54 protein-coding genes and 1 pseudogene (1 of these 55 only partly in view) are annotated in these 57,042 nt (G+C 56.1%); 25 read left to right on the top strand and 30 right to left on the bottom strand.

The features are described 5' to 3' along the window. Window positions 1–106: 106 nt before the first annotated feature. From ptsH to crr, 3 genes are read left to right on the top strand one after another with little or no spacing between them, the layout of a single operon-like run. Window positions 107–364, top strand: a complete 258-nt coding sequence (gene ptsH / locus ABTW00_RS06590; protein ID WP_002913505.1) for a phosphocarrier protein Hpr — start codon at window positions 107–109, stop codon at window positions 362–364. 45 nt (window positions 365–409) lie between these two features. After that, window positions 410–2,137, top strand: coding sequence for a phosphoenolpyruvate-protein phosphotransferase PtsI (ptsI, locus tag ABTW00_RS06585; protein WP_433639677.1), 1,728 nt, complete (start codon window positions 410–412; stop codon window positions 2,135–2,137). Window positions 2,138–2,177: 40 nt separating this feature from the next. Beyond that, window positions 2,178–2,687: a PTS glucose transporter subunit IIA gene (gene crr, locus ABTW00_RS06580; RefSeq protein WP_065355860.1), complete on the top strand. Its 510-nt coding sequence runs from the start codon at window positions 2,178–2,180 to the stop codon at window positions 2,685–2,687. 134 nt (window positions 2,688–2,821) lie between these two features. On the opposite strand, the gene ABTW00_RS06575 is transcribed toward crr, so the two are convergent. Then, window positions 2,822–3,061, bottom strand: a complete 240-nt coding sequence (locus ABTW00_RS06575; protein ID WP_064543694.1) for a hypothetical protein — start codon at window positions 3,059–3,061, stop codon at window positions 2,822–2,824. After that, window positions 3,058–3,924 (bottom strand): pyridoxine/pyridoxal/pyridoxamine kinase, encoded by an 867-nt coding sequence (gene pdxK / locus ABTW00_RS06570; protein WP_065355861.1) that lies wholly within the window; start codon window positions 3,922–3,924, stop codon window positions 3,058–3,060. The genes ABTW00_RS06575 and pdxK overlap by 4 nt, the downstream gene beginning before the upstream one ends. Before the next feature lie 85 nt (window positions 3,925–4,009). Here pdxK and ptsJ point away from each other — a divergent pair, with 85 nt between their 5' ends. Genes ptsJ through ABTW00_RS06555 form a run of 3 tightly spaced genes read left to right on the top strand, consistent with a single transcriptional unit; the run spans window position 4,010 to window position 6,485 of the window. Continuing rightward, window positions 4,010–5,305, top strand: a complete 1,296-nt coding sequence (gene ptsJ, locus ABTW00_RS06565; RefSeq protein ID WP_433639673.1) for a transcriptional regulator PtsJ — start codon at window positions 4,010–4,012, stop codon at window positions 5,303–5,305. 13 nt (window positions 5,306–5,318) lie between these two features. Then, window positions 5,319–6,074 (top strand): type 1 glutamine amidotransferase, encoded by a 756-nt coding sequence (locus tag ABTW00_RS06560; protein WP_433639670.1) that lies wholly within the window; start codon window positions 5,319–5,321, stop codon window positions 6,072–6,074. A gap of 9 nt (window positions 6,075–6,083) precedes the next feature. After that, window positions 6,084–6,485 carry a YybH family protein gene (locus ABTW00_RS06555; protein ID WP_064543686.1) on the top strand — a complete coding sequence of 134 codons (402 nt, stop codon included), beginning with the start codon at window positions 6,084–6,086 and terminating at the stop codon, window positions 6,483–6,485. On the opposite strand, the gene cysM is transcribed toward ABTW00_RS06555, so the two are convergent. The 5 genes from cysM to ABTW00_RS06530 all read right to left on the bottom strand — a co-directional run bounded on the left by cysM (window position 6,482) and on the right by ABTW00_RS06530 (window position 11,321). Next, entirely contained in the window at window positions 6,482–7,393 is a 912-nt protein-coding gene (gene cysM, locus ABTW00_RS06550; protein ID WP_064543684.1) for a cysteine synthase CysM, read from the bottom strand. The two genes, ABTW00_RS06555 and cysM, sit on opposite strands and share 4 nt — an antisense overlap. 119 nt (window positions 7,394–7,512) lie before the next feature. Further along, the gene (cysA, locus tag ABTW00_RS06545; RefSeq protein WP_433639668.1) at window positions 7,513–8,607 is read right to left on the bottom strand and encodes a sulfate/thiosulfate ABC transporter ATP-binding protein CysA; all 1,095 of its coding nucleotides are present in this window, start codon (window positions 8,605–8,607) and stop codon (window positions 7,513–7,515) included. Beyond that, window positions 8,597–9,472: a sulfate/thiosulfate ABC transporter permease CysW gene (cysW, locus tag ABTW00_RS06540; RefSeq protein ID WP_065355866.1), complete on the bottom strand. Its 876-nt coding sequence runs from the start codon at window positions 9,470–9,472 to the stop codon at window positions 8,597–8,599. The genes cysA and cysW overlap by 11 nt, the downstream gene beginning before the upstream one ends. After that, window positions 9,472–10,305 carry a sulfate/thiosulfate ABC transporter permease CysT gene (cysT, locus tag ABTW00_RS06535; protein ID WP_433639665.1) on the bottom strand — a complete coding sequence of 278 codons (834 nt, stop codon included), beginning with the start codon at window positions 10,303–10,305 and terminating at the stop codon, window positions 9,472–9,474. Before cysT ends, cysW begins: the two co-directional genes overlap by 1 nt. Next, window positions 10,305–11,321 carry a sulfate ABC transporter substrate-binding protein gene (locus ABTW00_RS06530; protein WP_433639663.1) on the bottom strand — a complete coding sequence of 339 codons (1,017 nt, stop codon included), beginning with the start codon at window positions 11,319–11,321 and terminating at the stop codon, window positions 10,305–10,307. Before ABTW00_RS06530 ends, cysT begins: the two co-directional genes overlap by 1 nt. Before the next feature lie 119 nt (window positions 11,322–11,440). Between ABTW00_RS06530 and ABTW00_RS06525 the strand changes: the two are divergent. After that, a pseudogene (locus ABTW00_RS06525) lies at window positions 11,441–11,856 on the top strand (endonuclease domain-containing protein). A gap of 135 nt (window positions 11,857–11,991) precedes the next feature. Here ABTW00_RS06525 and ABTW00_RS06520 read toward each other — a convergent pair. The 4 genes from ABTW00_RS06520 to ABTW00_RS06505 all read right to left on the bottom strand — a co-directional run bounded on the left by ABTW00_RS06520 (window position 11,992) and on the right by ABTW00_RS06505 (window position 14,488). Beyond that, window positions 11,992–12,891, bottom strand: a complete 900-nt coding sequence (locus ABTW00_RS06520) for a Dyp-type peroxidase (RefSeq protein ID WP_271447294.1) — start codon at window positions 12,889–12,891, stop codon at window positions 11,992–11,994. Between the two features lie 98 nt (window positions 12,892–12,989). After that, window positions 12,990–13,565, bottom strand: coding sequence for an RpoE-regulated lipoprotein (locus ABTW00_RS06515; protein ID WP_433639659.1), 576 nt, complete (start codon window positions 13,563–13,565; stop codon window positions 12,990–12,992). A 61-nt stretch (window positions 13,566–13,626) separates the two neighbouring features. Then, entirely contained in the window at window positions 13,627–14,076 is a 450-nt protein-coding gene (locus tag ABTW00_RS06510) for a DUF2919 domain-containing protein (RefSeq protein WP_433639657.1), read from the bottom strand. After that, window positions 14,063–14,488, bottom strand: a complete 426-nt coding sequence (locus tag ABTW00_RS06505; protein ID WP_035891508.1) for a GNAT family acetyltransferase — start codon at window positions 14,486–14,488, stop codon at window positions 14,063–14,065. Before ABTW00_RS06505 ends, ABTW00_RS06510 begins: the two co-directional genes overlap by 14 nt. Before the next feature lie 213 nt (window positions 14,489–14,701). On the opposite strand from ABTW00_RS06505, the gene amiA reads away from it, so the two are divergent. After that, the gene (amiA, locus tag ABTW00_RS06500; RefSeq protein ID WP_064543656.1) at window positions 14,702–15,571 is read left to right on the top strand and encodes an N-acetylmuramoyl-L-alanine amidase AmiA; all 870 of its coding nucleotides are present in this window, start codon (window positions 14,702–14,704) and stop codon (window positions 15,569–15,571) included. Next, window positions 15,571–16,473, top strand: coding sequence for an oxygen-dependent coproporphyrinogen oxidase (gene hemF, locus ABTW00_RS06495; protein WP_433639654.1), 903 nt, complete (start codon window positions 15,571–15,573; stop codon window positions 16,471–16,473). The genes amiA and hemF overlap by 1 nt, the downstream gene beginning before the upstream one ends. Window positions 16,474–16,551: 78 nt before the next feature. Here hemF and maeB read toward each other — a convergent pair whose 3' ends face one another. From maeB to aegA, 4 genes are all read right to left on the bottom strand, one after another. Then, window positions 16,552–18,831: an NADP-dependent oxaloacetate-decarboxylating malate dehydrogenase gene (gene maeB / locus ABTW00_RS06490; protein WP_271447292.1), complete on the bottom strand. Its 2,280-nt coding sequence runs from the start codon at window positions 18,829–18,831 to the stop codon at window positions 16,552–16,554. 414 nt (window positions 18,832–19,245) lie between these two features. Further along, window positions 19,246–20,295: a DUF1176 domain-containing protein gene (locus tag ABTW00_RS06485; protein WP_065355881.1), complete on the bottom strand. Its 1,050-nt coding sequence runs from the start codon at window positions 20,293–20,295 to the stop codon at window positions 19,246–19,248. Between the two features lie 105 nt (window positions 20,296–20,400). Next, a complete protein-coding gene (gene nudK, locus ABTW00_RS06480) occupies window positions 20,401–20,976 on the bottom strand; it encodes a GDP-mannose pyrophosphatase NudK (RefSeq protein ID WP_064543651.1) in 576 nt (191 codons plus the stop codon). Between the two features lie 58 nt (window positions 20,977–21,034). Then, on the bottom strand, window positions 21,035–23,017 hold the full coding sequence (aegA, locus tag ABTW00_RS06475) for a formate-dependent uric acid utilization protein AegA (RefSeq protein WP_433639650.1): 1,983 nt from the start codon (window positions 23,015–23,017) through the stop codon (window positions 21,035–21,037). 328 nt (window positions 23,018–23,345) lie between these two features. Between aegA and acrD the strand changes: the two genes are divergently transcribed. Then, the gene (acrD, locus tag ABTW00_RS06470; RefSeq protein WP_433639648.1) at window positions 23,346–26,459 is read left to right on the top strand and encodes a multidrug efflux RND transporter permease AcrD; all 3,114 of its coding nucleotides are present in this window, start codon (window positions 23,346–23,348) and stop codon (window positions 26,457–26,459) included. Between the two features lie 125 nt (window positions 26,460–26,584). Here acrD and ypfM read toward each other — a convergent pair whose 3' ends face one another. Beyond that, window positions 26,585–26,644 (bottom strand): protein YpfM, encoded by a 60-nt coding sequence (ypfM, locus tag ABTW00_RS06465; protein WP_001386977.1) that lies wholly within the window; start codon window positions 26,642–26,644, stop codon window positions 26,585–26,587. 358 nt (window positions 26,645–27,002) lie between these two features. Here ypfM and ABTW00_RS06460 point away from each other — a divergent pair, with 358 nt between their 5' ends. From ABTW00_RS06460 to ABTW00_RS06450, 3 genes are read left to right on the top strand one after another with little or no spacing between them, the layout of a single operon-like run. Continuing rightward, window positions 27,003–27,362, top strand: a complete 360-nt coding sequence (locus ABTW00_RS06460; RefSeq protein ID WP_271447288.1) for an ArsC family reductase — start codon at window positions 27,003–27,005, stop codon at window positions 27,360–27,362. A 56-nt stretch (window positions 27,363–27,418) separates the two neighbouring features. Next, window positions 27,419–28,546, top strand: coding sequence for a succinyl-diaminopimelate desuccinylase (gene dapE, locus ABTW00_RS06455; RefSeq protein WP_064543643.1), 1,128 nt, complete (start codon window positions 27,419–27,421; stop codon window positions 28,544–28,546). A 25-nt stretch (window positions 28,547–28,571) separates the two neighbouring features. Next, complete coding sequence (locus ABTW00_RS06450) at window positions 28,572–28,772, top strand: YpfN family protein (RefSeq protein WP_433639645.1); 201 nt, start codon at window positions 28,572–28,574, stop codon at window positions 28,770–28,772. Window positions 28,773–28,880: 108 nt separating this feature from the next. On the opposite strand, the gene ypfH is transcribed toward ABTW00_RS06450, so the two are convergent. The 6 genes from ypfH to dapA all read right to left on the bottom strand — a co-directional run bounded on the left by ypfH (window position 28,881) and on the right by dapA (window position 35,492). After that, window positions 28,881–29,579 carry an esterase gene (ypfH, locus tag ABTW00_RS06445; protein WP_433639643.1) on the bottom strand — a complete coding sequence of 233 codons (699 nt, stop codon included), beginning with the start codon at window positions 29,577–29,579 and terminating at the stop codon, window positions 28,881–28,883. A 76-nt stretch (window positions 29,580–29,655) separates the two neighbouring features. Beyond that, on the bottom strand, window positions 29,656–31,656 hold the full coding sequence (locus ABTW00_RS06440; RefSeq protein ID WP_433639640.1) for a tRNA(Met) cytidine acetyltransferase TmcA: 2,001 nt from the start codon (window positions 31,654–31,656) through the stop codon (window positions 29,656–29,658). A gap of 16 nt (window positions 31,657–31,672) precedes the next feature. Next, window positions 31,673–32,548 (bottom strand): KPN_02809 family neutral zinc metallopeptidase, encoded by an 876-nt coding sequence (gene ypfJ, locus ABTW00_RS06435; RefSeq protein ID WP_065355887.1) that lies wholly within the window; start codon window positions 32,546–32,548, stop codon window positions 31,673–31,675. A gap of 194 nt (window positions 32,549–32,742) precedes the next feature. Continuing rightward, window positions 32,743–33,456: a phosphoribosylaminoimidazolesuccinocarboxamide synthase gene (gene purC / locus ABTW00_RS06430; RefSeq protein ID WP_035891480.1), complete on the bottom strand. Its 714-nt coding sequence runs from the start codon at window positions 33,454–33,456 to the stop codon at window positions 32,743–32,745. 109 nt (window positions 33,457–33,565) lie between these two features. Continuing rightward, the gene (gene bamC / locus ABTW00_RS06425) at window positions 33,566–34,597 is read right to left on the bottom strand and encodes an outer membrane protein assembly factor BamC (protein ID WP_065355888.1); all 1,032 of its coding nucleotides are present in this window, start codon (window positions 34,595–34,597) and stop codon (window positions 33,566–33,568) included. A 16-nt stretch (window positions 34,598–34,613) separates the two neighbouring features. Beyond that, entirely contained in the window at window positions 34,614–35,492 is an 879-nt protein-coding gene (dapA, locus tag ABTW00_RS06420; protein ID WP_064543635.1) for a 4-hydroxy-tetrahydrodipicolinate synthase, read from the bottom strand. A gap of 154 nt (window positions 35,493–35,646) precedes the next feature. Here dapA and ABTW00_RS06415 point away from each other — a divergent pair, with 154 nt between their 5' ends. Beyond that, entirely contained in the window at window positions 35,647–36,219 is a 573-nt protein-coding gene (locus ABTW00_RS06415) for a glycine cleavage system transcriptional repressor (RefSeq protein WP_065355889.1), read from the top strand. Beyond that, window positions 36,219–36,689, top strand: a complete 471-nt coding sequence (gene bcp / locus ABTW00_RS06410; RefSeq protein WP_064543632.1) for a thioredoxin-dependent thiol peroxidase — start codon at window positions 36,219–36,221, stop codon at window positions 36,687–36,689. The genes ABTW00_RS06415 and bcp overlap by 1 nt, the downstream gene beginning before the upstream one ends. A 78-nt stretch (window positions 36,690–36,767) precedes the next feature. Here bcp and ABTW00_RS06405 read toward each other — a convergent pair whose 3' ends face one another. Continuing rightward, window positions 36,768–37,841 carry an AI-2E family transporter gene (locus ABTW00_RS06405; RefSeq protein WP_064543630.1) on the bottom strand — a complete coding sequence of 358 codons (1,074 nt, stop codon included), beginning with the start codon at window positions 37,839–37,841 and terminating at the stop codon, window positions 36,768–36,770. Between the two features lie 217 nt (window positions 37,842–38,058). Between ABTW00_RS06405 and bepA the strand changes: the two genes are divergently transcribed. Further along, window positions 38,059–39,522 carry a beta-barrel assembly-enhancing protease gene (gene bepA, locus ABTW00_RS06400; protein WP_064543628.1) on the top strand — a complete coding sequence of 488 codons (1,464 nt, stop codon included), beginning with the start codon at window positions 38,059–38,061 and terminating at the stop codon, window positions 39,520–39,522. 11 nt (window positions 39,523–39,533) lie between these two features. Next, the gene (gene arsC / locus ABTW00_RS06395; protein WP_065355891.1) at window positions 39,534–39,893 is read left to right on the top strand and encodes an arsenate reductase (glutaredoxin); all 360 of its coding nucleotides are present in this window, start codon (window positions 39,534–39,536) and stop codon (window positions 39,891–39,893) included. A gap of 6 nt (window positions 39,894–39,899) precedes the next feature. Here arsC and ABTW00_RS06390 read toward each other — a convergent pair whose 3' ends face one another. Then, window positions 39,900–40,757: an XRE family transcriptional regulator gene (locus ABTW00_RS06390; RefSeq protein WP_433639633.1), complete on the bottom strand. Its 858-nt coding sequence runs from the start codon at window positions 40,755–40,757 to the stop codon at window positions 39,900–39,902. 166 nt (window positions 40,758–40,923) lie between these two features. On the opposite strand from ABTW00_RS06390, the gene celB reads away from it, so the two are divergent. From celB to ABTW00_RS06370, 4 genes are all read left to right on the top strand, one after another. After that, window positions 40,924–42,240, top strand: a complete 1,317-nt coding sequence (celB, locus tag ABTW00_RS06385; RefSeq protein WP_064543622.1) for a PTS cellobiose transporter subunit IIC — start codon at window positions 40,924–40,926, stop codon at window positions 42,238–42,240. Between the two features lie 6 nt (window positions 42,241–42,246). After that, window positions 42,247–43,200: a N(4)-(beta-N-acetylglucosaminyl)-L-asparaginase gene (locus ABTW00_RS06380; RefSeq protein WP_163446573.1), complete on the top strand. Its 954-nt coding sequence runs from the start codon at window positions 42,247–42,249 to the stop codon at window positions 43,198–43,200. A gap of 3 nt (window positions 43,201–43,203) precedes the next feature. Next, complete coding sequence (locus ABTW00_RS06375) at window positions 43,204–44,661, top strand: leucyl aminopeptidase family protein (RefSeq protein WP_433639629.1); 1,458 nt, start codon at window positions 43,204–43,206, stop codon at window positions 44,659–44,661. 241 nt (window positions 44,662–44,902) lie between these two features. Further along, on the top strand, window positions 44,903–45,241 hold the full coding sequence (locus tag ABTW00_RS06370) for an anti-adapter protein IraM (protein WP_433639626.1): 339 nt from the start codon (window positions 44,903–44,905) through the stop codon (window positions 45,239–45,241). Here the strand turns inward: ABTW00_RS06370 and ABTW00_RS06365 are convergent. The 5 genes from ABTW00_RS06365 to bglK form a co-directional block, all read right to left on the bottom strand. Further along, window positions 45,238–45,939 (bottom strand): DnaA inactivator Hda, encoded by a 702-nt coding sequence (locus tag ABTW00_RS06365; protein WP_074398749.1) that lies wholly within the window; start codon window positions 45,937–45,939, stop codon window positions 45,238–45,240. The two genes, ABTW00_RS06370 and ABTW00_RS06365, sit on opposite strands and share 4 nt — an antisense overlap. A gap of 96 nt (window positions 45,940–46,035) precedes the next feature. Further along, the gene (gene uraA / locus ABTW00_RS06360; RefSeq protein WP_064543614.1) at window positions 46,036–47,325 is read right to left on the bottom strand and encodes a uracil permease; all 1,290 of its coding nucleotides are present in this window, start codon (window positions 47,323–47,325) and stop codon (window positions 46,036–46,038) included. An 83-nt stretch (window positions 47,326–47,408) separates the two neighbouring features. Continuing rightward, on the bottom strand, window positions 47,409–48,035 hold the full coding sequence (gene upp, locus ABTW00_RS06355; RefSeq protein WP_035891452.1) for a uracil phosphoribosyltransferase: 627 nt from the start codon (window positions 48,033–48,035) through the stop codon (window positions 47,409–47,411). A 186-nt stretch (window positions 48,036–48,221) separates the two neighbouring features. Further along, window positions 48,222–49,652, bottom strand: coding sequence for a 6-phospho-beta-glucosidase (locus tag ABTW00_RS06350; protein WP_433639622.1), 1,431 nt, complete (start codon window positions 49,650–49,652; stop codon window positions 48,222–48,224). Window positions 49,653–49,664: 12 nt separating this feature from the next. Beyond that, a complete protein-coding gene (bglK, locus tag ABTW00_RS06345) occupies window positions 49,665–50,555 on the bottom strand; it encodes a beta-glucoside kinase BglK (protein WP_271447282.1) in 891 nt (296 codons plus the stop codon). A 287-nt stretch (window positions 50,556–50,842) separates the two neighbouring features. Between bglK and purM the strand changes: the two genes are divergently transcribed. The 4 genes from purM (at window position 50,843) to ppx (ending at window position 56,384) form a co-directional block, all read left to right on the top strand. Then, on the top strand, window positions 50,843–51,880 hold the full coding sequence (gene purM, locus ABTW00_RS06340; protein ID WP_065355898.1) for a phosphoribosylformylglycinamidine cyclo-ligase: 1,038 nt from the start codon (window positions 50,843–50,845) through the stop codon (window positions 51,878–51,880). Continuing rightward, on the top strand, window positions 51,881–52,522 hold the full coding sequence (purN, locus tag ABTW00_RS06335) for a phosphoribosylglycinamide formyltransferase (protein ID WP_433639619.1): 642 nt from the start codon (window positions 51,881–51,883) through the stop codon (window positions 52,520–52,522). A gap of 250 nt (window positions 52,523–52,772) precedes the next feature. After that, window positions 52,773–54,833, top strand: a complete 2,061-nt coding sequence (ppk1, locus tag ABTW00_RS06330; protein WP_065355900.1) for a polyphosphate kinase 1 — start codon at window positions 52,773–52,775, stop codon at window positions 54,831–54,833. Between the two features lie 3 nt (window positions 54,834–54,836). Next, window positions 54,837–56,384, top strand: a complete 1,548-nt coding sequence (gene ppx, locus ABTW00_RS06325; RefSeq protein WP_065355901.1) for an exopolyphosphatase — start codon at window positions 54,837–54,839, stop codon at window positions 56,382–56,384. On the opposite strand, the gene ABTW00_RS06320 is transcribed toward ppx, so the two are convergent. Beyond that, on the bottom strand, window positions 56,337–57,042 hold the final stretch of the coding sequence (locus ABTW00_RS06320; protein ID WP_433639615.1) for an EAL domain-containing protein. Its footprint extends 1,577 nt past the window's final position; the window shows 706 of its 2,283 coding nt (coding positions 1,578–2,283); its start codon lies beyond the right edge, outside the window; its stop codon occupies window positions 56,337–56,339. The two genes, ppx and ABTW00_RS06320, sit on opposite strands and share 48 nt — an antisense overlap.

Raw genomic sequence — 57,042 nt, 5'->3', positions numbered from 1 at the left:
GTGCTGATTTGTGAACGTCGCTTGAATTGAGTAATACAGGCTAAAGTGTAGCCACCAGGCTAGACTTTAGTTCCACAACACTAAACCTATAAGTTGGGGAAATATAATGTTCCAGCAAGAAGTTACCATTACCGCTCCGAACGGTCTGCATACCCGCCCTGCTGCTCAGTTTGTTAAAGAAGCAAAAGGCTTCACTTCTGAAATCACTGTGACTTCCAACGGCAAAAGCGCTAGCGCGAAAAGCCTGTTCAAGCTGCAAACTCTGGGTCTGACTCAGGGTACCGTTGTCACCCTGTCCGCAGAAGGTGAAGACGAGCAGAAAGCAGTTGAGCATCTGGTTAAACTGATGGCTGAACTCGAGTAAGTTCAACGAGTTCTTTTAAATATCAGTCACAAGTAAGGTAGGGTTATGATTTCAGGCATTTTAGCATCCCCGGGTATCGCTTTCGGTAAAGCATTGCTGCTGAAAGAAGATGAAATTGTCATCGACCGGAAGAAAATTTCTGCCGATAAGGTTGAGCAGGAAGTTGAACGTTTTCTGAGCGGTCGCGCCAAAGCGTCCGCGCAGCTCGAAGCTATCAAAACTAAAGCTGGCGAAACTTTCGGTGAAGAAAAAGAAGCCATCTTCGAAGGGCATATCATGCTGCTCGAAGATGAGGAGCTGGAGCAGGAAATCATAGCCCTGATTAAAGATAAGAACATGACGGCTGATGCAGCTGCGCATGAAGTTATCGAAGGTCAGGCGACTGCCCTGGAAGAACTGGATGATGAATACCTGAAAGAACGTGCGGCTGACGTACGTGATATCGGTAAGCGCCTGCTGCGCAACATCCTGGGTCTGGCGATTATTGACCTGAGCGCGATTCAGGACGAAGTTATCCTGGTTGCCTCTGACCTGACGCCGTCAGAAACCGCACAGCTGAACCTGAAGAAGGTGCTGGGTTTCATCACTGACGTCGGTGGCCGTACTTCCCACACTTCTATCATGGCGCGTTCCCTGGAACTGCCGGCGATCGTGGGTACCGGTAGCGTCACCACTCAGGTGAAAAATGGCGACTATCTGATTCTGGATGCCGTAAACAACGTGGTTTACGTCAACCCAACGAACGAAGAAATTGACAAGCTTCGTGCCGTTCAGGAGCAGGTTGCTTCTGAGAAAGCCGAACTGGCAAAACTGAAAGATCTGCCGGCAATCACTCTTGATGGCCACCAGGTTGAAGTTTGTGCCAACATCGGTACCGTGCGTGACATCGACGGCGCTGAGCGTAATGGCGCAGAAGGTGTTGGCCTGTACCGTACCGAATTCCTGTTCATGGACCGTGACGCGCTGCCAACTGAGGAAGAGCAGTTTGCTGCGTACAAAGCCGTTGCTGAAGCCTGTGGCTCTCAGGCGGTCATCGTTCGTACCATGGACATCGGCGGCGATAAAGAACTGCCGTACATGAACTTCCCGAAAGAAGAGAACCCGTTCCTGGGCTGGCGTGCCGTGCGTATCGCGATGGATCGTAAAGAGATCCTGCGCGACCAGGTGCGTGCTATCCTGCGTGCTTCCGCTTTCGGTAAGCTTCGCATCATGTTCCCGATGATCATCTCCGTTGAAGAAGTGCGCGCACTGAAGAAAGAGATCGAGATCTACAAACAGGAACTGCGTGACGAAGGTAAAGCATTTGACGAGTCAATCGAAATCGGCGTGATGGTGGAAACACCAGCAGCGGCGACCATTGCGCGTCATTTAGCCAAAGAAGTTGATTTCTTTAGTATCGGCACCAATGATTTAACGCAGTATACTCTGGCAGTTGACCGTGGTAATGATATGATTTCACATCTTTACCAGCCAATGTCACCGTCTGTCCTCACCTTGATCAAGCAAGTTATTGATGCTTCTCATGCTGAAGGCAAATGGACTGGCATGTGTGGTGAGCTTGCAGGCGACGAACGTGCTACACTTCTGTTGCTGGGGATGGGTCTGGACGAATTCTCTATGAGCGCCATTTCTATCCCGCGCATTAAGAAGATTATCCGTAACACGAACTTCGAAGATGCGAAGGTATTAGCAGAGCAAGCACTTGCGCAACCAACAACAGAAGAGTTACTGGCGTTGGTTAACAAGTTCATTGAAGAAAAAACAATCTGCTAATCCACGAGACGCGGCCCAAATTACTGCTTAGGAGAAGATCATGGGTTTGTTCGATAAACTGAAATCTCTGGTTTCTGATGATAAAAAAGACACCGGAACCATTGAGATCATTGCACCGCTCTCTGGTGAAATCGTCAACATCGAAGACGTACCGGATGTAGTGTTTGCTGAGAAAATCGTTGGTGATGGCATTGCTATCAAACCGACCGGCAACAAAATGGTTGCGCCGGTTGACGGCACCATCGGTAAAATCTTTGAAACCAACCACGCTTTCTCTATCGAATCCGATAGCGGCATCGAGCTGTTCGTTCACTTCGGTATTGATACCGTTGAACTGAAAGGCGAAGGTTTCAAACGTATCGCGGAAGAAGGCCAGCGTGTGAAAGTTGGCGACACGGTTATCGAGTTCGATCTGCCGCTGCTGGAAGAGAAAGCCAAGTCTACCCTGACTCCGGTTGTTATCTCCAACATGGACGAGATCAAAGAGCTGACCAAGCTTTCCGGTAGCGTTACCGTGGGTGAGACTCCGGTTATCCGCATTAAGAAGTAATTCTTAACCGCATATAAAAATGGCGCCGATTGGCGCCATTTTTTTTGCCTGTAGGCCTGATAAGCGCAGCGCCATCGGGCAATGTGCCGCACGATTGCCGGATGGCGGCGCAAGCGCCTTATCCGGCCTACTCATTACAACGGCGAGGTCACCGGGCGAAAGCACGGCTCGCGCATCAGGATTTTCATGCCCTCCGGGCCACTTTCCAGTATCCGACGTTCAGAATCGGACACCTGCAGTTCGCACTGATAACCTCCGGTGACGCCAAACATCGCACGCGCGACGCAAGCATCCTCCAGCGCATTTTGCCCGCATGTTTCAAAATGGCCCACCAGACGCCCATTATGGCGAATAACCAGACGGTAGCTCTTCATCGCGCCTCCCCTGTCGGCGGCAGAATTAATTCATCGCAGCCGCATTTCTGCGTCCAGCTCATCACCTCAAGCACCCGCTGTGCCGCATCATGCGCGGCATCAGACAGCGATTTTTTCTTCACGATGCCGCTAATCAGCTCAGCGCAGAACAGATCGCCAGTGCCTTTTAAATCTGTTTCCAGACGCGGGTGATCGATGATGGCCGTCGATTCCGTGGTCACCACCGCCACCGTAATATTCTCCATCGTCTGCCCGGGCGCACTGGTAATAACGACCCATTTAAGCGTATCAGACAACAGCGACTGTGCCGCCGCAATCGCCTCATTCAACGTGCCGCAGGGCTTACCGCTGAGCATTTCCAGTTCGAATACGTTCGGCGTTAACCCCTGCGCCAGCGGCAGCAGGTGCGTACGATAGGCTTCTGGAATTTCAGCCTTCACATACATACCGCTATCCACATCGCCAATCACCGGGTCGACCAGAATGCAGATATCCGGATGAGTGATCTTCACCATTTTCAGCCACTGCGCCAGCAGGGCAATCTGCTCAGCGCTGCCCATATAGCCGGTGGTCACGGCCTTCAGTTCGCGCAACGCGTCACGTTCATTCAGTGCGGTGAGATAACCGCCAAACCATTCGCCGGGAATAATTCCACCGTAGAAAGTCTCGTAATGCGGCGTGTTGCTGAACAGTACCGTTGGCACCGCGGTGACCCGCAGGCCATGCGCTTTGATGGCCGGGACGGCAATGCTGTTGCCGACGCTGCCGTAGACCACCAGAGACTGCACGGCAACGATATCCGTTTGCAGCGCGCGGTGCGTATCGTTGAAGAGCACCGACTGTATTTCACTATCCTGCCCCATCTCCTTCTCCTCATGACTCTGGACAGCGGGCGAGCGCCTCACTATTATCGTCATATGCTAAATTTCATTTTGTCATAGGTCAATAATGATCGACGGAAAAAGCGCCAACGAAATCTTTGACAGCATTCGTCAGCATATCACCAGCGGCCAACTGGCGAAGGGGGAAACGCTGCCGCCGGTCAGGGAACTGGCGGCCAGGTTGGGCGTAAACCGAAATACGGTGGCGTCTGCTTATAAACGGCTGGTGACCTCGGGGCTGGCGCTAAGCCTCGGACGCAACGGCACCGTTGTGAAAGAAACGCCTGCGCCAGCAGCACTGGAAGGTGGGAATCCGCATACGCCGCTCACCGACCTTTCCAGCGGTAACCCGGACACGACTCGTTTACCCGATCTGGCTCGCTATCTTACACACATCAGTCGTACTCCACGCCTTTACGGCGATGCGCCGGTATCTCCCGCGCTGTATGACTGGGCGCTAGCATGGATGCAGGATGCCATGCCCGCCGCTGGCGATATCGACCTGACCAACGGCGCGGTGGATGCCATTGAGCGCCTGCTCTGCGCACATTTGCTCCCCGGCGACAGCGTGGTCGTGGAAGACCCCTGTTTTCTCAGCAGCATTAGCATACTGCGCTACAGCGGCTTTAACGCCAGCCCGGTAGAGATTGATAGCGAAGGACTCGTGGCAGACAAGCTTGAACGGGCGCTCGCCAAAGGCGCTCGCGCGGTGATTTTGACACCACGCGCCCACAACCCCACAGGCTACAGCCTGAGCGCCGCTCGCGCCGCCGCTATCCAGCAGGTGCTGAGTCGCTACCCGCAGGTACTGGTTATTGTTGATGACCACTTTGCCCTGCTGTCGTCCACCGCATGGCATCCGGTGCTGACACCGCAAACCCAGCACTGGGCCGTGGTTCGCTCGATGTCCAAAACGCTAGGCCCGGACCTGCGGCTGGCTTTTGTCGCCAGCGACCCGACCACCTCGGCCAGGCTAAGACTACGGCTTAACGCCGGTAGCCAATGGGTCAGCCATCTGTTACAGGATCTGGTCTACGCCTGCCTGACGGACGAGGCTTATCAACACACGCTCATTCAATCCCGCCTGTTTTATGCCAGTCAGCAGCAAAGATTAGCTCAGGCGCTATGTCGACATGGCGTAAATGACGTGATCCAGGGGGACGGCCTGAACCTATGGCTACCGCTGGCAACCCCCAGTCAGAGTACGGCGTTTGCGCTGGCAAAAGCAGGCTGGCTGGTTCGCGAAGGCGAAGCGTTTGGCATCAACGCGCCCGCACACGGTCTGCGTATCACCCTTTCAACCCTTAACGACAACGACATCAACCGTCTGGCCGCCGATATTCATCATGCGCTTAGCCTCTAACCGGAGAACATCCATGCGCGTCCATTTTGTGCTTCACGAATCGTTTGAATCCGCAGGTGCTTACATTCCCTGGGCCGAGTCTCGCGGCCACGACGTAAGCTGGACTCACGTCTACCGGCATGAAAGTGTCCCCGACAACGCTGACGGCTTTGATATGTTGGTGGTTTTCGGCGGACCGCAGTCGCCACGAACGACGCTTGCTGAGTGCCCCTACTTTAACTCACAGGCCGAGCAGCATTTGATTCGTCAGGCGATAGACGCTGGACGCACCGTGGTCGGTATCTGTCTGGGTTCGCAGCTGATTGGCGAAGCGCTGGGCGCGCCCGTTTGCCAGAGCCCGGAAAAAGAGATTGGTCACTACCCGATTACCCTTACCGAGGCAGGTCGACAGCACTCGCTGTTCAGCCATTTTGGCTCACCACTCACCGTCGGCCACTGGCACAACGACATGCCAGGCTTAGCTGCTGGGGCGGTCATTCTGGCCGAAAGTGATGGTTGCCCACGTCAGATCGTACAATATGGCGATAAGGTGTACGGCTTCCAGTGCCATATGGAATTTACCGCCAAGGCGGTTGAAGGGCTGATTCAGCACTCTGAACAGGAGTTAGCGGAGGCCAAAGACAAGCCATTCATTCGCTCAGTGGATGAAATGCGTACCCATGATTATCATGAAATGAACCAGAAACTGTGGGAATTCCTTGATAAGCTGACCCAATCGTCCTCCAGTTCGTCTACGGCGCAGCTCCGCCTGGAACGCTCATATCTATAAGGAGAATACATGCCAGCATCATCGCTAAAAGCCGTTATCGAAGCCTGTGACCGCGCCATCTCACAGGAAGACTACGCCACGCTGATGGAGTACTACGCCGACGACGCCACCCTGGTAGTTAAACCGGGCATGGTCGTCAGCGGCAAAGAGAATATTCGCAAAGCGTTTATTGCTATCGCCGACTACTTTCAGCACCGGTTGGTGGTGACGCAGGGGCGAATGGAGATTATTGAAGGCGGTGATAACGCGCTGGTGATTATGGAAACCCGGCTGGATATTCCACTGGCGGAAGGCGGTACGTCGCAGGTCACGCGCCGTGCGACCTATGTGTTTCGCCAGCAGGAAGGGCGTTGGCTGTGTACGGTAGACAACTCCTACGGCACCGACCTGCTGGATACACCTGCGGTTTAGATCCCCGCCCCCTGGCTGAAGTGCTCTTCACCAAACACGCCGGTAGACAGGTAGCGATCGCCGCGATCGCAGATGATCGCTACCACCACAGAGCCCGGATTCTGTTCCGCCACGCGAATGGCGCCGGCTACCGCACCGCCGGAACTAACGCCGCAGAACACGCCTTCTTTTACCGCCAACGCGCGCATGGTGTTTTCCGCGTCGTTCTGGTGAATATCCAGCACCTCATCCACCAGGCTGGCGTTGAAAATCCCTGGCATATATTCCGCAGGCCAGCGGCGAATGCCCGGAATGCTGCTGCCCTCTTCCGGCTGGAGACCAACGATAGTAACCGCTTTTTCCTGCTCGCGCAGAAAACGCGACACGCCGGTAATGGTGCCGGTGGTGCCCATACTGGAAACAAAATGAGTGATACGCCCTGCCGTTTGCTGCCAAATTTCCGGGCCAGTGGTAGTGTAGTGTGCGTACGGGTTGTCAGGGTTGTTGAACTGATCCAACAGCTTGCCCTCACCGCGCTGGGCCATCTCCAGCGCTAAATCGCGGGCGCCTTCCATCCCCTGTTCTTTGGTCACCAGAATCAATTCGGCACCGTAGGCACGCATCGCCGCACGGCGCTCCTGGCTCATGTTATCCGGCATAAGCAGCTTCATGCGGTAACCTTTCAGCGCGGCAATCATCGCCAGTGCAATACCGGTATTGCCGCTGGTGGCTTCAATCAGGACGTCACCCGGTTTGATTTCACCACGCTTTTCCGCCTCGACGATCATCGACAGCGCCGCACGGTCTTTTACCGACCCTGCCGGGTTGTTACCTTCCAGTTTGATCCAGATTTCGCTGCCGTTGTCCGGCCCCAGACGCTGCAATTTGACCAGCGGCGTATTGCCGATGGTTTGTTCTAATGTGTTCACGTTTTCTGCCCAAGAAAAAGCCGGGTGGCGCTTCGCTTACCCGGCCTACAAAATCACGATATACGCTGTAGGCCCGGTAAGCGAAGCGCCACCGGGCGATAAACCTGCAAATTAACCTATCAGGCAGACTCCGCGAGAGCAAGCGCCTCATGGGGCTCAATACGCTGGTCGCCATGATAGAGACGCGCGTTCTGTAAGCCGACAAACAGACGCTCACCGCGCAGCGGCGCATCGTCACCGCGCATCACTACGGTCAGCGGCTCGTTGTACCACCCCAGCGGCTGCACGACTAATTGGGTGTAGTGCCCTTTCGGACTGGCTTCCAGCACCTGAACCGGCAGCGGCGAATCGAGGCTGGTGCGACGGCTGACGTCCACTTCCCACGGGCGCAGGAACAGATCCACGGGCCCCTGATAGGACGGCGTGTAACCTAACGGCCAGCGGTGTGCGCCGACGTGGAACTGCCCGCCGCGCACGATACCCTGCAGGCGGTTCACTTCGCCCATAAACTCCAGCACGAAGCGCGTAGCAGGCTCGCGCCATACCTGATCCGGCTCGTCGGCCTGTTCGATATTGCCCTGGCTCATGACCACCACACGGTTCGCAACTTCCATCGCCTCTTCCTGGTCGTGGGTAACGAACACGCTGGTGAATTTCAGCTCTTCATGCAGCTGACGCAGCCAGCGACGCAGCTCTTTACGTACCTGCGCATCCAGCGCGCCGAATGGTTCGTCGAGCAGTAAAATTTGCGGCTCCACCGCCAGCGCGCGAGCCAGCGCCACACGCTGCTTTTGCCCACCGGAAAGCTGCGCCGGATAGCGATCGGCCAGGTGGGCCAGTTGCACCATCTCCAGCAGTTTGGTCACTTTCGCTTTAATGGTGGCAGCATTGGGTCGTTCACGACGCGGCAGCACCGTCAAACCGAAAGCAATGTTGTCAAACACCGTCATATGGCGGAACAGCGCGTAGTGCTGGAATACGAAACCTACCTTACGATCGCGCGCGTGCAGGCGGCTGACGTCGGTGCCGTGGAAACGGATGTGCCCGCTGGTCTGGTGCTCCAGCCCGGCGATAATACGCAGCAGCGTAGTTTTCCCGGAACCGGAAGGCCCCAGCAGCGCGACCATCTGGCCGGAAGGGATATCCAGAGAGATATCATTCAGCACCTGGGTGCGACCAAAAGATTTCTTAATATTGGCAATCTCAATGCTCATGATTTCCCTCCTGTTGCGCGCGTTTTTCCTGATTATGTAAACGCCACTGCAACGCACTCTTTAAGAACAACGTCAGAATCGCCATCAGGGTCAGCAACGCGGCGGCGGTAAAGGAACCGACGGCGTTGTAGTCCTGTTCAAGCAGTTCAATCTGTAACGGTAACGACAGGGTCTCGCCGCGAATCGAGCCGGACACCACGGATACCGCGCCGAACTCGCCGATGGCGCGGGCGTTGGTCAACACCACGCCGTACAGCAGCGCCCAGCGAATATTAGGCAGCGTCACGCGTCTGAACATCTGCCAGCCAGAAGCCCCAAGCAGAATCGCCGCTTCATCTTCCTGGCTGCCCTGGCTGAGCATCACCGGCACCAGCTCGCGGACCACAAACGGACAGGTGACGAAAATCGTCACCAGCACCATGCCCGGCCAGGCAAACATAATTTGCAGGTTGTGTGCTTCCAGCCAGCCGCCGAGCGGACCGTTGGAGCCGTAAAACAGCAGATACACCAGACCCGCAACGACCGGCGAAACGGCAAACGGGATATCCAGCAGCGTCAGCAGTAGTTGACGCCCCGGGAAGTCAAAGCGCGTCACCAGCCAGGCGAGCAATACGCCAAATACCAGGTTTACCGGCACGGTAATCAGCGCAATCATCACCGTCAGCCAGATGGCGTGCAGCATGTCCGGATCGGCCAGATTTTGCAGCACTGGCATCAGCCCTTTGCTGAATGCCTGGACGAAGATATAGATCATCGGCACCAGCAGAATAAGGGCCGAAACCAGTACCCCGGTACCAATCAGAAACCATTTACCCCAGTTAAAGCGGGGCGCGTCATAACGCTTCAATTGAGTCACTTCCGCCATTAATGACCTACCACACGCCGACCAAAGCGACTTTGCAAGGTATTGATTGTGAACAACAGCAGTAGAGAGGCTGCGAGGATCACCGAAGCAATCGCACTCGCCGCCGGATAATCAAACTCCTGCAGACGAATAAAGATCATCAGCGAGGTCACTTCCGTCTTCCAGGCGATGTTACCGGCGATGAAAATCACCGCGCCAAACTCGCCGAGGCTACGCGTAAAGGACAGCGCCACGCCCGCCAACAAAGCCGGAGACAGCTCCGGTAGCACCACTTTACGGAAGCTCTGCCAACGCGTTGCGCCCAGGGTTTCTGCCGCTTCTTCATACTCCGGACCTAATTCCTCCAGCACGGGCTGCACGGTACGTACCACGAACGGGATACTGGTAAACGCCATTGCCACCGCAATGCCGATCCAGGTATAGGTCACCTTGATATCAAACTTCGCCAGCCATTCGCCGTACAAACCGTTTACCGAAAACAGCGATGCCAGCGTCAGGCCGGCGACCGCCGTCGGCAGCGCGAATGGCAGGTCCATCAATGCATCCAGCAACGTGCGGCCAGGGAAGCGATAACGGGTTAAAATCCACGCCATCAGCAGACCAAATACGCCGTTAAAGATAGACGCGGCAAACGCCGACAACAGAGTCACCTTATAGGCGGCGACCACCTGCGGGTTGCTGATCACCTCCCAGTACTGCGACCAGCTCATCTCAGCGAGCTGCATCACCAGCGCGCTGAGCGGCAGCAACAAAATCAAACAGACAAACAGCAGACTGGTGCCGAGGCTTAAGGTAAAGCCCGGCAGCACACGCCTGGAGGAAACAGCAAACATTACTTACGCCCCGCCGCTAACAGCTTGTCTAACTCGCCACCGCTGGCGAAATGCGTCTTCATCACTTCCGGCCAGGCCCCAAACTTGTCCTCCACGCGGAACAGTTCTGTTTGCGGGAATTTATCTTTCAGCTTATCCATCACCTGCGGGTTATTCACGCGGTAGTAGTAATCGGTGATGATGGTCTGCGCCTGCGGGCTGTACAGATAGTTCAGGTAAGCCTTCGCCGCCTTCTCGGTACCGTTGGCCTTCACGTTTTTATCCACCCATGCCACCGGGAACTCCGCAAGAATATTGACCTTTGGCACCACCACTTCAAAGCCCTGTGCTTCATACTGTTTGCGGATGTTGTTCACTTCGGATTCGAAAGTGATCAGCACGTCACCCAGACCACGCTCCACGAAGGTCGTGGTTGCACCACGACCGCCGGTATCGAACACCTCGACGTTTTTCAGGAACTGGGTCATAAACTGCTCGGTTTTCGCTTTATCGCCACCGTCAGCCTGATCCGCCGCGCCCCACGCCGCCAGATAGGTATATCGCGCGTTACCGGAGGTTTTCGGATTCGGGAAAATCAGCTTCACGTCCGGGCGCACCAGATCGTTCCAGCTATGGATATTCTTCGGGTTGCCCTTACGCACCAGGAACGCCATGGTGGAGTAGAACGGCGAGCTGTTATTCGGCAAACGCGCCTGCCAGTCAGCCGGGATCAGGTTGCCTTTATCATGCAGAATCTGCACGTCGGTCACCTGGTTATAAGTTACAACGTCTGCTTTTAAGCCCTGCAAAATTGCCAGCGCCTGTTTGGAAGAACCCGCGTGGGACTGCTTGATAGTCAGCTTGTCCCCTCCGTTCTCCTGCGCCCATTGCTGCTCAAACGGCGTATTCAGGGCGGCAAACAGCTCGCGGGAAACGTCATAGGAGCTGTTCAACAGTTCCGTCGCCTGCGCCTGCGCCACCAGCAGCACAGAAGCCGCCAGGGTCAGGTATCCTTTTTTCAGTAACTTAATCGCCATTGCGCACCCTATAGTGTGAGGACTTTCTGAGCATCAGTGTATTTATAACGGGTACTAAAGGAGTAACGGTTTTATATACCGTTTAGTGATTTGGAAGTTGAAAAGGGAATAAGCGGCGAATGCGACTTTCTGGAGCACAATTCCAGAATCGTAACCGCATTCTGACAAAGCGTAAATATACGGGCAAAGTGCCTGATATGGAGAATATATTTGGTTTTGCTCGCCAGCTCAGACAAAGACTGACACCTCAGGAACGCCGGTTATGGTATCAATTGCGGGATCGCCGCTTTTCGCGGTTTAAGTTCCGTCGCCAGCATCCGGTTGGGCCGTATATTCTTGATTTGCATGCTGTGCGGCACATCCTGCCGTCGAGCTGGATGGGGGACAGCATGATGAAAGAAGCGGTTATGATGCACGGAGAACGGCGTGGCTTGAGCGACAAGGATGGAGAGTGCTGAGATTCTGGAATAACGAGTTGATAGACAATGAAGAGGCGGTACTGGCGCGGATTCTGGAGCCATTGGTGTCGCAATGACCCTCACCCCGGCCCTCTCCCTGAAAGGAAGAAGGTGAAAAACGAACCTGACCATCAGTTTCGTTACATCAAACCGCATCAAACGGTCCCCTCTCCCCCATGGGGAGAGGGTTAGGGTAAGGGGGCTGCTCAGGCTTACAGCGCAACCAGCTTATCCAGCGAAGGCGCAAAGTAATACCCACCGGTCACCGGCTTAGTAAAGCGCAGCATTGCGTCACGCTTACCGTCGGTATCGCCAAACATGCTCAGCAACTGCTGTTCAATATTGTGCAAACGCGCGCAGTAAGCGCAGAAGTACAGGCCGTGCGTACCGCTGGCCGTACCGTACGGCAGGCTCTGGCGCACAATCTTCAGCCCTTTGCCGTCTTCTTTCAGGTCAACGCGGGTCAGGTGCGAGGTTTCCGGACGATCGTCGCCGTCGATCTCTTCGTTGGCTTCTTTGGTACGACCAATCATCATTTCCTGATCCGGCACGCTCATGCGGTTAAGCTGCTTGAGGTTGTGCTCCCAGCGCTGCACGAACACGTAGCTGCCGCCCGCGTCGACGCCGTCTTTAATCACCGCCACTTCACGGCGAGTCTCTTCACCGGCCGGGTTTTCGGTGCCGTCAACAAAGCCGCTCAGGTCGCGTTCTTCAACCCAACGGAAGCCGTGCACTTCTTCCTGCACGTCCAGCGCGTCGCCAAAAGCGGCCAGCGCGGCCTGGGCCACGGAGAAGTTCACGTCGTGACGCAGAGAGAGGATGTGGATCAGCACGTCAAACTGCGTGGAAGGCGCCAGCCCCTTGCCATACTGAGGAAAATCTTTCAGTTCCTCCGCACCCACGCCGCCGCTCAGCTCGCGCCAGGTGTCGTGGCCAAACGCCACAACCGCGCCTAAATGCGCCTCCGGGAATTTATCCTGGAACGCCGCCAGCTTTTCGGCAAAAATTTTGCTGCCGGCACGCAGGGCGTTAGCATCCCCTTTCACATTGGCTTCAATCCAAATCGCCGCACGGCAATGTTCCGGCAAAATGCCGCTCTGAACCTGAGACATCGCTCCTCCTGAAAATAAAATGCCACGACGTCGTGGCATAGAAAAACCTCACATATTGTACTCGCTTTTCACCGTAGCGGGTCAATTCAACATCAAATTTAGCGTCGCCAGATAATTTTCGACAGCGTCCAGTTTTTCAGCGTATCGTCTGGCGGCATGAGCCCCTGCGGCCCCTGCCAGGTGCCAGAGAACTGATAGCTGATGTGCTGGCTATCTTTCGCTTTACATTCCACGACGTTACTCTCGTCTTCGCTTGCCGCCTGGCAGTGACCATACGCTTTGTCGTAGAGCGTATTGAACGCCGCGCCGACCTTCGCCCCGTCGGCAGCAGTCACGCCGTCATCCAGCACATCGACACGACTGACGGTACCGCTGTCACCGTTGATGACCATCGCCACTTTATCGCCGCGCAGCGCTTCAAAATAGCGGACGATGTTGCCGTCATGTGCCTTCATGCCGATACGTAGGCGGTAATCGCTGCCGAGGGCGTCGCTAATCGCCTGCTCGCTCAGCGCCGTGGTGCCGGTAATGCCGCCAACGCCCTGCTCGGTCACGCCAGCTGAAGATCCAAACCAGTTCCACGGATAGGCCGCCGACCAGTTAACCGAAGACAGCGTTGAACAGCCGGTCAGCGCCAGCGGCAGAGCACACAAGAGTATACGCAGCGATTTCATTCCTACTTCCTATAAATTCAAGTCAGGCCTATTGGAGTCCCGTAAACACAAAAAGTGCCGTTCAATCTGCAACATCGCGAAAACAGGCGCGTAAACGGCGATTGCTCAGCAGCCACCACAGGGCATAAATATCAAGAACAAGCAGGCTTAACCCCACGCCGGATAACGCCTCGCCGTTCAGCCATAGCCACGGTTGCCACAGCAACAGAATAAGCTGAGCCACCACCAGTGCCGGGTGAAGAAGACGCCACACGCGCGGGTAGACATGCCGCCGTCCGCTAAGCAAAAACGCCAGCACCGCCGGTACGCCGGGCAGCAGGCCAATCCAGAAGAGACTGTGGTCGGGGTAGAACAAATTCAGTAAGGCGTCGCCCTGATCGCGCGACGCGCCCGCCATCAGGAACAGCACCCACGTCCGCGCCTGCAATAGTAGCAGGCACCAGAACAGAAACGGCAGGCGCAGGCGGCCCTGCGGATCGTAATCGGCGGGCGAAAAATCAGTACTCTTCATCTTCGATCAGACGCTTTCCTAAGCTTTGGGCATCCGCATGTTCATAGCCCAGGCGCTCGTACATGCCCAGCACCACGTCGTTTTCTTCGCGCACCATAATCTGGATTTTCGGGCAGCCGCGGGCAATGAGTTTTTTCTCAAGACGGTTGAGCAACGCGTTGGCAATGCCGCGCCCGCGATACTCCGGGTGCACGCCGAGATAGTAGGCCGATCCGCGATGGCCGTCGTAGCCGCCCATGATGGTGCCAACCACTTCGCCATTCACTTCCGCCACCAGAAACAGGCTGACGTCATGATTGACCTTCCGTTCAATGTCCATCTCAGGATCGTTCCATGGTCGCAGCAGATCGCATCGCTCCCACAGGGTGATGACTTCTTCAAAGTCCGACTGGCGAAAAACGCGTATCTCCATGGTATTGCCCACCTTTTCAGGTTTAAAAACAGTGATTATGGCGTGAACGGTCAATTTAGCCAATATCTGACGCGGCACAGTGAAAAAAATGGCATAATAAGGTACAGACACGTATTGAAATGAAAAGTAAAACAATTCTCATCGCGAACAGTCGTAACGAAAATCGCGATACGATATAACATACAGATTCTTGTTTTTACAACTCAGGCCGGAATGAGCACGTTTAAACCTTTAAAAATACTGACTTCGCGCCGTCAGGTGCTAAAAGCCGGATTGGCTGCGCTCACGCTGTCGGGAATCGCGTCTCAGGCAGCCGCGAAAGACACAACATTAAAAACCAGCAATGGTCACAGCAAACCGGCGAAAAAGTCATCGAATCGCCGACTGGTGATGTTGGACCCGGGCCACGGCGGGATTGATACTGGCGCAATTGGCCACAACGGTTCCAAAGAAAAGCACGTCGTACTGGCGATTGCTAAAAACGTGCGCGCCATTTTGCAGAAAAACGGTATCGACGCAAAATTGACCCGTTCAGGCGACACCTTTATTCCGCTGTACGACCGGGTTGAGATTGCCCACAAGCACGGCGCGGATCTGTTTATGTCGATCCACGCCGATGGTTTTACTAACCCGTCCGCTGCGGGCGCATCGGTGTTTGCCCTCTCCAACCGCGGGGCCAGTAGCGCCATGGCAAAATACCTGTCAGACCGTGAAAACGCCGCCGATGAACTGGCGGGTAAAAAGGCCAAGGATAAGGACCATCTGCTCCAGCAGGTGCTGTTCGATCTGGTGCAAACCGATACCATCAAAAACAGCCTTACGCTCGGCTCGCACGTGCTGAAGAAAATCAAGCCCGTGCATAAGCTGCACAGCCGCAGCACTGAACAAGCCGCGTTCGTGGTGCTGAAGTCGCCGTCGATCCCGTCGGTGCTGGTGGAAACCTCGTTTATTACCAACCCGGCGGAAGAAAAACTGCTGGGTACGGCCGCGTTCCGCCAGAAAATTGCCGATGCGATTGCGTCTGGCATCATTAGCTATTTCCACTGGTTTGATAACCAGAAAGCCCACGCGAAGCGCCGCTGATGAAGATTAACGTAGATCAGGTCAAAGCCTTTCTGCTCGGGCTACAGGACGATATTTGTCGGCAGCTTGAGCAGCTCGATGGCCGTCCATTTATCGAAGATAGCTGGCAACGTGAAGCCGGCGGCGGCGGGCGCAGCCGGGTGCTGCGCGACGGCGCGCTGTTTGAGCAAGCGGGCGTGAATTTCTCCCACGTACACGGCGACGCCATGCCGGCTTCCGCCACGGCGCACCGCCCGGAGCTGGCAGGACGCAGCTTCGAAGCAATGGGCGTCTCTCTGGTTATCCATCCGCGTAATCCGTATGTACCTACCAGCCACGCCAACGTGCGCTTTTTTATTGCTGAAAAGCCCGGTGCAGAGCCGGTATGGTGGTTCGGCGGCGGTTTCGATTTAACCCCCTACTACGGCTTTAACGAAGATGCCGTGCACTGGCACACCGTCGCACGCAACCTGTGTCAGCCGTTTGGCGACGACGTCTACCCGCGCTACAAAAAGTGGTGCGACGACTACTTCTATCTTAAGCACCGTAACGAGCAGCGCGGCATTGGCGGCCTGTTCTTTGACGACCTGAATACCCCAGACTTTGCGCACTGCTTCGCCTTTATGCAGGCGGTGGGGAAAGGCTTTACCGACGCCTATCTGCCGATCGTCGAGCGCCGTAAAGATATCGCCTACGGCGAACGCGAGCGCGATTTCCAGCTCTACCGTCGGGGGCGCTACGTGGAGTTTAATCTGGTGTGGGACAGGGGCACGCTGTTTGGCCTGCAAACCGGCGGGCGCACAGAGTCGATTCTGATGTCAATGCCGCCGCTGGTACGCTGGGAGTATAACTACCAGCCGGATGAAAACAGCCCGGAAGCGGCGCTGAGCGAATTTATCAAAGTGAAAGACTGGCTCCTGTAGCCCGGCCAAGCGAAGCGCCGCCGGGGCAGCTCGGAGCCATCCCGGGGTCGGCGTAAACGCCTCGCCCGGGTAACATTGTTACAGCGGCTGGGTCTGGGCTTCAACCACCGCCAGCGCCACCATGTTGACGATGCGGCGAACGGAGGCGATCGGCGTCAGGATATGTACCGGTTTCGATACCCCCATCAGCACCGGCCCAACGGTCACCCCTTCGGAACTGGAAACGCGCAGCAGGTTATAGCTGATACGCGCGGCTTCCATATTCGGCATCACCAGAATATTCGCTGAACCTTTCAGCGGGCTATCCGGCATGCGGTCGTTACGGATGCTTTCAACCAATGCGGCGTCGCCGTGCATTTCACCATCAATCATCAGCTCCGGCGCGCGCGCCTTCACCAGCTCCAGCGCATCGCGCATTTTGCTGGCCGACGGGCAGTCGGAAGAGCCAAAGTTAGAGTGCGACAGCAGCGCCACGCGCGGCTCGATGCCGAAACGACGCACGCTTTCCGCCGCCATCAGGGTGATTTCAGCAATCTGCTCCGGCGTCGGATCGTTGTTGACGTAGGTATCGGCAATAAAGGTGTTACCGCTCGGCAGCAGCAGCGCGTTCATCGCGCCCGCGGTATGCACGCCGTCACGGTAGCCGAATAACGGGTTGATCACGCTGAAATGCTCATGGTAATCACCGATCGTACCGCAAATCATACCGTCCGCTTCGCCGCGCTGCACCATGATTGAACCAATCGCGGTGGTATTGCTGCGCATCTCGCGCTGCGCCTGCTCCTGCGTGATACCGCGACGCTTCATCAGGCTGTAGTATTCCTGCCAGTACTCTTTAAAGCGCGGGTCTGATTCGTTGTTAACGATTTCGAAGTCGACGCCCGGCTTAATCTGCAAGCCCAACTTCTGCAGGCGCATCTCGATAACGCTCGGGCGGCCAATCAGAATCGGCTTCGCCAGCCCCAGGGTGATCAGCTCCTGAGTCGCGTGCAGCACGCGGTTGTCTTCACCTTCAGCCAGCACGATGCGCTTCGGCTCTTTACGTGCCTGCGAGAAAATCGGTTTCATGAACAGGTTGGTCTTATAGACAAACTCGCTCAGTTTTTCGATATAGGCGTCAAAATCGGCAATCGGGCGTTTTGCCACGCCGGAGTCCATTGCCGCTTTCGCCACGGCCGGGGCGATCTTAACGATCAGACGCGGATCGAACGGTTTTGGAATAATGTAGTCCGGGCCAAAGCTCAGATCCTGGTCACCGTAGGCGGAAGCCACCACTTCGCTCTGCTCGGCGTGGGCCAGTTCAGCGATCGCGTGGACTGCCGCCAGCTTCATCTCTTCGTTAATCGCCGTCGCGCCAACGTCCAGCGCGCCGCGGAAGATGAACGGGAAGCACAGCACGTTGTTCACCTGGTTCGGGTAATCGGAACGACCGGTGCAGATAATCGCATCCGGGCGTACTTCTTTTGCCAGCGGCGGCAGAATTTCCGGCTCAGGGTTCGCCAGCGCGAGGATCATCGGCGCGCGGGCCATTTTCTTGACCATCTCCTGGGTCAGCACTTTCGGGCCGGAGCAGCCAAGGAAGATATCGGCGTCGGCGATAACGTCGTCCAGAGAACGTTTACCGTCATCCTTCACCGCGTAGGCGGCTTTGGTTTCCGCCATGTTCGGCTCGCGGCCTTCATAGATCACGCCCTTCGAGTCGCAGACCACAATATTGTGTTTCTGCATCCCCAGCGCCACCAGCAGGTTCATACAGGCAATCGCTGCCGCGCCCGCGCCGGAGACCACCATGCGAACGTCAGAGATGTTTTTCTCCACCACGCGCAGGCCATTGAGGATGGCCGCGGTGCTGATAATCGCGGTGCCATGCTGATCGTCGTGGAACACAGGAATGTTCATACGCTCGCGCAGCTGCTGTTCAATGTAGAAACATTCCGGCGCTTTGATGTCTTCGAGGTTGATGCCGCCAAAGGTCGGCTCCAGCGCCGCCACGACGTCAATAAATTTGTCCGGGTTGGTTTCATCCACTTCGATATCGAAAACGTCGATACCGGCGAATTTCTTGAACAAAACGCCCTTACCTTCCATCACCGGTTTACCGGCCAATGCGCCGATATTGCCCAGGCCCAGCACGGCTGTGCCGTTGGACACCACCGCCACCAGGTTACCGCGCGCGGTATATTTGTAGGCCGCCAGCGGATCTTTTTCGATCTCCAGACACGGCGCGGCAACGCCCGGCGAGTAGGCCAGCGCAAGATCGCGTTGGGTGGCGAGCGGCTTGGTAGGCGCTACCTGAATTTTACCTGGAACGGGGAATTCATGGAAATCGAGGGCACTTTGTCTTAATTGGTCGTCCATTTAGGGTTCCTTTCACGTATCAAACTAAAAGGGTGAAGCGCAATTACGTCCTGATGCACTCCCGAAGGAAGCGCCTAGTATCGCCTGTGACCGCCCGGTAAACTTTGAAGGCCGCCATACTCTTGCGAACACGCCTTACTTTGTTATTTATTTATGTCGCTTATGTTATCAACTATCGATAGTAAGATCATGATTTCCAGATATGCTTTTTTGTTATGCCAGCCATAACCAAACGGCTATGGCGTTCCGCTATCTGCGCGAGGCAGCGACAAGCCTACCATCCTGAGGAAATAGTTCTCGTTAAGCCATCATCTAAAATCGTTATATCAATCATGGTGTTGATACATTTTCATCAACATTGAAAGGAGGTTGAGGGGCGACTGCCCCTGGAATGGAGATGGGAAAGTGAAAACGTTAACCGGAAACCCACTGCGTTGCCCAGGCGTCCGCCCCCTGCCAGTTGTCACACTGCGGTTGAGTGGCGTAACGCGCCAGGCGAAAGCGCTGTCCATCGAAGCGCCAGCGCGTCTGTGTGCCGCAGTCACCGAGGGCGCGTCCTTTCTCAAGCGTAATCAGCTCACGCGTATGTTCGTTAAACGTCAAATTCACCAGTTCAATATCACGCCCCTCCCTGCCGGAAGGCAGGAACGGCAAACGCAGGCGAATCGGCGTGGTGGCAAACGGCTTTTTGCGCGACGCCAGCCATGCGCGGTAGATAGTGTTATAGGCCCCGGATTCACAGCTGGTCATGATCAGCGCCTTATCGTCGGTTAGCGCGGTCACCCACACTTCACGTCGCAGTGGATCCAGCGAGCACTGCACGTTGTTCATCCGCCAGGTGGCGAAATCGAGCAGGTCGTTGTATTCATCGCGACCGAGCGGCGTCGGCGCAGGGCTGACTTTTGCGACAGATTTCAGCGGCGGAGCGGGCGGCACGCTCAGCGGCGGCTCATCGCCTTTACGGATCCACGCGGTTTCATTGCCCACGCGCTTTTGTTGAGCATCGATAAACAGCAGCGCGGCCTTCAGCCCCTGTAAGGACATCACCTGCACGCCCTTCGCCAGCGTAATCGCCTGGGCATCCTGAATTTGTTGCAGGAAGGCGTCTATCGTGACGCTATCGCCGGTCGACAGTAATTTCGGCTGTATTTTCCAGTGTTCGCCGCCGAGCTTTAGCGGTTTGCCATCAAGCAGCAGCCGAGGCTCGATGGCCGGAACCGCCGCCACCGGGTTAACCAGCCCGCCCAATTCAATACGCAGTTGGGCATCGGTATGCGCCCCGGCGCTGCGGCTGAGGGTCATGACCAGACCGTAGTGCAGGCCGACGTTACGGGTCACGCAGAAATTCTGGTTATTACAGGTCACTAACCAGTCGGAAAAGAGCTGCTGCGTCGGCGCCGCCCACGTCAACGACGTCGGGAGCCACCCGATGCAGAAGAAAAAAAGGAGAATGCGGTAACGCATGGACGGTACAACCCCAGAAGAAAAAAGCATCAACTTACCGGGGCTATCCTGGAGGACGAAGCGGCAGCGCTCAATCGGATTTATCGGATTGAGCTGGCCAGAAAATTACGCCATCAGACCTGAACCTTGCAGATACTGGAGCAAAATCACCGTCTTACCATCACAAATTTCACCAGTGCGAATCATCTCAATTGCGCGGGTAAACGGCAGCTCAAGCACATCAATATCCTCGTCATCCACGCCGCCCCCCGCGTTATCGCGCAGACGATCGTCGTATTCGGCGATAAAGAAGTGAACGATTTCAGTCACGCCGCCCGGCGACATATACAGCTGAAACACTTTACGCACATTGTTGACCTGATAGCCGGTCTCTTCGATAGCCTCTTTGCGAATGCACGCTTCCGGCTCGTCGTCGTCGAGCAACCCGGCGCAGGTTTCAATGAGCATGCCGTTGGCATTACCGTTGACCCAGGTGGCGACACGGAACTGGCGCACCAGCACCACGCTCTGCTTCTGGCGGTTGTAGAGCAGCACCGTCGCGCCGTTGCCACGGTCGTAAACTTCGCGTTTGTGTTGCACCACTTCGCCATTTTTCTGGGTTAAATCGTAGGTAATATTGCGCAGGACGAAGTAATTTTCGGACAGGATTTTATCTTTAATAACGTTGATATTAAGTGACATACAGGCTCCACGGCGATAACGCTTTCGCGCCATATTACGCCGTGAAGCCCAGGTACCGTCAATGCACGCAGGTGATTTTGACGCCTAACCAGTCGAGGATCCCCTGTGCTGCATGGCGTCCTTCAGCCATCGCGGTGACCACCAGATCGGCACCACGCACCGCATCGCCACCGGCAAAAATTTTGGGATTCGAGGTCTGATAGCGGTAGCGCGAATGCACGTTGGCGCGAATGCGCCCCCAGTCGTCAACCTCCACGCCCTGTGCGCTCAGCCATGGCATCCCGTGCGGATGGAAACCAAAGGCCATAATGACCGCATCGGCGGGCATCACAAATTCGCTGCCGGGAATCGGCGTCGGACGGCGGCGGCCCTGACCATCTGGCTCACCGAGTTGGGTACGCAGGAAACGAACGCCGCACACGCGGCCTTCAGCATCCAGCTCCAGGGTGACGGGCTGAACGTTGAACTCAAACTCCGCCCCCTCTTCCTTCGCGTTTTTGACCTCTTTTTTCGACCCAGGCATGTTGGCTTCATCGCGACGATAGGCGCAGGTGACCTTTGCCGCACCGTGGCGCAGTGCGGTACGCACACAGTCCATCGCCGTATCGCCACCGCCAAGCACCACCACGTTCAGCCCTTTAGTATTGATATACGGCTCCTCAGGCAACGCCTCGAGGCCCATTACGTTTTTCGTGTTCGCGATCAGGAACGGCAGCGCGTCATACACCCCCGGCGCCTCTTCATTCGGCAGGTTCGCCTTCATGGAACGGTAGGTGCCCACCCCGACAAACACGGCATCGTACTCTTCCAGCAACGTGTCCAGAGTGATGTCTTTGCCAATTTCACAGTTCAGCTCAAAGCGAATGCCCATGTCGCTAAAGATTTCACGACGGCGGGCCATCAGCGATTTATCCAGCTTGAACGCCGGAATGCCGAAGGTCAGCAGCCCGCCAATTTCCGGATGACGGTCAAACACGACCGGCTCCACGCCCTGACGAACCAGAATGTCGGCGCATGCCAGCCCGGCGGGCCCGGCGCCGATAATCGCCACCCGCTTACCGCTGCTGGCGACATTGCCGATATTCGGACGCCAGCCTTTGGCTAGCGCGCGGTCGGAGATATAGCGTTCAATATTGCCGATGGTTACCGCACCGTGCTCATCACGCAGGGTGCAGGCCCCTTCACACAGGCGATCCTGCGGGCAGACGCGTCCCGTGATTTCCGGCAGCGGGTTGGTCTGATGCGACAGCTCTACCGCCGCGTCAATATCCCCTGCGCTGACCCGTTCGATCCACTGTGGAATATGGTTATGCAGCGGGCAGGTCCACTCACAAACGCTATGCTCGCCGCAGCTCAGGCAGCGTGCGGAAGCCTGCTGCGCCTGCTCGTGACGTAGCGGCAGATAAATTTCGCCGAAGCCGGTTTTACGGGCAGCCAGATTGAGTTTATCCGCTTCATTCCGAGCGGGAGTCTGCGCCATCTGCTGCACCTTGCTACGCTGAACCTTCGCTGCCGCCGCACGACTCTCGCTGTGCCACGGCTGCGCTTCGCGACAGGCCGTTTGCAGGCGTCGGGTGCGCGCAATATCGCTCAGTTGCTGGCTGGTCATCAGCTGCAGAGCGTCCGCCGGGCAGTTTTCCACACAGGCCGGACCTGCCGGGCGCTCATGGCAGAGATCACATTTATGGGCCGTGGCTTTTACTCGCCCGTCCTGAGTCGGCGAGAGAACAATTTGCAGGGTGCCAAACGGGCAGGCAACCGCACAGGATTTACAGCCAATACACTTCGCCTGATCGACCTGGATAGCATCATCAACCTGCCGAATCGCGCCGTTCGGGCAGCTGCGCGCGCAAGGCGCATCTTCACAGTGGTGACAGGTAGCCGCCCCACGTTGATGGTTCATTTTTACGACCGTGATGCGCGGCATAAACTGCGACGCGTCGAGCACATGTTGCTCTCCGTTATGCGACATCACACAGGCAACTTCACACGCCCTGCATCCAATGCATTGTTGGCTATCTACCCTAATAAAACGGTTCATACTCGCTCAGCCTATGGTTAAAAAACCTTATATTTATAAGTCCTATTTATTAGCCGAGGAATCCCCGTACAGGCAATGTCCATTTGCCCAGAATCGGCGACTATTTGTCAGTAAGCTGTGGCAGATCAAAAAATTTCAGCTTAAATGAAATTACGTTTCACGGGGCAGAAATAGGCATGCGTAAGGATATGCAAACCGTTTCGCCAAAGCGGTATGATTATTTACATTATCTTCTTATTTTCTCCACGATTGCCGGGAGCCTTACGGCTACAGTGTTTGACGCAATTCAGTACGTAAAAAAAATGACCAACACGAGGTTCGGATCCTGATGGCGAATTTCTTCATCGATCGCCCCATTTTTGCCTGGGTGCTAGCAATCCTTTTGTGCCTTACCGGGGCCCTGGCGATATTTTCATTACCGGTAGAGCAGTACCCGGACCTTGCGCCGCCGAACGTCCGCGTGACCGCCAACTATCCAGGCGCGTCTGCGCAAACGCTGGAAAACACCGTCACCCAGGTTATCGAACAGAACATGACCGGCATCGATAACCTGATGTATATGTCCTCTCAAAGCAGCGCCACCGGCCAGGCGACAGTCACGCTGAGCTTCGTCGCCGGTACCGACCCGGACGAAGCGGTACAGCAGGTACAAAACCAGCTGCAAACGGCAATGAACAAACTGCCACAGGCGGTGCAGACGCAAGGCGTCACGGTACGTAAAACAGGCGATACCAACATTCTGACCATCGCCTTCGTCTCCACCGACGGCAGTATGGATAAGCAAGATATTTCCGACTATGTCGCCAGTAACATTCAGGACCCGCTCAGCCGCGTTGACGGCGTCGGCGACATTGACGCCTACGGTTCGCAGTATTCCATGCGCATCTGGCTGGATCCGGCCAAGCTCAACAGCTATCAGTTGACCGCTTCCGACGTCACCAGCGCCATTAAATCGCAGAACGCGCAGATTGCCGTCGGGCAGCTTGGCGGAACGCCTTCCGTTGATAAGCAGGCGCTGAACGCTACCATTAATGCGCAATCGCTCCTGCAAACGCCACAGCAGTTCCGCGATATCACCCTGCGCGTTAACCAGGACGGCTCAGAAGTCACGCTCGGTGACGTTGCCACCGTCGAAATGGGCGCGGAAAAATATGACTATCTCAGCCGCTATAATCGCAACCCGGCGTCCGGCCTTGGCATCAAACTCGCCTCAGGGGCCAACGAAATGGCAACCGCCGAGCGCGTTATTCAGCGCCTGGACGAGCTAAAAGCCTATTTCCCGCATGGCCTGGAGTATAAAGTCGCCTACGAAACCACCTCCTTCGTCAAAGCGTCGATCAAAGACGTGGTGAAAACGCTGCTGGAAGCCATCCTGCTGGTGTTCCTGGTGATGTACCTGTTCCTGCAAAACTTCCGCGCCACGCTGATTCCCACCATAGCCGTACCGGTGGTGCTGATGGGCACCTTCGCCATTCTCTACGCCTGCGGATACAGTATTAACACCCTGACGATGTTCGCCATGGTGCTCGCCATCGGGCTTCTGGTGGATGACGCCATCGTGGTCGTCGAGAACGTCGAGCGTATTATGAGCACCGAGGGGCTGACGCCAAGGCAGGCAACGCGCAAATCGATGGGCCAGATTCAGGGGGCGCTGGTCGGTATCGCGATGGTGCTGTCGGCGGTGTTTATCCCGATGGCTTTCTTTGGCGGCACCACCGGGGCTATCTATCGTCAGTTCTCGATTACCATTGTTTCGGCGATGGTGCTGTCGGTACTGGTGGCGATGATTCTGACGCCCGCGCTGTGCGCCACCATTCTCAAACCCATTCATAAAGGCGAAGTGCACGGCACCAAAGGCTTCTTTGGCTGGTTCAACCGTCACTTCGATGCCAGCGCGCGCCGCTATGAGTCCGGCGTGGCGAAAATCCTCCATCGCAGCGTACGCTGGATGCTGATTTATGTGGTACTGCTGGGCGGCATGGTATTTCTGTTCCTGCGCCTGCCCTCCTCGTTCCTGCCGCTGGAAGATCGCGGCATGTTCACGACTTCGGTCCAGCTGCCGAGTGGCTCCACTCAGCAGCAAACGCTGAAAGTGGTGGAGCAGGTTGAAGACTATTTCTTCAAAAACGAGAAGGACAATATCACCTCCATTTTTGCCACCATCGGTTCCGGCCCGGGTGGTAATGGGCAGAACGTCGCGCGCATGTTTGTCCGCCTGAAAGACTGGGACGAGCGCGATAGCACCACTGGCACCTCGTTTGCCATTATCGAGCGCGCCACCAAGGCGCTGAACAAAATCAAAGAAGCGCGGGTTTACGCCAGCAGCCCGCCGGCTATCAGCGGTCTGGGCAGCTCTGCCGGCTTCGATATGGAGCTTCAGGATCACGGCGGTGCCGGGCACGATGCGCTGATGGCCGCGCGCGATAAGCTGCTGGAGCTGGCAGGCCAGGATCCGCAGCTGACCCGCGTGCGCCACAACGGCCTTGATGACAGCCCGCAGCTGCAAATCGATATCGACCAGCGTAAAGCGCAGGCGTTAGGGGTCTCAATCGACGATATTAACGACACGCTGCAAACCGCGTGGGGCTCAAGCTATGTGAACGACTTTATGGACCGTGGCCGCGTGAAGAAAGTGTACGTACAGGCCGCCGCGAAGTATCGCATGCTGCCGGACGACATTAATCTGTGGTACGTGCGTAACAACGCGGGTCAGATGGTGCCGTTCTCGGCCTTCGCCACCTCGCGCTGGGAAACCGGCTCGCCGCGCCTGGAGCGCTATAACGGCTATTCGGCCGTCGAAATTATCGGTGAAGCCGCGCCGGGCGTCAGCACCGGTACCGCAATGGACGTGATGCAGAATCTGGTCAAACAGCTGCCGACCGGTTTTGGTCTGGAATGGACAGCAATGTCCTACCAGGAACGGCTCTCCGGCGCCCAGGCTCCAGCGCTATACGCCATTTCTCTGCTGGTGGTGTTCCTGTGCCTGGCGGCGCTGTATGAAAGCTGGTCGGTGCCATTCTCGGTGATGCTGGTGGTACCGCTGGGGGTAATTGGCGCGCTGCTGGCCACCTGGATGCGCGGGCTGGAAAACGACGTTTACTTCCAGGTGGGGCTGCTGACGGTTATCGGGCTATCGGCGAAGAACGCCATTCTGATCGTTGAATTTGCTAATGAAATGAATGAGAAAGGTGAAGACCTGATGTCGGCGACCCTCGAAGCCTGTCGCCAGCGCCTGCGTCCCATCCTGATGACCTCTCTGGCGTTTATCTTTGGGGTTCTGCCTATGGCATTAACCACCGGTGCGGGTTCCGGCGGCCAGCATGCGGTGGGTACCGGCGTGGTGGGCGGGATGATCTCGGCGACGGTGCTGGCTATCTTCTTCATCCCGCTGTTCTTTGTGCTGGTACGTCGTCGATTCCCGTTAAAAGAGAAGCCTGAATAAAAACAGAAAAGGCGACAGTCACTGTCGCCTTTTTATCTTTATGTTGAGCATTGACTCTGTACTGCAAACAACACCATCATGGTAATTGAAAGAACACAGCGCTTAATCACTCACCTATCTGGAAATTATTTACGAAGCATCACTTCGATAAAATCTTTCCAGTTCCCCAGTTCACGTTCGATCATAACTACCTCTCTTATTATTATGCGTATATTACGTACAAATGTATGACCTGTGAATACGGTTAATCCGATTACTTTGATTGCCGCTGCCAACGATTGTTTACTGCTTGAGGCCACTATGGGCTGGAATGTTGACATTTAATGTGACGAACAGCAACATTCTGAAATAGTTATCGGAATGTGAATCATATGATAAGAATTTACCCTACAACAAAGTGAACAAACTGCGACTTTCGTCGTAGACAGCATGATAAACTGTACGAATTTCAGCCTGTTTATCAGGATAAAATTAAAACAGGCAGCCACGGTAATTCCGTGTATATTCGAGGCCCTAAAAAACCTGCTGATATAAAGGTGGAACATGACCATCCTCTATGGAATAAAAAATTGCGACACAATTAAAAAAGCCCGCCGTTGGCTCGACGAGCATCAGGTTGAATATCGCTTTCATGATTATCGCGTTGACGGCCTGCCCCCCGAGTTACTGGCATCCTTTATTGCCGAGCTGGGTTGGGAAGCCCTATTGAATACCCGTGGCACCACCTGGCGTAAGCTGGATGAAAGCGTGCGTATGAGCATCAACAATGCCGACGCTGCCGCTGCGCTGATGCTGGAAATGCCGGCGATCATTAAACGCCCATTGCTCTGTGCGCCAGCACAGCCTATGCTGCTGGGTTTTAGTGATGCCAGTTACGGCCAGTGGCTCGCCCAGATGCGCTAATGCCGCCGCCCTGTTTTGACTTTTTGCAGATAACGAAAAATAACGAGGTTTAGTTTATGTCTTGCCCAGTCATTGAGCTGGCTCAGCAGCTTATTCGCCGCCCGTCTCTCAGCCCCGATGACGCGGGCTGTCAGGCATTAATGATTGAACGTCTGCGCGCTATCGGTTTTACCGTTGAGCCAATGGATTTTGGTGATACCCAGAATTTCTGGGCCTGGCGCGGTAAAGGGGAAACCCTGGCATTTGCAGGCCACACTGATGTGGTGCCGGCTGGTGATGCCGATCGCTGGATTAACCCGCCATTTGAACCAACCATTCGTGATGGCATGCTGTTTGGCCGCGGCGCGGCGGACATGAAAGGCTCGCTGGCGGCGATGGTTGTTGCTGCAGAACGTTTTGTCGCCCAGCACCCGAACCATAAAGGGCGCCTGGCGTTCCTGATCACCTCCGATGAAGAGGCCAGCGCCACCCACGGTACCGTGAAGGTGGTGGAAGCGCTGATGGCGCGCAACGAACGCCTGGACTACTGCCTGGTGGGCGAACCGTCGAGCACCGAAGTGGTCGGTGACGTGGTGAAAAATGGCCGTCGTGGTTCCATGACCTGCAACCTGACGATTCACGGCGTGCAGGGCCATGTGGCTTACCCACATCTTGCCGATAATCCGGTTCACCGCGCCGCGCCGTGGATGAACGAACTGGTGTCTATCGAGTGGGACCAGGGCAACGAATTCTTCCCGCCAACCAGCATGCAAATTGCCAACATCCAGGCGGGTACCGGCAGCAACAACGTCATCCCGGGCGATCTGTTCGTGCAGTTCAACTTCCGCTTTAGCACCGAATTGACCGACGCGATGATCAAAGAGCGCGTGATCGCCCTGCTGGAAAAATACCAACTGCGCTACTCGGTAGACTGGTGGATCTCCGGGCAGCCGTTCCTGACCGCACGCGGCAAGCTGGTCGACGCGGTGGTTAACGCGATTGCGCACTATAATGAAATAGAACCGCAGTTACTGACCACCGGCGGGACGTCAGATGGTCGCTTTATCGCCCAGATGGGCGCGCAGGTTGTTGAGCTGGGTCCGGTGAACGCGACCATTCACAAGATAAACGAATGCGTAAATGCCGCAGACCTGCAGATGCTGGCGCGCATGTATCAGCGTATCATGGAACAACTTGTCGCCTGACGGCATAACAAAAGAGGTAATGCGCATGGATTGGCTGACAAAATACTGGTGGATTCTGGTGCTGGTTTTCCTGGTGGGGGTGATCATCAACGTGATTAAAGATCTTAGTCGCGTCGATCATAAAAAATTCCTTGCCGATAAACCCGAGCTTCCGCCGCATCGTGACTGCAACGATAAGTGGGACGATGACGACGACTGGCCGAAGAAAGGCCAGCCGAAGAAATAAGCACATGTAGGCCTGATAAGCGCAGCGCCATCAGGCATAGCCGCCACGAATTGCCGGATGGCGGCTTTGCCTTATCCGGCCTACAGATTCCCAGCGAACCGTTAATCTTTAAACCATCTCAATAATATCGTCATCTTTCGGCGTTCCGCCGCTCAATGCTTCATCGAAATAGTGCTTCGGCACGGTATAGCGCAGATGATCGAGCGCGAACTGCATGCTGCGATCGTCAATCGCGTGCCCCAGATCGTCGACAATATCCAGCGTCACATCGCCACCCGCAGCCAGGAGCGCTTCCTGACCTTTCACCGCCCAGGCCAAATCGATAACCCGGTCCTCTCCACCGTGGATCAGGTGGATCGTGGTGCTGGTCGTCGCCTGCTGCGGCAGCGTGGCGTAACGGCCGTTAAAAGCGATCACGCGCGAAGCCAGACCCGGTTCGGCTTTGATGCTTTCCAGCGACATAATCGCCCCCTGCGAAAAACCGATCAACGCGGTGGCCTGCGGTCCCACGCCACTCTGTTTTTGCCAGTAGCGTACCGTTTCAATAAAGGTCGGCATAATGGCATCGACACGTGCCTGGCGGTTCTCTTCGGTCACGCTTTGCACCGAAAACCACTGACGACCCGGTGCCGGGCCGCACGGTTCAGCGCCGCCAATGCTAACAATCAAGGCATCCGGGAACAGCGGCGCAAACCAGCTGCCGATCTGCCCCATTGAGACCGGATTATCGCCCACGCCATGAAACAACAGCAGCAGCTGTTGAGCGGGCTTCGCGGGGCTTTGAACAACAAAATGATCGTGCGTCATGGCTGTCTCCTTGGTTTTGACGGTCAGTTTACGCCGCACCAAAATAATGACCATGCCATTTAACTGAATGAGTCAGTTAAAAAAATTGCAGTTGTGGGAGCTGTTCCGCCAGCCGGTTTGCGCGTTCAGCGTCAACGCTGCGCATCGCCTGCGCCGCTTCCGCACGAAGCCGGGCCAGCAGCGCTTTACGCCCCTGCACGCCCAGACGAGCACACAGTTCAGACTCAGCCTCACCGCACAAACGCCCGCGCAGCGCGGGTATCGCCAGTTCAGTCAACTCGCTCAACCGGTGCAGGTTCGCCAGCACCGCCAACATCGGGCGATGGGCAAAGGCAAAACCGGCCAAATCCCACCAGTCATCCTCAGTAAGGATAGTCTCTGTCACTTCCGCCAGAGGCACTTTTTCATCTACCCACCGTCGCAGCCAGCGCCATTCGCGGCACAATCGCTGATGCTCATGTAACATCAACGCCTCCCCTGCCGCCGTCAGCGGGCGAATAGCCATCGCCGCGTAGCAGCCGCTGCTGGCCTCCCGCTGAGTGCCAATACGCACCAGCGTAAAGCCACAGCGCTGCCAGAAGCGCCATAGCGCATCGGTATAACCAAAGCTCACTGAGAGATAATCACACCCCTCAGCGTCCTGCCACGCCCGTTCGACCAGCCGTTGGCCGAGACCTTCGCGCTGGCGTAGCGGATGTACCGCAATGCGGCTGATGCGCCGTCCGATAAGCGTCGCCGCCAGCGGGCTGCCGCCGTGAGTCGCCAGCGATTGCGCCACCAGGTTGCCGCGCGGGCGGCGAAAACCGGCCCACACTGCCCGGCTCAGTTCCGCCGAAAGCCCGCCTTCGTCGACCAGCCACAGCGCCCCTGCCGGACCATCACTGCTTTGAGCGCTCAGAAAATGCTGGCCCGGCGCGTCCATCATGCGCCGCAGATCCAGCGGCGAGGTGCGATAATGGGCGCCGGAAAGCAGTTGATAGAGCGCACGGGGCAGCGCTGGAGACGTTTGCCAGGCTGACTGCGCCACGGGCATCAACGTAATCGCGCCCTGCGGCATAGTGGTAAACGCATCATCATCAAAAATCAGCGCCTCGTTCACCACGGCTTCCAGCGGGCATCCGGCCGCCCAGCGGATGGGTTGACTCAGGGTAAACGCCTGCCGCTGCGGGAACGCGGCGCAGAATTTCAGCGCAAAGCCACGTCCGGTGCCTTCATATCCCTGCACGGTGGTGGTCAGCAGCACCCGCGAAAAACGGGTCATCAGCTTATGCAGCAGCGGGGCGGGAATGGCTGCGGCCTCATCGACCACCAGCCAATTGGCGGTTTCATCAGAGGCCAGCAGCGCATCCGGCGCGATAAAGCGAAAGCGCTCGCCGGCAAAGGCGGCAATCACCTCCGCCGAAGCGCGGGAAGGTGCCGTGACCAGCGCCGTGCCGGAAAGCTGTCGAATGTGCATTCCGGCGAGCGCCGACTTGCCACGCCCACGTTCCGCCGTCACCACACAAACCTGCGCGGTGGCGTTGGCCAGCGCTGACAGAATCGCTTGCTGCTCAACGTCGGGTTGACCGTTAGCCTGCTGCCATGGTGGTCGCGGAGAGTCATTGAGCGGCGTCAATGGTTCCCCTTGACGCCAGATTCTTACCTGCGCCCTGGCGGCCAGGGTACGGCAAAAATGGTGAACAAAATGGGGGGTGGCAATAGGCTCTGGCGTATCGCTCCAGCGCAGCGAGTCCGCATCGGGCTGCAGAGGCCAGCGTGAGAAGTCTGGCACCATCAGCACCAGCCAGCTACCGGCACGCAGGGTTCCCGCTAACGCGGCAAACGCCGACACGTCAAAACCGGCGCGAGCGTCAAAAATGGCGTGCTGGAACTCGCGACCGAGCAGCGTGACAAGTTTGCCAGGCTGGCAAAAAGGAGAGTCTACGGTCTGCGGGCCCACCCACAGCACGTCGTGTCCGATAGCGTTGCGAAACGCTATTGCCTGCTCTGCGCACCAGTCAGGCTCACCGCTAACCACCAACAAGCGGCGAATGCCTTCCTGCGCCATCCGCGCGGCCTGCGCGAGCAGCTCATCCATGACCTTCGACATCCCGTTAAAGCGATTTACTGAAGGTGTTGCACTGGGACGGGTCGCCGCTATCGAAGCCGCGTTTCAGCCAGGTATAGCGCTGCTGTGACGTACCGTGAGTAAAGCTGTCCGGCACCACGCGCCCCTGGCTCTGCTGCTGTAAGCGGTCATCGCCAATCGCTTCGGCAGCGTTCAGCGCTTCTTCAAGATCGCCGGCCTCCAGAATCCCCTGTTTCTGCATGTTATGACCCCAGACGCCCGCAAAACAGTCGGCCTGAAGCTCCATGCGTACCGACAAGCGGTTCACTTCAGCCTGCGATGCGCCCTGCTGCATCTGACGGACTTTGGGTTCGATGCCGAGCAGTTTCTGGATATGGTGGCCCACTTCATGCGCAATCACGTAGCCCTGCGCGAAATCACCGCCTGCGCCGAGTTTACTTTTCATATCGTCATAGAAAGAGAGGTCGATATAAACCGTGCTATCGGCCGGGCAGTAGAATGGCCCCATCACCGACTGGCCGGTACCGCAGCCGGTCCGGGTCGCGCCACGGTACATCACCAGACGCGGCGGCTGATAGGTTTTCCCCATCTCTTTAAACTGCTGCGCCCAGGTGTCTTCGGTCGTGGCAAGGATAACCGAGGTGAATTTTGCCGCTTCATCATCATTCGGGTTGCTGACGCGCTGCGAGCTTTGTTGCTGGCTCTGACCAATGGGCTCGCCGGTCATCAGGCCGGTTAAGTCGACGCCGTAATAGCCCGCAACCAGCACGACAATCAGCAGAATGATACCGCCCTTACCGCTGGGAATACGGAAACCAGGGCCGCGCCCGGAGAGTGGCGACTGGGAATTGTTCCGGCGGTCTTCAACATTGTCGCTTTCACGACGGCCTTGCCAACGCATAACTACCTCGATCTTCTTTTATTGTTACTGATACGATCGTAGGTGGTTACGGGCAGGATTACCACTGGAAATACATCAGGAAGGAAGATGAGCGGGCCAACGCAGCGCCATCGGGCAAGCGACGAACACATTGCCGGATGGCGGCGTCAACGCCTTATCCGGCCTACGCGCAGGCGAGGCCGGGGACGTCATACTTAGTCCAGCTTCACGCCTAAACGATGCGCCACTTCTTCGTAGGCTTCGATCAGGCCGCCAAGGCTCTGGCGGAAACGGTCTTTGTCCATTTTATCCATGGTCTTTTTGTCCCACAGACGGCTGCCGTCCGGGGAGAATTCATCGCCCAGCACCACTTCGCCTTTGAACAGACCGAACTCCAGCTTGAAGTCCACGAGTATCAGGCCCGCGTCGTCGAACAGCTTTTTCAGCACGTCGTTCGCTTTGAAGGTCAGTTCCTGCATGCGCGCCAGGTTCTCTTTGCTCACCCAGCCGAAGGTTTCGCAGTAGGATTCGTTAACCATCGGGTCATGCATGGCATCGTTTTTCAGGAACAGGTCGAACAGCGGCGGGTTCAGCTCAATACCTTCTTCGATCCCTAAACGTTTCACCAGCGAACCAGCGGCGCGGTTACGGACAACGCACTCCACCGGCACCATATCCAGCTTTTTCACCAGACATTCGGTATCGGACAACAGCGCTTCCATTTGGGTCGGGATACCCGCTTCCGCCAGTTTGCTCATAATGAAATGGTTGAATTTGTTGTTCACCATGCCTTTACGATCGAACTGCTCAATGCGAGCGCCGTCCCCTGCTGACGTATCGTTACGGAATTCGAGTACCAACAGATCCGGGTTTTCGGTGCTGTATACGGTTTTCGCTTTACCACGATACAACTCAGCTAGCTTTTGCATCTTTGTCACTCCAGTGATGATTAACCATAAAAATTTGTGCTTTTCTGCCGACGCACACGTTTGCGTCACTATACAGAAAAAAGGGCCGGATTGCTCCAGCCCTGATAAATTACTTACTCAATGCGGCCTGGAATACGGCAACCAGGGCGTCATTTTGCGACTGCGTCAACGTATGACCTTTCGGATCGATGAACTGCAGGCTACTACGGTTGTCCAGGTCACCGACCTGAAGCTTGTAGTCACCGGAGACCAGACCCGGATCGCTCGCGCCCAACGCCTGCCAGCTGCTGTCAGACAGCGGCTTGTAGGTTACGGCGATGCTGCCCTGAGAACGAGTGCTGTCGGTCACTTTCATGCCCGCTTTTTCCAGCGCGCCCGGCAGACGCTGCCAGACCTGGTTGAACGGCGCACGCACCACCAGCATTGGCAGGCCGGTATCATCAGAAGCGCTCTGTACATCAAAGGTTGCGCCCGCGGAACCGCGAGAGGCCTGTGCGTCGCTGGCGTTCTTATCCAGACCTGCGGAAATCACGTTCAGCATTTCAGCGCTATAGCGCTGTAGGGAAGCGCGATCGGCGACCGGTTTACCCGCCTGTTCCAGGTTAACCAGCTTCACCATCACCGCCTGCTGGTAGCCCTGAGGCTGCACGGAGATTTGATAGCGACCACGATACTGCTGGTCTTCATCAAGGCGATTCCACTCGACCCAGTCCGTTGTCAGCGTCTGGCTAGCATCATCACGTTTGGTGATGGTGTAGTTTTTCGCCTGAATAATGCTGACCACCTGCGGCCACAGAGAGCCGCTACGGCTATTTTCCACCAGCAACGTGGCGGTGTCGCCCGTAAACTGGGTTCGCGCACCGGCCACCAGCGCCAACGGCTGAGCCGGCGGACGAATGTCCAGCGCTTTACCGACGGCACCGCTGCCGTTGGCGACAGGAATGTTGTAGTCGCCATTTTCGATCGGCAGGATCATGCCCGCAGGGGCGTGAAGTTCACTTAACGGCGTAGCGTCCAGATAGGACTCATCGCCGCTCACCTGGCGCTTATAGCGCGAGTCGGAACTACAGGCCGCAAGCAGTAAAACCAGCGATACACCCGCAACCTTGGCCAGGCGCGACTTCTGTACTGAGTAAGCCATCAAATCTCCCTAAACTTTACAGCAAACCGGCATGCTTCAGTGCGGATGCCACCACGTCACGACCGTGGTCGGTAATCGGTGTCATCGGCAAGCGCATGGTGTCGGTCGCCACAAGCCCCAATTCCTTACACGCCCATTTCACCGGGATAGGATTGGGTTCGACAAATAATTTATTGTGCAGCGGCATCAAACGCTGGTTGATGATGCGCGCCTGCGCGAACTCTCCAGCTGCGGACAGTTTGCACATTTCCGCCATATCACGCGCCGCAACGTTCGCCGTTACCGAAATAACGCCGTGACCGCCGAGCTGCATGAAGTCCAGACCGGTTGCATCATCACCGCTGAGCAGGATGAAATCGTCTGAAACCAGCTCTTTGATCTGATGAACACGGCTTAAGTTCCCCGTGGCTTCCTTAATCGCGATAATATTTTTAATTTTCGCCAGGCGACCTACGGTTTCCGGCAGCATATCGCAGCCGGTACGGGACGGCACATTATACAGGATTTGCGGCAGGTCAGTATGCTCGGCAATCGCTTTAAAGTGCTGGAATAAACCTTCCTGAGTCGGACGGTTGTAGTATGGGGTAACGGTCAGGCAGCCGACTACGCCGCTGTCGTTGAAACGCTGAGTCAGGCTAATCGCCTCTGCGGTTGCATTTGCTCCCGTTCCTGCGATCACCGGGATACGGCCATCGGCCAGCTCCAGCGTAGTTAAGACCACATCGCCATGCTCTTCGTGGCTAAGCGTCGCTGACTCGCCGGTAGTCCCTACCGACACAATCGCCGAGGTTCCGTTGGCGACATGGTAATCAATCAGTTTTTTCAGGCTTGAACGGTCGACATTACCTTTTTCATCCATCGGCGTGACAAGCGCTACAATACTTCCCGTGAACATGGGCCATCCTCTGTGCTGACGTGCGGACATGAAACTCAATGGTACGTTTGGTACTGTAATAAAAGCAAGAGACTGAGGCCCTTCAGAATGTTGTATGCCGGTTTTTTTTATGCTTTCCTAGGGTATACCGCACCTTTTTAAAGGAAGAACAGGTTTGACAGCCTCATTACAACACTATCTGGTCATTACAGCCCTGGGCGCGGATCGCCCTGGCATCGTCAATACGATCACCCGTCACGTGAGCAGCTGCGGCTGTAATATCGAAGACAGTCGGTTGGCCATGCTGGGAGATGAATTCACTTTTATTATGCTGCTGTCCGGAACATGGAATGCGATTACGCTGATTGAGTCCACCCTACCGCTGAAAGGTGCAGAGCTGGACCTGCTAATCGTCATGAAACGCACCACCGCCAGCCCACGCCCGGCAATGCCGGCTACCGTATGGGTTCAGGTGGAAGTTCCTGATTCACCGCATATTATCGAGCGTTTTACTGCCCTGTTCGACAGCTGGGAGATGAATATTGCCGAGCTGGTGTCACGCACCCAACCGGGCTCCGATGAAGGTGCGGCGCAGTTGTTTATTCAAATTACCGCCCACAGCCCGGCTACGCAAAATGCATCAAATATTGAGCAAGCGTTCAAAGCCCTATGTACAGAATTGAAAGCGCAAGGCAGTATAAACGTGATTAATTATTCACAGCATGATGAACAGGATGGAGCTGAGTAATGAACCCACTGAAAGCCGGTGATATCGCACCGAAATTTAGTTTGCCCGATCAAGACGGCGAGCAAGTAAATTTGACCGACTTCCAGGGACAACGTGTTCTGGTCTATTTTTACCCGAAAGCGATGACCCCTGGCTGCACCGTGCAGGCATGCGGCCTTCGCGATAATATGGACGAGCTGAAAAAAGCCGGCGTTGAGGTTCTGGGTATCAGCACCGATAAACCGGAAAAACTCTCCCGCTTCTCTGAAAAAGAGCTGCTGAACTTCACCCTGCTCTCCGATGAAGATCACCAGGTCTGCGAACAGTTTGGCATCTGGGGTGAGAAAACCTTCATGGGGAAAACCTACGACGGGATTCACCGCATCAGCTTCCTGATTGACGCTGACGGCAAAATTGAACACGTCTTTGATGATTTCAAGACCAGCAACCACCATGACGTGGTGCTGGGCTGGCTGCAAGCCAACGCCTAAGACCAATCAGCAACCCGGCCAAGCGCAGCGAGGCCGGGAAGCATTGGCGTTTTCTCAGGGTCGGCGCCCGGCCACACGTCAGTCTGACGAATCCTCTTCTACCACCAGCCCATCCGGCCAGGCGTGTACGACCGCCTTAATCAACGTTGCCAGCGGAATGGCGAAGAACACGCCCCAGAACCCCCACAGGCCGCCGAAAATCACCACCGAGAGAATGATCACCAGCGGATGCAGGTTTACCGCCTCGGAGAACAGCACCGGCACCAGCAGATTGCCATCCAGCCCCTGAATAATCAGGTAGACCGCAAACAGGCTCCAGAACTCGGTCCCCAGGCCAAACTGGAACAGCGCCACGCAGACCACCGGGATGGTCACTACGAAGGCACCAATGTAGGGAATCAGTACCGACAGCCCCACCAGCACCGCCAGCAACAGCGAATAGTTGAGGCCAAACATCAGGAAGCCGAGCCAGGTGGCGATCCCCACCACAATCATCTCCAGCACCTTGCCGCGAATGTAGTTGGTGATCTGCTGGTTCATCTCTTTCCACACCTGCCCCGCTAGCCCGCGGTTACGCGGCAGCACGCGGCGTACGGCGTTGAGCATCTGCTCTTTATCCTTCACCAGGAAGAAGACCATCAGCGGTACCAGCACCAGATAGACCGCCAGGGTTAGCAGTCCTACCAGCGATGCCACCGAGTACTTCACCACCGAGTCGCCCATCGTCAACATGCGGGTACGCATGTTTTCCGCCATGGCGTCGATAATCCCCGCATCCATCAGCGCCGGATAGCGTCGCGGCAGCGTGGCGGCATAGTCGGAGAGTTTATTGAGCATGCCCGGCATATCGTGAATCAGGTTAATTCCCTGCTGCCAGGCAATTGGCATCACCACAAACGACATCAGCAGCAGTATGCCAACAAACAGCACCAGCACCACGCTGGTAGCCCAGGTACGCGACCACCCCATACGCTCCAGGCGGACGGTGGGCCATTCCAGCAGGTAGGCCAGCACCAGCGCGACCAGCAACGGCGCCAGCAGGCCGCTGAAGAAAAACAGGATGCAAAAACCGGCCACCAGAATGACCAGCAGCGCGATGGCCTCCGGGTCGCTGAATCGGCGGCGATACCATTGCATTAACATCTCGAGCATAAATCGATTCCCTGAATTGCCTATCGCTTTCATACAGAACACGAATTGTATCTAAGTGTCACAAAAAAGACTTCGCTTTTTATTTTTAACCCGCAATCTCGTGATTATCGTTTTCAACCCGTTAGCAGATAGATACACTGCCAAAGCAACCCATAATGGAACGTAACATTATGCTGTTGGTCAAAACAGGCACATCCCACATTACAGGACAGAGGTTATGTTCAGGCAGTTGAAAAAAACGCTGTTGGCATCCCTTATTGCGACACTCGCTTTCGGCCAGATTGCTCCTGCGTTTGCGGACGCAACCGATAATCTGCCGGATATGGGGACATCCGCAGGAAGCACGCTCTCCATTGGGCAGGAGATGCAGATGGGGGATTACTATGTTCGACAACTGCGCGGAAGCGCGCCGCTGATCAACGACCCGCTGTTGGTGCAGTACATCAACTCGCTCGGTATGCGGCTGGTCTCACACGCGTTTTCCGTGCGTACCCCGTTCCATTTTTATCTAATCAATAACGACGATATTAACGCCTTCGCCTTCTTCGGCGGCAACGTGGTGCTGCACTCGGCGCTGTTCCGCTACTCAGATACCGAAAGCCAGCTGGCATCGGTGATGGCGCACGAAATTTCCCACGTCACGCAACGCCACCTGGCGCGCGCAATGGAAGATCAAAAGCGCAATGCTCCGCTGACCTGGGTCGGCGCGCTCGGTTCCATTCTGCTGGCGATGGCCAGCCCGCAGGCCGGGATGGCGGCGCTGAGCGGTACCTTAGCCGGTACCCAACAGGGCATGATCAGCTTTACCCGCCAGAACGAAGAAGAGGCTGACCGCATCGGGATTCAGGTACTTCAGCGCGCCGGCTTCGACCCGCAGGCCATGCCCGCGTTTATGGAGAAACTGCTCGATCAGTCACGCTACTCCTCACGTCCGCCGGAAATGCTGTTGACCCACCCCTTACCCGAGAGCCGTCTGTCCGATGCGCGTAACCGCGCCAACCAGATGCGTCCGGTGGTGGTGCAGTCTTCCGCCGATTTCTACTTTGCTAAAGCGCGTACGCTTGGCATGTACAACAACGGGCAAAACCAGCTCGGCAGCGACCTACTCGACAGCTGGTCGAAAGGCAACGTGCGCGAACAGCACGCCGCCCAGTACGGCCGCGCGCTGCTGGCCATGGAAGCCAAAAACTACGCCGAAGCCAGCAAGCTGCTCCAGCCGCTGCTGAGCGCCGACGGCCAAAACGCCTGGTTCCTCGATCTCGCCACCGACATCGACCTGGGCCAGAACAAAACCAACGAGGCAATTAGTCGGCTGAAAAATGCCCGCGAGCTGCGCACCAACCCGGTCCTCCAGCTTAACCTGGCTAACGCCCTGTTAGAGGGCGGGCAAGCTGGCGAAGCGGCCACCATTCTTAACCGCTATACCTTTAATAACAAAGATGACACCAACGGCTGGGATCTGCTGGCCCAGGCGGAAGCGAAGCTGGGCAACCGCGACCAGGAGCTGGCCGCACGGGCCGAAAATATGGCGCTGGTCGGCAGACTCGACCAGGCAATTTCCCTGCTGAGCGCCGCCAGCGCGCAGGTGAAATTACGCAGCCTGCAGCAGGCGCGCTACGATGCGCGCATCGACCAGCTGCGAGAGCTGCAGGAACGCTTCCGCCCTTATCAGAAAATGTAACAGGAGAGACGATGACGGATTCGGTCACGATTTACCACAACCCACGCTGCTCAAAGAGCCGCGAGACCTTGAGCCTGCTGAAAGATAACGGCATTGACCCCAACGTGGTGCTCTACCTCGACACGCCGCCAGACGCCGCAACCCTGGCTAAGCTGATTAAGATGCTTGGCCTCAGCAGCGCCCGCGAGCTGATGCGGCAGAAAGAAGATCTCTACAAATCGCTGAACCTTGCCGATAGCCAGCTTAGCGAAGAGCAGCTTATCCAGGCAATGGTCGAGAACCCGAAGCTGATTGAGCGCCCTATCGTCGTCAAAAACGGCCAGGCCCGCATTGGCCGCCCGCCAGAACAGGTGCTGGAGATTGTGGGCTAATTCGCTTTAAGGCCGCAGCGCTTCCAGAAAGGCCTGCGGCGTCACATTCCCCAGCTTTTTCTGTTGTTTCCCGCCGTTGAATAACCCACACAGCCTGCACGCCAGCTCGTCCGGCGTGTAGATGCTGGCCGCCGGAATGATCTCTGCCAGCGGTGAGGTCACCGTGACCGCCTGCCGTTTTTCGCCCGAATGCATTACGCTGGCGTTTATTCCTCGCTCAGCAAGATGCTGGCGCAGCGTGGCGATATACCCATCATTCAGCCACTCGTCGCTTTTAATCTCAACAGATTGGATATCACCCGGAAACTGCGCCAGCGCCTCATCCAGCCAGTGAATCACCAGCGGTGACGACATCCCCGAGTAGATCCGCGCCGCGCACCAACCGCTTACCGGCTCCTGCGCCCACATCAGGTGATGATCGCCATCATCATCCATATGCAGCGACAGCGAGCGGTAGTGCAGGGTCAGCGTCTGCGGCCGAATGCCCGCCTTGAGCGCTTTCTTACCTTGCAGCATCTGTCCAGCCGTTTTCGGATAAGACGGCGCCAGATAACGGCTGAGCGTTGCTCGTGATAGCGGAATACCTAAACCTTCCACCACGATAAACAGCAGATCGTCCAACGGTGCGCTCAGAATTTCACGCAGGGCGTTAATCAATACAATCTGCTCTTGTCTCATCGCTTTGTGTACTACCTTTGGCGTCGTACTTCGATCTGCCGTCTGCTCGCGATTACGCCAGCGGCGAACCGTCGTCACCGAAATACCCAATTCAACTGCCAGTTCACGGTCACTTTTATGCGATTCCTGGAGATATTTGCGGATACGAGGCGTCGTCGTCGCGTTAGCGTGCAGCTTAATTTCCATGCTATTCCTTAAAAAATAAGTAACCAATCATATGAGATTTATATAGATTAAGTCGATGCATTGTGACCCGATTCACCTTTCCGCCCCCACCTTTCTCCGATAATCCCCTCGTCGTTTTCTATTACATAACACACACAATGTCCGTTAATCTTATACGGAGTTCACAATGAACAATGTTCTGGGATTTTTAGAAGATAAATTGATGCCGATTGCGGCGAAAACCGCACAGCAACGTCATCTCGGCGCCATCCGCGGCGCATATGTTTCCTTTATGCCGTTTATTATCGTCGGCTCCATCCTGCTGGTTATCTCGTCGTTCCCGAATCAGAGCTATCAGCAGTTTATGTCCAGCACTTTTGGTGCCAGCTGGAGCGCCATTATCGAGATTCCGTTTAACGCGGTCTTCTCTACCATGTCGCTGTTTATTAGCTTCCTCGTTGCCTACCGTCTGGCGGAGCACTACGGCGATGACAAAATCTCCAGCGGCATCCTCGCGCTGGTGTGCTTCCTGATCCTGACACCGTTTATTAAGGTCGCCGAGAACGGCGGTATTACCGTCATGCCGGTAGAGTGGATTGGCACCAAAGGGCTATTCGTCGCCATGATTGGTTCGCTGCTATGGACCGAGCTGTTCTGCTGGCTGAAGCGCAAAAAGCTGGTGATCAAAATGCCTGAAGGCGTACCGCCCGCGGTACAGGAATCATTTGCCGCGCTGATCCCTGCGCTGGTGGTGATGATTCTGGTGCTGGCTATCCGCATCGGCTTTGAAAACACCCACTACAACACCATTCATCAGTTTATTTACGACGTCGTCGCCACCCCGGTTCGCCACTTCGGCACCTCCTACTTCGGCGCGCTGATGACGGTATTCAGCATCACGATTCTGTGGTCGGTGGGGATCAACTCCGGCTCCATGGTCAATGGCATCATCCGTCCGCTGTGGATGGAAAACCAGACCGACAACATCGCCGCCATTCAGGCGGGCGTCACGCCGCCGCACATTATTACCGAGCAGTTCTTCGACATGATCTGGATGGGGGGCGCTGGGGCCACGCTGTCGCTGGTCATCGCGATGCTAATTTTCGCCCGCAGTAAAAACATGCGCGAAGTGGCGCGTCTGGGCGCGGGGGCTTCCATCTTTAATATCAACGAACCGGTGCTGTTTGGCCTGCCGGTGATCATGAACCCGATCATGCTGATTCCGTTCAACCTGGTACCGCTGGTGCTGGTGACCGTTCAGTATCTGGCGATGAAAATCGGTGCGGTTGCGGTCACTACCGGGGTATTTATCCCGTGGACGCTGCCGCCGGTCATCAGCGGATTTATCGTCACCGGGCATATTTCCGGCAGCGTGATGCAAATTCTTAACCTGCTGATTGGCGCGATGCTGTACCTGCCGTTTATGCGCATCGTCGACAAGCAGTACCGCAATGCGGAAATCAGTGCCGTTGAGGAATCCGGCACGTTAGCAAAACAGGAGTAACAAAGGATGTGGGGAATTATTGCAACCTGGCGCATGGCGCTGGAAGGCGTAGGCGAGTCGGCTTCCGCGCTGGCGGCTGGTAGCGCAGCAACAACGTCCGTCGTGGATGCCGTGGTCGCGGTAGAGGATTTTCCGTTCTATAAATCGGTGGGCTATGGTGGCCTGCCGACCGAGAACGGCGAGGTTGAGCTGGACGCGGCATGGATGGACGGCGACACCCTGGCCTTTGGCGCGGTGGGCAATCTGGTCGATATCGCCAACCCGGTAAAAGTGGCGCAGGCGCTGGGCCGCCAACGCTATAACTCGCTGCTGGTCGGCCAGGGCGCGCGCGAATGGGCGCTGAGCCAGGGTTTCGCCGAGAAAAAGATGCTCACCGAGCGCGCGATGCAGCACTACCGCAAGCGCTGTCGCGAAACGCTGGATAAAGGGTTAAGCCCCTACGATGGCCACGACACCGTCGGCGTGATTGCTCTCGATAAAAAAGGATCAATGAGCGTCGCCACCTCGACCAGCGGCCTGTTTATGAAAAAACGCGGGCGGATTGGCGACTCGCCGATTATCGGCTCTGGCTTCTACTGCGACAGCCAAATCGGTGCGGCTACCGCCACCGGCGTGGGCGAAGATTTAATGAAAGGCTGCACCAGCTATGAAATCGTCCGCCGTATGGAACAGGGAATGACGCCGCAGCAGGCGGCTGATTCCGTGGTTTACGAACTGGAAGATAAGCTGATGTCGCGCTTTGGCCGCGCGGGCGATCTCTCCGTGGTCTGTATGAACCGCAAAGGCGAGTTCGGCGCCGCGACCAACATCAAAACCTTCTCTTTCGTGGTCGCGACCGCTACCCAGCCGCTCACGGTGTTCCGCGCCGAGCGCGTCAAAGAGAAAACTCATTATCAACCGGTGGACGACGCCTGGATGCAGGCCTATGCCGATCGCATTCGCGCGCCCATTGAGGAGTAAACGATGATTCACTACCACTTAGTCACGGCGCTGCCCAGCGAACAGGAACAGTGTCATCTTATCACCAGACCCGACAGCCCGTTGCTCCAGCAGGATGCGCTACGCAATAACCCGCTGATTGCCGAGATGACGGCGCGCGCCTCACAGGGAAAACTGGCGGATACCTGCTTCGGCTGCGGACCATTCGCCCGTATTACGCTGGTGCCGCAAAGCGCCTGGCAGGACAATCTGACCGACTCACTGCTGGCTTTTCTGCGCCCGCTGTTTGCTTCACCAGCGTGCCGCGAGGTACTGCTGGATTGTACGCACATTCACGACACGGTACTGGCGAAAACTCTACGCTTCCTGTTTAACCAGCAGCACCGCCTGACGGATCTCGGGCTGAAAACCACGACTCAAAACGATACGCGTCTGACCCATATTCATGCCTACTGCCCGGATAGCGAACTAGCACGCCTTGAGCCCCTGTTTAAGCAACAGCAGGCTATCGCCAACGGGATGGTTGCCGCCCGTCGCCTGGCGGATATTCCCTCTGAACAGTGCACACCGCAGTTTGTGGTGGAAGAAGCTCAGCGCCTGTGTGCGGCCTTCCCTGCCCTGCGCTGTGAGGTTTTGGATGAACAAGCGATTGTCGAGCAGGGTCTGGGTCTGCTGCACGCGGTGGGTAAAGGAGCCAGCCGTCCGCCGCGTCTGCTGGCGATTCACTATGAGGGAGCGAGTTATGGCCCGGTACGCAGCTACGTCGGCAAAGGCATCACCTTCGATACCGGCGGTCTGTGGCTGAAAGACGGCGCGGGCATGTATACGATGAAATACGACATGTGCGGCGCAGCCAACGTCCTGGGGTTGATGCTAAGCATCGCCGAGCTGGCGTTACCGGTGCGGGTGATGGGCGTGCTGGTGCTGGCGGAAAACGCGATCGGTCCGGACGCCATGCAGCCGGGTAGCGTGGCGCGCGCCTGCAACGGCATGACGGTGGAGATCAACAATACCGATGCCGAAGGCCGTCTGGTGCTCTCTGACGCCATCGCCTGGGCCAGCCAGCGCCATGCACAAACGCGCTATATCATCGACTTAGCCACCCTCACCGGTGCGGTAGTCAAAGCGCTGGGCTATGAGCTGAGCGGGTTGATGACCCAGGATAAGGCACTGCGTTCAGCGTTAACCCTGGCCGGTGAACAGAGCGGTGATGAAGTGTGGTCCTTGCCGCTCGATGCGCGGTTGAAAAAGCAAACGGAGAGCGCGATTGCCGATCTGTGCAACACGCCGACCAACAACGCGGCGATCAGCGCTTCCGCCGCCTGGCTGCTGCATCACTTCTGCCCTGCAGATATTCCGTGGGCACATCTTGACGTCAGCGGGACGGCGCTGTGGCGTGAAGGCGGCAAAAGCGTGGCATCGGGCAGGCCAATTCCGCTGCTGATGCAGCATTTGCTCAACGATTTGCCCCTCAACAGTTAATCCCCCGCCCGGCCGAGCATCGCGACGCCGGGCATTTCCTTCTAATAAGCTCAGCTTAACTATCAGCTTTCTCTCCGAGCCGCACTGACATAGCGCCTAGCGCTGATAACGTTTGTCATGAACGTTCAGTTTTTATATATAACACCATGTTTTTAAAAACTATTTAAACTGAGATGACAGTTCAACTCACATCGGTAATTCTGCGTTTACACACCGAGAAAACCTGATAATAAGGAGCAAAATGAACTGGAATATTCAGAAATTCATTGTCTGCCCTGATACCGGGACCATGTATAGTCTGGCCGTCAGCGCCAAAAACCTACAGATGATCCTCTGGTGTAAAGGCGACTACTTTTTACGTCAGGGTTCGGTCATGGACAGCACACCATTTGGCATGGTCGTGAACGGGAAAGTCAGAAAAATTCAGGTGCTGCACGCGTTCCCGTATAGCCTTTCGCTGTGGGATTATTTCAAACAACGGACGCTTTGCCCCGGCAATGAAATGCCGGAGATCCGGTGCTGTCCGCGCCAGACGGTATGTGCCTTCCAGCTTTGCCCTTACGGCGCGCAGGAAACCTAGAGTTTCAGAATTTCTTTTACAAACGGGATGGTCAGCTTACGCTGGGCGGTGATGGAGGCATGATCGAGCTGATCCAATGTCTGGAATAGCGTTCGCATCTCCCTGTCCAGGCGCTTGAGCATAAAGCGGCAGACATCGTCCGGCATTTCAAAACCACGTAGACGGGCACGCAGCTGCAAGGCCTGGAGCTTGTCTTCGTCCGAGAGCGGCTGGAGCTTGTATATTTGCCCCCAATCAAGGCGCGAGGCGAGATCCGGCAGGCCCAAATTCAGCTGGCGCGGCGGACGATCGCCGGTGATCAGCAAGCGCGTATTGCCGGATTCCAGAATGCGGTTATAAAGGTTGAAGATCGCCATCTCCCACGGTTCGTCTCCCGCCACGCACTCAATATTGTCGATACAGACCAGCGAGAGCTGCTCCATTCCTTCCAGCACTTCCGGTACAAACCAGGTGCGTTTATCCAGCGGAACGTAGCCAACCGCGTCGCCGCGCTGAGAGAGTTCGGCACAAGCCGCGTGCAGCAAATGGCTGCGCCCGGCGCCTTCGCGCGCCCAGATATAGATGTATCCGCTATGTTCCTGCCGCAGCACATTTTGCAGTGCGGCAAGTAAAGAAGGGTTATCGCCCGGGAAGAAACTCGCAAAGGTTTCGTCGTCGGGAAGATAAAGTGGCAAAGAGAGCTGTGCCGGTGCGTTCAGAGGAGACCTCAACATGGGCTTACGAAAAAACGTGAAGAGTTTACCACAGAAATAACGGATGAGAGAACCGGGCGGCGATCCCGCCCGGTTTGCGGATCACGACTTCGCTTCGTCGCTGTCCGCGGCGTCCAGCACCACTTCTTCCGGGCGCAGTACGCTGATAAGTTTAAAGACCAGGCTCAGGCAGATACCCACGATCGTCGCCAGCGCCATGCCTTTCAGCTCGGCCGCGCCGATGTGTACCTTCGCGCCGCTCACGCCGATTATCAGAATAACGGAGGTCAGGATCAGGTTCTGTGCTTTGCTGTAATCCACTTTCGACTCGATCAGCACGCGGATACCGGATGCGCCGATCACCCCGTACAGCAACAGAGACACGCCGCCCATCACCGGCAGCGGGATAATCTGGATCGCCGCCGCCAGCTTGCCGACGCAGGAGAGCAGAATCGCAATAATCGCCGCGCCGCCGATAACCCAGGTGCTGTACACGCGGGTAATCGCCATCACGCCAATGTTTTCACCGTAAGTAGTGTTCGGGGTAGAACCGAAGAAACCAGAAATTACCGTCGACAGACCGTTGGCAAACATTGAGCGATGCAGGCCCGGGTCGCGAATCAGATCTTTTTTGACAATATTCGCCGTCACCACCAGGTGACCGACGTGCTCGGCAATCACCACCAGCGCCGCCGGTAAAATAGTGAAGATAGCGAACCACTCGAAGCGCGGGGTATAGAAGGTTGGCAGCGCGAACCAGTGCGCCTGCGCAATCGGCGTGGTATCCACTACGCCCATCACGAAGGACAGCGCGTAACCGACCAGCACGCCGATCAGAATCGGGATAATTGCCAGGAAGCCGCGGAACAGCACGGAGCCGAACACGGTCACGCCGAGCGTCACCAGGGAAATAATAATGGTTTTGGTATCCGCAGACTGGCCATCCGGCGGCAGCAGGCCTGCCATGTTGGCCGCTACGCCCGCCAGCTCAAGACCGATGACGGCAACGATTGCACCCATCGCCGCCGGCGGGAACATCACGTCCAGCCAGCCGGTACCCGCTTTCTTCACAATGAAAGAGACCAGGCAGAACAATACGCCGCACATAATAAAGCCGCCCAGCGCCACTTCATAACCTAACGGCAGCAGCAGCAGCACCGGAGAAATAAAGGCAAAGCTCGACCCGAGGTAGGCCGGGATTTTCCCTTTACAGATAAAGAGGTACAGCAGCGTGCCGATGCCGTTGAACAGCAGCACGGTAGCCGGGTTAATGTGGAACAGCACGGGCACCAGCACGGTTGCGCCAAACATGGCGAATAAATGCTGCAAGCTAAGCGGGATGGTCTGTAAAAGCGGTGGTCTCTCACTTACCCCAATTGCGCGGCGCGTCATTGTGTTTTCCTCTGTGTTATTAGTCTGGGTTTTTTATTCAAAAAAAAGCCGACTATCAAAGTCGGCTCTTTTTATTTTTTCGTTTACTTGGTACCAAAAATCTTATCGCCGGCATCGCCGAGGCCCGGAATAATGTATCCGTGCTCATTCAGCCCCTGGTCGATCGATGCGGTGTACAGCTCGATGTCCGGATGCGCTTTCTCCAGCGCCGCGATACCTTCCGGCGCAGCAACCAGCACCAGCACCTTAATGCTGGAGCAGCCCGCTTTTTTCAGCAGGTCGATGGTGGCGATAACGGAACCGCCGGTCGCGAGCATCGGGTCAACGATCAGCGCCATACGCTCATCAATGTTGGAAACCAGCTTCTGGAAGTACGGTACCGGCTCCAGCGTCTCTTCGTCACGGTACATACCCACCACGCTGATACGCGCGCTAGGGACGTTTTCCAGTACGCCATCCATCATACCCAAACCTGCACGCAGGATTGGCACAACGGTAATTTTCTTACCTTTGATCTGGTCGATTTCTACCGGGCCATTCCAGCCTTCGATAGTCACCTTTTCCGTTTCCAGACCGGCAGTGGCTTCATAAGTCAGCAGGCTACCGACTTCGGAGGCGAGTTCACGGAAGCGTTTGGTGCTAATGTCGTTCTCACGCATCAGGCCCAGCTTGTGTTTGACGAGTGGGTGTTTAACTTCCACAATCTTCATTCTCTTTCTCCTTTAGATGGGGCAGCCACAAAAAAAATCGCGGGATTATACCGCTTTTTTTCGGCTGCGCCATACCTATGATGATTGACCAGGATCAAGCAAAGCGGCGAATGGCGCATCTGTCAGTATAAGACAGGATAAAAATAAACCCCGGCGAGCGGGGTTTTATTTTATCTATTCAGCGAGTTAAAGCTCACTGCCGTTGGTTGCAATCACCTTTTGATACCAGGCAAAAGATTTTTTACGACTGCGCGCCAGCGTACCGTTTCCTTCGTTGTCTTTGTCGACATAGATAAAGCCGTAGCGCTTTTTCATCTCGCCGGTGCCCGCGGAAACCAGGTCGATACAGCCCCACGGCGTGTAGCCCATCAGATCCACGCCATCTTCCACGACCGCTTTTTTCATTTCCGCGATATGCGCGGAGAGATAGTCGATACGGTACTGGTCGTTCACCGTGCCGTCGCTCTCCAGCACGTCGATGGCGCCAAAGCCGTTCTCCACGATAAACAGCGGCAGCTGATAGTGATCGTAGAACCAGTTCAGCGAGTAGCGCAGACCCACCGGGTCAATCTGCCAGCCCCAGTCGGATTTCTGCACATACGGGTTGGAAACCAGGCAGGTGGTTTCGTCGTAGTCGAGCTGTGGGTTATCTTCGGTGGCCTTGGTGGCAAACGACATATAGTAGCTAAAGCCGATGTAGTCGACGCAGCCCTCAGTGAGCGCCTGACGGTCTTCCTCGGTAATATCCAGCGCAAAACCGCGACGCTCGAAGTAGTTCAGCAGATGCTGCGGATATTTACCGCGCACGTGCACGTCGGTAAACCAGTAGCGGCGATGCATGGCGTTCATGGCCATCATCATGTCGTTCGGCGCGCAGGTCAGCGGGTAGATAGGACACATGGCGATCATGCAGCCAATTTGCAGCGCCGGATTGATTTCACGCGCCGCCTTCACCGCCAGGGCGCTGGCCACCAGCTCGTAGTGTGCCGCCTGGTACATCACCGGCTCGCGATCCTCGCCCGGCTGGTACTTCAGACCAGAGTTGGTAAACGGTGCAAAATCTTCGTGGTAGTTGGCCTGGTTGTTGATTTCATTAAACGTCATCCAGTACTTCACTTTGTGCTGGTAACGGGTAAACACCACTTTGGCGAAGCGGACAAAGAATTCAATCAGCTTACGGTTGCGCCAGCCGCCGTATTCCGTGACGAGGTGATACGGCATCTCAAAGTGCGACAGCGTGATAACCGGCTCAATACCCAGCTTCAGGCACTCATCGAACAGGTCGTCATAGAACTGCAGGCCCGCTTCGTTTGGCGTCAGCTCGTCGCCGTTCGGGAAAATACGCGTCCAGGCAATAGAGGTACGGAAGCATTTATAGCCCATCTCAGCGAATAGCTTCAGATCGTCTTTATAGCGATGGTAGAAGTCGATGGCTTCATGGTTGGGGTAATTTTTCCCCGGCAGCACGCCGTCGGTAATTTCACGCGGCACGCCGTGCGCACCTGCGGTCATCACGTCCGCGACGCTTACCCCCTTGCCGCCCTCTTTCCAGCCGCCTTCCAGTTGATGTGCTGCGACCGCGCCGCCCCAGAGAAACCCAGCTTTGAATCCAGACATATCTTTCCCTCGTTAATCAGTAAGTTGTCGCTGCGAATAGTGCTGATTGAAATGGTAAACCGCGCCAATAAGCCCGGCGTCGTTGCCGTGGCTGACGGTATCGATGTAATCGGCAATGCCAAACCAGGCAAGGTGCTCGCGCATCAGCGCCAGGAAACCGGGGCGTTCAACAATGCCGCCGCCGATGAGAATCGTCTGCGGGTCGAACAGGTTCACCAGGTTATAGAGACCGGTGCCCAGGCCGTTGAAAAATTCGGCGACCAGCCGCTGACAGACGACATCACCCGCGTCGAAGCGGTCGAAAATTTCCTCGCCGGTGACCTCTTCCAGCGTTTTGCCGAGATGCTGCGCATAGCGATAACGAAGTACGCGCAGGGTACAGTTTTCGTTCATGGAATAACGGCGTACGTCGCGAGAGCCGGGGCGTGAAGTTTGCATATAGCCGAATTCGCCAGCGCGAAAACGCGCGCCGTGCACCAGCTGATTGTTGCAGAAAATGGCGCCGCCGATGCCGGTACCGATGGTCAGCACCAGAAAATCGGACAGTTCGGCCCCTTTGCCCTGCCAGCGCTCGGCCAATAGCACACAGTTAGCGTCGTTTTCGATAGCGACGGGCAGCCCGCAGCGCGCCTCCAGCCACTCTTTAATGGCAAAATGGTCGAAGCGACGAATCGCGCCGCCCATTTCGATGTAGCCGGTATGCGGGTTAACGTAGCCCGGCGCGCTGATGGCGACGCCTTCACATTCGGGATGGGCGGTAATCCAGCCTTCTATCGCCGCGAGAATCTGCTCGCCGTCGCTGTCAGTGATAGGCTGCTTCCCTTTTTCCAGCAGTTCGCCGCTGTCGGCGACTACCCCCATTTTTAAGGCCGTACCTCCAATATCAAAGGCAGCAATTTTCATTCCATTCAATCCCTTCTGGCCATTCTCAGATCGGTTACCGGGCGTTATGCAACAAAAACAGAAACCGGTTTCATTACTATGATGTGGATTCATCAGAGAGGATGCAAGGACAAGGGAGTACCCGGTTTCATTTTCGTGAGCAGTATCATATTTGACCAATTTAATGATGGAAACACGGCAAAATTCGCAGGTGAAAAATTGGGTGCAGAATAGGCTCGCAAACGTTTGCCTGGACTGATAGAATTGCGCCGATTTTTCTTGCTATCGCAAATGCGTGGAGACTTGCAGTGACCGACAAAACCTCTCTCAGCTATAAAGATGCCGGTGTTGATATTGACGCAGGAAACGCTCTGGTTGACCGTATCAAAGGGGTGGTGAAGAAAACGCGCCGTCCGGAAGTGATGGGTGGATTAGGCGGTTTCGGCGCCCTGTGCGCACTGCCACAAAAATATCGTGAACCGGTGCTGGTTTCAGGCACTGACGGCGTTGGCACGAAGTTACGTTTAGCGATGGATTTAAAACGTCATGACACCATCGGCATTGACCTGGTGGCCATGTGCGTTAACGATCTGGTGGTTCAGGGTGCCGAGCCGCTGTTCTTCCTCGACTATTACGCTACCGGCAAGCTGGACGTCGACACGGCGGCAAGCGTGATCAACGGCATCGCCGAAGGCTGCCTGCAGTCCGGCTGCGCGCTGGTCGGCGGTGAAACTGCTGAAATGCCGGGCATGTACCACGGCGAAGATTACGACGTGGCGGGTTTCTGCGTGGGCGTGGTCGAAAAATCTGAAATCATCGACGGCAGCAAAGTTGCCGACGGCGACGTGCTGATCGCGCTGGGCTCCAGCGGCCCGCACTCCAACGGCTACTCGCTGGTGCGCAAAATTGTCGAAGTCAGCGGCTGCAACCCGGACACCACGATGCTGGAAGGCAAAACCCTGGCCGATCATCTGCTGGCACCGACCCGCATTTACGTGAAATCCATTCTTGAACTGATTGCGAACGTCGACGTTCACGCGATCGCCCACCTGACCGGCGGCGGCTTCTGGGAAAACATTCCGCGCGTACTGCCGGACAACACCCAGGCGGTGATCGACGAATCCTCCTGGCAGTGGCCGGCGGTGTTCAACTGGATGCAGGATGCCGGTAACGTTAGCCGTCATGAAATGTACCGCACCTTTAACTGCGGCGTCGGCATGGTGATCGCTCTGGCGGCGGATCAGGCCGATAAAGCCATCGCCCTGATGAACGAAAAAGGTGAAAACGCGTGGAAAATCGGCTATATCAAAGCCACGGATTCCGAACAGCGTGTGGTCATCGAGTAAATGAAAAATATCGTGGTGCTGATTTCCGGCAACGGCAGCAACTTACAGGCCATTATTGATGCCTGTGAGCAGAAAAGGATTCATGGCACCATCCGGGCAGTGTTCAGCAATAAGGCCGACGCGTTCGGCCTTGAGCGGGCCCGCGCCGCAGGTATTGCCCAGCACGCGCTGTCTGCCAGCCAGTTCGCCAGCCGCGAAGCGTTCGACCGCGAATTGATGCACGAGATTGACGCCTACGCGCCGGATGTCGTGGTGCTGGCGGGTTATATGCGCATCCTGAGCGCTGAATTCGTACAGCACTATCAGGGCAAACTGCTCAACATCCACCCTTCTCTACTGCCGAAATATCCCGGGCTGAATACGCACCGTCAGGCGCTGGAGAACGGTGATGCGGAACACGGCACTTCCGTGCACTTCGTGACCGAAGAGCTGGACGGCGGACCGGTCATTTTGCAGGCCAAGGTGCCGGTTTTTGACGGTGATGACGAAGCGGAAATCACTTCGCGCGTGCAGGTTCAGGAGCATGCTATCTACCCGCTGGTGGTGGGCTGGTTTCTCGATGGCCGCCTGAAGATGCAGGATAATCACGCCTGGCTCGACGGCGTGCAACTGCCGCCTGCAGGCTACGCGGCCGAAGAGTAGTCTCATCTCGATACGCATGATAACGGGGGCCTTATGGCCCTCTTTTTTATGCCTTTCTATCAGCGCTACAGGCTCGTAGAAAGGCTAAAAAAAGCTTACATATCAAAACGGACAGCGAATATTTTCGTAGGCGAAACAGGATAACTGTCATACTAAGATGACACAGTTGGACATAACCCGGCAAAGCTAGCAATATAAACAGTGAGACGACTTTGCCGCGTCCCGTGAATTAACCGGAGTGTGAGTAGTAATGGGTCAGGAAAAACTGTACATCGAAAAAGAACTGAGCTGGTTGTCCTTCAACGAGCGCGTCCTTCAGGAAGCGGCAGATAAAAGTAACCCGCTGATTGAACGCATGCGTTTTCTGGGGATCTACTCCAACAACCTCGACGAATTTTATAAGGTCCGCTTTGCGGAGCTGAAGCGCCGCATCATTATCAGCGAAGAACAGGGCGTGACCACACATTCCCGCCACCTGCTGAGTAAAATCCAGGCTCGGGTACTGAAGGCCGACCAGGAGTTCGATGGACTGTACAACGAACTGCTGCTGGAGATGGCGCGTAACCAGATCTTCCTGATTAACGAGCGCCAGCTGTCCGTCAACCAACAGGGCTGGCTGCGCCACTACTTTAAACAACACCTGCGCCAGCACATCACGCCGATTCTGCTGAACCGTGAAACCGACCTGGTGCAGTTCCTGAAAGACGATTACACCTATCTGGCGGTGGAAATTATCCGCGGCGACGAAATCAACTACGCGCTGTTGGAAATTCCTTCTGATAAGGTACCGCGCTTCGTTAACCTGCCGCCGGAAACGCCGCGCCGCCGCAAGCCGATGATTCTGCTGGATAACATCCTGCGCTACTGCCTTGACGACATCTTCAAAGGCTTCTTCGACTACGATGCGCTCAACGCCTACTCGATGAAAATGACCCGTGACGCCGAGTACGACCTGGTGCACGAAATGGAGTCGAGCCTGATGGAGCTGATGTCCTCGAGCCTCAAGCAGCGCCTCACCGCCGAACCGGTGCGCTTTGTCTATCAGCGCGACATGCCGGATGCGATGGTCGAAATGCTGCGCAAAAAGCTGACCATTTCCCGCTACGACTCGATCGTGCCGGGCGGCCGCTACCACAACTTTAAGGACTTTATCGGCTTCCCGAACGTCGGTAAGGCCAACCTGGTCAACAAGCCGATGCCGCGCCTGCGTCACCTGTGGTTTGATAAGTTCCGCAACGGCTTTGACGCCATTCGCGAGCGCGATGTCCTGCTCTATTATCCGTACCACACCTTTGAACACGTGCTGGAACTGCTGCGTCAGGCCTCCTTCGACCCGAGCGTGCTGGCGATCAAAATCAACATCTATCGCGTGGCAAAAGACTCGCGCATCATTGATGCCATGATTCACGCCGCGCACAACGGTAAGAAAGTGACGGTGGTGGTCGAGCTACAGGCGCGCTTCGACGAAGAGGCCAACATCCACTGGGCGAAGCGGCTCACCGAAGCAGGAGTACATGTCATCTTCTCCGCGCCGGGGCTGAAAATTCACGCCAAACTGTTCCTCATCTCCCGTAAAGAAGGCGATGACGTGGTGCGCTACGCCCATATCGGCACCGGTAACTTTAACGAGAAAACCGCGCGCATTTACACCGACTACTCGCTGCTCACCGCCGATGCGCGTATCACCAACGAAGTGCGCCGGGTATTTAACTTTATTGAGAACCCCTATCGTCCGGTGAGCTTCGACTATCTGCTGGTCTCACCGCAGAACTCGCGCCGCCTGTTGTACGAGATGATCGACCGCGAAATCGCCAACGCACAGAACGGTATCGCAGCCGGGATCACCCTTAAGCTCAACAACCTGGTGGATAAAGGGTTGGTCGATCGCCTGTATGCGGCCTCCAGTTCAGGCGTGCAGGTCAACCTGCTGATCCGCGGCATGTGCTCTTTGATCCCTGAATTAGAGGGGATCAGCGAAAATATTCGTGTGATTAGCATCGTTGACCGTTTCCTTGAGCACGACAGGATCTATATTTTTGAGAACGGCGGCGATAAACGCGTTTATCTCTCCTCCGCTGACTGGATGACCCGTAATATCGACTACCGTATTGAAGTGGCGACGCCGCTGCTCGATCCGCGTCTCAAACAACGGATCCTCGATATTATCGATATTCTGTTTAGCGACACGGTGAAAGCCCGTTTTATTGATAAAGAACTGAGTAATCGCTATGTTCCGCGCGGCAACCGCCGTAAGGTCCGCTCGCAGCAGGCGATTTACGATTACATCAAATCACTTGAACAACCTGACTAACCTATGCCAATAAAAAGCAAAGCACCCCGGCCGCAGGAGTTTGCGGCGGTTGATCTTGGTTCGAACAGTTTTCACATGGTCATTGCGCGCGTCGTCGACGGCGCGATGCAGATCATCGGCCGCCTGAAACAGCGCGTTCATCTGGCCGATGGTCTGGATGAGAACAACATGCTGAGCGAAGAGGCCATGGAACGCGGGTTAAGCTGCCTGTCGCTGTTTGCCGAGCGACTACAGGGCTTCTCCCCTTCCAGCGTCTGTATCGTGGGCACGCACTCGTTACGTCAGGCCGCCAATGCGACCGAGTTTCTCAAGCGCGCGGAAAAAGTGATCCCCTACCCGATTGAAATCATCTCCGGGAATGAAGAAGCCCGTCTGATTTTCATGGGCGTCGAACACACGCAGCCGGAAAAGGGCCGCAAGCTGGTCATCGACATCGGCGGCGGCTCAACGGAGCTGGTGATTGGCGAAGATTTCGAACCCAAGCTGGTAGAAAGCCGCCGCATGGGTTGCGTGAGCTTCGGGCAGCAGTTCTTCCTGGCAGGAACCATCAATCGCGAGAACTTCCAGCGCGCCCGCCTGGCGGCGGTACAAAAGCTGGAAACCCTCGCGTGGCAGTTCCGTATTCAGGGCTGGAGCGTGGCGATGGGCGCTTCCGGCACCATCAAGGCCGCGCACGAAGTGCTGCTCGAAATGGGCGAGAAAGACGGTTTTATCACCCCTGAGCGGCTGGAAAAGCTGGTTGAAGAGGTGCTGAAGTTTAAAAACTTCAGCAGCCTGAGTTTGCCAGGCCTGTCCGAAGAGCGTAAAGGGGTCTTTGTTCCGGGGCTGGCGATTCTCTGTGGCGTGTTCGACGCGCTGGCGATTAAAGAGCTGCGCCTGTCTGACGGCGCGCTGCGCGAAGGCGTGCTGTATGAGATGGAAGGCCGCTTCCGCCATCAGGACGTGCGTAGCCGCACCGCGCAAAGCCTGGCAAACCAGTACAACATCGACCGCGAGCAGGCCCAGCGCGTGCTCGAAACCACCATGCAAATGTACGATCAGTGGCTGGAGCAGAACCCGAAGCTGGGTAACCCGCAGCTGAACGCGCTGCTCAAATGGGCATCGATGCTGCACGAAGTGGGGCTAAATATTAACCACAGCGGTATGCATCGCCACTCGGCCTACATTCTGCAAAACAGCGATCTGCCGGGCTTCAACCAGGAGCAGCAATATCTGATGGCGACGCTGGTGCGCTTCCATCGTAAAGCCATTAAGCTCGACGAGCTGCCGCGCTTCACGCTGTTTAAGAAGAAACAGTTCCTGCCGATGATCCAGCTGCTGCGCCTGGGCGTGCTGCTGAACAACCAGCGTCAGGCAACCACTACGCCGCCGACGCTGAAGCTCACGACCGAAGCCAACCACTGGACGCTCTGCTTCCCGCACGACTGGTTTACCCAGAACGCGCTGGTGCTGCTCGATTTGGAAAAAGAGCAGGAGTACTGGGAGAGCGTCACCGGCTGGTTGTTAAAAATCACCGAGGAGCGTGCGCCCGACGAGGTTGTCGCGGCCTGATTCAACGCTTTCACACTCCGCAGCCGCCAGCTCCTCAAGGGGAGCTGGCCTACCGATGCTATAACCCTGCAGATAATCAATACCCAGCGCAATTGCCGCCTGACGAATCTCTTCGCTTTCCACATATTCCGCCACCACGCGCATTTTCTTCATCCGCGCCAGATGGCAAATCGACGACACTATCTGATAGTCCATACTGCTGGTCGCAATATTGCGGATAAAACTGCCGTCAATTTTGAGGATATCAGCGCTGATATGCTTAAGCCTGGCGTAGCTGGCGTATCCGGTACCAAAATCATCTATTGCCACCCGGCAGCCCAGTTCCTGTAGCTCTCGAAGCGTGCGACGAGCCTGTTCCACATTGACCAACGAATGACTTTCAGTAATTTCAAAGACCAACTGCCATGCTTCGATGCCATGCTCTTCCAGCAATAGCGCCACCTGTTGGGAAAAGCCTAGCCCGCTTGCCGTTGATGGCGCGAGGTTCAGCGCCAGACGCATACCGGGGTTGGTCGCCCGACAGCTGGCCATAAAGCGCAGCGTATTTTCCAGTACCCACAGGTCGATACGCGAAGCCATACCAAATTCGTGGGCGACCGGCAGGAACAGCGTTGGCGAGATCAACTCATCATCATCGCCCAGCATACGCAACAGCACT

The organism is Kluyvera georgiana (genome assembly GCF_050990895.1).
Taxonomy (GTDB): Bacteria; Pseudomonadota; Gammaproteobacteria; order Enterobacterales; family Enterobacteriaceae; genus Kluyvera; species Kluyvera georgiana.
The sequence above is the reverse complement of the archived record's forward strand: the minus strand, read 5'-3'. Positions and strand labels throughout refer to the sequence as shown.

Bases quoted from the DNA above. Each gene is read 5' to 3' on its own strand.
- ptsJ (WP_433639673.1), top strand. From the start codon at position 4,010: ATGATCGACGGAAAAAGCGCCAACGAAATCTTTGACAGCATTCGTCAG.
- arsC (WP_065355891.1), top strand. From the start codon at position 39,534: ATGACGGATTCGGTCACGATTTACCACAACCCACGCTGCTCAAAGAGC.
- purN (WP_433639619.1), top strand. From the start codon at position 51,881: ATGAAAAATATCGTGGTGCTGATTTCCGGCAACGGCAGCAACTTACAG.
- dapE (WP_064543643.1), top strand. From the start codon at position 27,419: ATGTCTTGCCCAGTCATTGAGCTGGCTCAGCAGCTTATTCGCCGCCCG.
- pdxK (WP_065355861.1), bottom strand. From the start codon at position 3,924: ATGGGGCAGGATAGTGAAATACAGTCGGTGCTCTTCAACGATACGCAC.
- ypfJ (WP_065355887.1), bottom strand. From the start codon at position 32,548: ATGCGTTGGCAAGGCCGTCGTGAAAGCGACAATGTTGAAGACCGCCGG.
- uraA (WP_064543614.1), bottom strand. From the start codon at position 47,325: ATGACGCGCCGCGCAATTGGGGTAAGTGAGAGACCACCGCTTTTACAG.
- cysT (WP_433639665.1), bottom strand. From the start codon at position 10,305: ATGTTTGCTGTTTCCTCCAGGCGTGTGCTGCCGGGCTTTACCTTAAGC.
- ABTW00_RS06350 (WP_433639622.1), bottom strand. From the start codon at position 49,652: ATGTCTGGATTCAAAGCTGGGTTTCTCTGGGGCGGCGCGGTCGCAGCA.
- ABTW00_RS06375 (WP_433639629.1), top strand. From the start codon at position 43,204: ATGATTCACTACCACTTAGTCACGGCGCTGCCCAGCGAACAGGAACAG.
- ptsI (WP_433639677.1), top strand. From the start codon at position 410: ATGATTTCAGGCATTTTAGCATCCCCGGGTATCGCTTTCGGTAAAGCA.
- ABTW00_RS06520 (WP_271447294.1), bottom strand. From the start codon at position 12,891: ATGTCTCAGGTTCAGAGCGGCATTTTGCCGGAACATTGCCGTGCGGCG.
- ABTW00_RS06505 (WP_035891508.1), bottom strand. From the start codon at position 14,488: ATGGAGATACGCGTTTTTCGCCAGTCGGACTTTGAAGAAGTCATCACC.
- bamC (WP_065355888.1), bottom strand. From the start codon at position 34,597: ATGGCTTACTCAGTACAGAAGTCGCGCCTGGCCAAGGTTGCGGGTGTA.
- ABTW00_RS06460 (WP_271447288.1), top strand. From the start codon at position 27,003: ATGACCATCCTCTATGGAATAAAAAATTGCGACACAATTAAAAAAGCC.
- ABTW00_RS06390 (WP_433639633.1), bottom strand. From the start codon at position 40,757: ATGGAAATTAAGCTGCACGCTAACGCGACGACGACGCCTCGTATCCGC.
- ABTW00_RS06510 (WP_433639657.1), bottom strand. From the start codon at position 14,076: ATGAAGAGTACTGATTTTTCGCCCGCCGATTACGATCCGCAGGGCCGC.
- purC (WP_035891480.1), bottom strand. From the start codon at position 33,456: ATGCAAAAGCTAGCTGAGTTGTATCGTGGTAAAGCGAAAACCGTATAC.
- ABTW00_RS06450 (WP_433639645.1), top strand. From the start codon at position 28,572: ATGGATTGGCTGACAAAATACTGGTGGATTCTGGTGCTGGTTTTCCTG.
- ABTW00_RS06405 (WP_064543630.1), bottom strand. From the start codon at position 37,841: ATGCTCGAGATGTTAATGCAATGGTATCGCCGCCGATTCAGCGACCCG.
- bglK (WP_271447282.1), bottom strand. From the start codon at position 50,555: ATGAAAATTGCTGCCTTTGATATTGGAGGTACGGCCTTAAAAATGGGG.
- bepA (WP_064543628.1), top strand. From the start codon at position 38,059: ATGTTCAGGCAGTTGAAAAAAACGCTGTTGGCATCCCTTATTGCGACA.
- ABTW00_RS06515 (WP_433639659.1), bottom strand. From the start codon at position 13,565: ATGAAATCGCTGCGTATACTCTTGTGTGCTCTGCCGCTGGCGCTGACC.
- ABTW00_RS06370 (WP_433639626.1), top strand. From the start codon at position 44,903: ATGAACTGGAATATTCAGAAATTCATTGTCTGCCCTGATACCGGGACC.
- ABTW00_RS06440 (WP_433639640.1), bottom strand. From the start codon at position 31,656: ATGGATGAGCTGCTCGCGCAGGCCGCGCGGATGGCGCAGGAAGGCATT.
- ABTW00_RS06560 (WP_433639670.1), top strand. From the start codon at position 5,319: ATGCGCGTCCATTTTGTGCTTCACGAATCGTTTGAATCCGCAGGTGCT.
- ppk1 (WP_065355900.1), top strand. From the start codon at position 52,773: ATGGGTCAGGAAAAACTGTACATCGAAAAAGAACTGAGCTGGTTGTCC.
- aegA (WP_433639650.1), bottom strand. From the start codon at position 23,017: ATGAACCGTTTTATTAGGGTAGATAGCCAACAATGCATTGGATGCAGG.
- ABTW00_RS06485 (WP_065355881.1), bottom strand. From the start codon at position 20,295: ATGCGTTACCGCATTCTCCTTTTTTTCTTCTGCATCGGGTGGCTCCCG.
- ABTW00_RS06380 (WP_163446573.1), top strand. From the start codon at position 42,247: ATGTGGGGAATTATTGCAACCTGGCGCATGGCGCTGGAAGGCGTAGGC.
- dapA (WP_064543635.1), bottom strand. From the start codon at position 35,492: ATGTTCACGGGAAGTATTGTAGCGCTTGTCACGCCGATGGATGAAAAA.
- ABTW00_RS06575 (WP_064543694.1), bottom strand. From the start codon at position 3,061: ATGAAGAGCTACCGTCTGGTTATTCGCCATAATGGGCGTCTGGTGGGC.
- maeB (WP_271447292.1), bottom strand. From the start codon at position 18,831: ATGGACGACCAATTAAGACAAAGTGCCCTCGATTTCCATGAATTCCCC.
- ypfH (WP_433639643.1), bottom strand. From the start codon at position 29,579: ATGACGCACGATCATTTTGTTGTTCAAAGCCCCGCGAAGCCCGCTCAA.
- crr (WP_065355860.1), top strand. From the start codon at position 2,178: ATGGGTTTGTTCGATAAACTGAAATCTCTGGTTTCTGATGATAAAAAA.
- nudK (WP_064543651.1), bottom strand. From the start codon at position 20,976: ATGTCACTTAATATCAACGTTATTAAAGATAAAATCCTGTCCGAAAAT.
- cysA (WP_433639668.1), bottom strand. From the start codon at position 8,607: ATGAGCATTGAGATTGCCAATATTAAGAAATCTTTTGGTCGCACCCAG.
- upp (WP_035891452.1), bottom strand. From the start codon at position 48,035: ATGAAGATTGTGGAAGTTAAACACCCACTCGTCAAACACAAGCTGGGC.
- ABTW00_RS06555 (WP_064543686.1), top strand. From the start codon at position 6,084: ATGCCAGCATCATCGCTAAAAGCCGTTATCGAAGCCTGTGACCGCGCC.
- acrD (WP_433639648.1), top strand. From the start codon at position 23,346: ATGGCGAATTTCTTCATCGATCGCCCCATTTTTGCCTGGGTGCTAGCA.
- ptsH (WP_002913505.1), top strand. From the start codon at position 107: ATGTTCCAGCAAGAAGTTACCATTACCGCTCCGAACGGTCTGCATACC.
- ppx (WP_065355901.1), top strand. From the start codon at position 54,837: ATGCCAATAAAAAGCAAAGCACCCCGGCCGCAGGAGTTTGCGGCGGTT.
- amiA (WP_064543656.1), top strand. From the start codon at position 14,702: ATGAGCACGTTTAAACCTTTAAAAATACTGACTTCGCGCCGTCAGGTG.
- cysW (WP_065355866.1), bottom strand. From the start codon at position 9,472: ATGGCGGAAGTGACTCAATTGAAGCGTTATGACGCGCCCCGCTTTAAC.
- celB (WP_064543622.1), top strand. From the start codon at position 40,924: ATGAACAATGTTCTGGGATTTTTAGAAGATAAATTGATGCCGATTGCG.
- hemF (WP_433639654.1), top strand. From the start codon at position 15,571: ATGAAGATTAACGTAGATCAGGTCAAAGCCTTTCTGCTCGGGCTACAG.
- ABTW00_RS06530 (WP_433639663.1), bottom strand. From the start codon at position 11,321: ATGGCGATTAAGTTACTGAAAAAAGGATACCTGACCCTGGCGGCTTCT.
- bcp (WP_064543632.1), top strand. From the start codon at position 36,219: ATGAACCCACTGAAAGCCGGTGATATCGCACCGAAATTTAGTTTGCCC.